This window comes from Paenibacillus sp. FSL R7-0273 (genome assembly GCF_000758625.1).
Taxonomy (GTDB): Bacteria; Bacillota; Bacilli; order Paenibacillales; family Paenibacillaceae; genus Paenibacillus_AQ.
In genome coordinates this window covers 1,565,269-1,622,939 of the sequence record NZ_CP009283.1, presented here as the reverse complement: position 1 = coordinate 1,622,939, position 57,671 = coordinate 1,565,269, and the positions used below count along the sequence as shown (strand labels likewise).

The following is a 57,671-nucleotide window of genomic DNA, read 5'->3' as shown; positions in this document are numbered from 1 at the left end:
CAATCGGTGGCGTGTAAGCCTTCCTGGAGTCGAGAATGGTGAAGGTGAAGATGCCAGCCGATATTAGGAGCAGGGATGCAAGTACAAGTAGCTTGTGCAAAGGAGTCACCTCTGTAAATCAGAACTTGGCTTCGGATTTTCTTGGAGTTATCGTAAAGATGTCCTTATGTGATTGGTAGAAGCTATACTCATACATTGAATTTTTACGAATGGCTTCGATCATCTTCAAATCGCCAGAATCCCTGTCAACATCACCGTAGAAGTGATATCTTGTATTGTCGAGTAAACCGTTCTCTCTTAAAGGTAAAGTGATGACTTTATTGGTGGGCTTCCCTTTGAGCGTATCGCCGTCAATAATCGTTAAAGTTGCAACTTCTTCATCATTCTCAATCTCTTGTGCAAGGAACCATCGAACTCCCCTACCATAGGGTATTGCCAATAGCCGAATTTTTGAACCAATAATCTTAATGTCCGGTGCAAAAAAGCAAGCGTATTTCTCCTTTTGGAGCGCATCATCAAACTCAATTTCAATGGGCTGTAATGAACTGATATAGATTAAGCTGCCACTCATTAGCAGGTCACTCCTTTAGCGGGTGGGGTCTATACGCTTAATATTACCACATCTACTAAGGAAGGAGTGGGATGAGTGGGTAGGGTGACATTAAAAGACGGGTTACCCCTTCGGATATCACTCCTTGAATACACGTTACCGACACTCGTTGTCTCGTCCAAGCTCCAACAAATACTCAATACTCTTCTCCCGTAACAGCAAGCTTCGATAGAAGCAACAGTTGCAGATCGCATTTGTCTGTTTCCCGGCTGACAAACTCAGGCAATACCCCTGCACTGATCAAACGACTCAAATGGTTATCCACCAAAGACGGGATGTAGTGAGGGTTATTTATATACTCGAACACTTTGGAAAGATCGTAGAATATGTTTTCATATCTGTGGGAACCCGAATTTAGAAGGTAGCCGTGAGCTAAGTCTTCATACTGCATTGTTTGCAACGCTTGGTATATTTCTTCGACCAGCGTCTTCAATAATCGCAGATACGGTGCCACAACTTCCTGCTCCTGATCAGTGAACTCTTGTGGTGCAGTAAAAAGATCAATCACCGTTTTGATCTGATAATGATACCCGTCACCCTCACGAATTCGAACACCGTTTTCTTGCAAGAGGATTTGAAGTTGCTCAACAACATTAGCATTGCGTCTGATTGGTCGCTGAGACTGTTCTTGAGAAAACATCTCTTTCTTCTCTTCGATAGCTCTTACAATATCAGCTAAAAGTGAGTATCGCTTGACTGTATAAGCGTGGATCTGAGCAAAGTTCATCAGGAAGGGGATAGGATCTGACCCTGGCTTATTGCTGTAAAGATAAACCGAATAATCGGCATCCCCCCCAACATCGCTAGACCAAGAAGCGAAATACCTTTCTGGCTTTTGGTTGCTGCCCTTTACCTTGACTTTCACCCCATCAGTGCTATCAAGATCAACTGGATGTGCTGCGAAACAGGCTCGTATCTGCTTGAAATACCTATCATCTGGCACAGGTTTGTTAAAGGTGGAACTTTCATCTTTTAACGGATGATCAAGACCGAATACCTGAAGCAGCTTCTTTACTGATTCGACAACTATGTCGTAAGTCATTATTAATTGTGCGACATTTAGTGAACGAACGTCATCAATTTCATGGTTCAAGTTGATGTACGGTAAACCATTAACGCTGACGCTAAGCCAATCTTTCGCAGAACAGATCAGGTTCCAGCGATTTTCTCCGTTGAAGTCACAGTAGGTGTTAATCAAAAAATCATCGTGGTCGAAGACAGCTTGTTTGAATTGCTGTAGTAATGAATCATCTAATGTGTACGGGTTCATAGTTCACCTCACTTCGAGTTGATAGCTTTCCATCAATTTACCTGAAATAACCATGCGAAACTACAATGACTTCAGCAGAAAACTAACAGCGGCAACCTAGATTTTTCAGGTTGCCGCTGTTTTTACTACCATACAACATTAAGCTCAATGAGTTCGTCTAATCGCCCACTTCTCCCTAAGGTCACTAAGCTTGGTTTGATGTCCTATCCTCGGCAGATGACGCCAGAGACAGTAACATTAAGTGAGCGAAACTCTTAAAGAAAAACGTATTAAAAATATCATAATCACTTTGACTGACATTCGTCTCAGCGGTGCTATCTTGGATCTTGTGGATCACTAAGTTCCTGACATTTTTACATCTCTCAATAATGTTATCTCTTTGACTGTATTCAAACCGAGTGGCTCTTGTTGGTGCTCTAAATAAATCTTTAAGTATTCTGCCAGCAACTTTTGGTTTTTGGTCTATTCCAATCGCTAATTCAGGGCGTACAACCTTTATCATTCCAACTAAAAAATCCACTCGATCTGAAATGATATAATTCTTAGCCGTATGTTCATATGGTCGCATTACTTTTCCCGCACTTTCAAGAAAAGCATGTTGTGGATTCTTTAGAAAGAAACTCGTCCAGACCCCTAAAGCAGTAAGGAGCTTCAACTTGTCCTCATCCTCTATTTGAAGATCAGGAGCCAGTAAACGAAAAATTTCTGTCCGACTAGGTACACTTAATTCCTTAAAAATTGGTTTAGGGTAGATATGCAAAACGTTTTGTGAACCCTCCGTTTGAAAGATCACCGAGTCTACATCAATAATTGTAGCGTGTATAAACTCAAGAAAACGCCGTATTATGTTCACGAACCTGTCAGCCTCTGGGTAACTTTTAGACTCCCCAAATTCAATCAGCCAGTCCTTGCTGATCTTAGTTCCATCCTCCAAGACCAAAGAACTCTTAAGCAGATCTTTTACGGACTCAACATTCAGCTTAACCTTCGTAATTTTATGACTCATAAATATTGCTTTGAACTCGTCCACTGTATTAACTGGTTCGCAGACAATCAAGCCTCGTGCCTTATATTCGCCTTCTTTGTCATTTTCAATGTCATATGCTACGGAGTATCGAGTTTGATCATGATACTCTATCACTTTACTGTGGCTACTTCCTGAAATACTATCATGGAATTCCAGATTCGATGGCGAAATATTTGTCTCTATTCTCACATATTCCTTCTTACGCTTAAACTCAAAATACTCGCGTTTCCTATGCTCGCTTCTAATATAAATCGTCATCCGACACCGCCTATCTCACATGGTATCTTCTATTATAGCAGAATCAAACAACATAGTCAGATGGAGGGATAGGAGCTACTCAAGCAGTCGAGTTGACCTTCACTATCCGTTGGCTGATAATAATCCAGATGGTTAGCCTCTTTACAATCTTGTAGATGCTATGGTAAACGAGACATCTCTTAAAGTATACCTACAAAGTAAGGGTCTGGAGTTTAAAGAGGAACACTGAAATTTGCAGACATACTATGACGGGTTGCTGATATATCTTGGCTGAGAAAATCAAAACTACCGCTTATAATGATGTAACACGAAAGGGCCACCCTCATCAATGTTTTGAAGGTGGCCTTTCATGCGGATTTATTGCTGTTTCCCATGTTTTTATGTTTACTTAGTAAAAAAAACAACACCGGATTATTTTTTACGTAAATATATGGATTCTGGCTATCCGGATGATTCAGTCTGCCTTCCCAGGTATCTTCTGTGATGAATCTTCCGACACTCGGGTCGTACCAGCGTCCTCCACTGGTTCTTCATGCTGATTAACTGCAGTCCAGTTGCCTTTTACATCCTATCCATATTCTTCATTACCCTCTTGATCGGAAATGATAATCTACCATAATGAAGATATGCTCGTCTCTATCTATTGCTTGCCCATTGCACCTTGCCCTCGATTTATAATAGGTGCCTATAGGCCTATACTTTCTAGCCTAATAAACGTTATGCGTATAAAATAAAAAGGCGACTCATCCGTAGACAAGTCGCTCCATACACTTATTTTACTCGGTACTATTTTATAGATTACCTATTCACCGCTTCGCCTTATAAAACTCATGATAAAGCTTCATCAGCGCCCTTTTCTCTATCCTTGAAACATAACTCCGCGAGATCCCCAGATCCTTTGCAATCTCCCGTTGCGTCCGCTCCTCCCCGCCGGTGTCCAGGCCGAAGCGGCCGACGACGACCTCTTTCTCCCTCTCGTCCAAGATGTCGAGGTTGCGGTAAATCTTGCTCTTCTCAATCTTCAGGTCCACTTCCTTAATCACATCATCCGTCTCCGAGCCGAGGATATCAATCAGAGTAATTTCATTACCTTCCTTGTCTGTCCCAATCGGATCATGAGGAGACACGTCTTTCCGTGTTTTTTTCAGTGAGCGGAGATGCATCAATATCTCATTCTCGATACATCGGGCCGCGAACGTAGCGAGCTTCGTACCCTTATTCGGACGAGCTCTCAATGGCCTTAATCAACCCGATCGTGCCAATGGAGATCAGATCCTCCATGTCTTCGCCGGTGTTGTCGAATTTTTTGAGGTTATGGACACGATACGATGTCAAAAAAATAAACCTGTTGAGATTGATTTCGATTTAAGTTGATTCTTTTGTGTTGCATTTAAACTGCGACTATTCAAGTAGTATATTTTATAGCCTCTTTTCTAGCAGATAGTTTACTCTTTTAAGGATGTTGAGTATTAATTTGTCGGTAACTGTCTAATTCATGAGTAAAAAATCCTGTTTATTCATTTCCTCAATCTTACCCAGTGCTATATTCTTTAACGATATGTCCCTCAACTGTCTATATAATATATATGTTCCATTGGCTTAGCTTCTAATTTTTGCTCAATCACTCGTTTATCTCATCAATTTGGCAAGGTTCTGCTTAAGATTGATCATCATTCGACCAACACATTATTCACCACTTATAGTTCGAGTATACCAAAGTATATTGCACTTTATATCTGCATAGAGTCTTTTGAAGAACAGAGCGATTAGCATGAAAATGAACCATTAATGTAAAAGGAATGTTCCAACAATGATTTTTTGAGTTCTTATAATAAAAACACTAATATCCTGTAGGATCGAGACAATTACAGTCCCATTCCTACAGGCATATTTCCTAACACACCGCCTAGCCTTATATAACTCATAATACAGCTTAATAAATGTATTTTTTTCCTTTGATGAGAATGACTTCGCTTTTCCCAATCTCCTTTGCAGTCTCTCACTGCATCCGCTTCTAAAAAATGTAAAACTCTAACCTTTTACAGGGGATTAAAACATTTTGTATCAATATAATATTCGTTTTGAGATTGATGGCAATATCACATTAACAAAATCATCATCTTTAGTTCGATTGTAGATATTGGAAAACAATAGATTTGACCCCTTGAATTTAGCATTTCGCATTGTACTTTTGTTAAAATCTGTTTCAAATAAGTCACAAGTTCTAAACTTCGAATTAATTATTTTTGAATTTTCAAAAGTTGATAGTGCCATTTTACAATTCTCAAAAGAGGAATTTATGAACTCTGAATCATAAAAATCAACATTTTCAAATAAACAAGAAACAACTGTAACATTATTTAATTTAGAGCCATTAAAATCAGAACCACTAAAATTGGAATTAGAAATTTTACCAAATGAAAAATCTATTCCTTGTAGAAATGGTGCTAATGAAAAATCTTGCCCATCAAGGATCACGTATCTCATACTTGTATTATGGATCTGATAATCTATAAATTCTGAAGTAGTTAAGTCTGTATAATCCATTATGGAATAGGATAAATCCGTCTCTTGAATAACTGTATTACTAAATATGCATTCGCTTAAATTACTATTTTTAAAATTAACACCAATAATTTTAGCATGTGAAAGATTTGCGCCATGGAGGTTTGCATTTTCTAGTAAAGCTCCTGTCAAATCAGCATATGAAAGATCCGCATTTGACAAATCCGAATTACTTAAATCAGCTCCTCTCAAATCAGCATAGCTTAAATCACAAAAACTCAACTTAGCTGTTTGAAGATTGGAATTGGTTAAGGATGTGTAATTTAATTTAGAATTCGAAAGATTAGACCCAACTAATTGACATTCTTGTAAGAATGCTTCTGTTAAATCCACGTAGCTGAACAGTGAATTTCTAATACTAGATTCGTTAAAAACTGTCCCGCTAAAGTCACACTGTATTATCTCTGAATTATCTAGTAAAGATCGATCAAGCGCTACATTTGTGAAATTACACTTATTAATTTTAATTTCTGATAAGTCTGCTTCTATAATACTTGTATCAGCCAAATTACTTTCATAAATCCTAGTTGCTTTAAGATTCGAGTTGTCAAAATCAGTTCCTTCAAGATCACTATAATATATTTGCATATTCACTAAATCAGATCTATTAAATGATGCAAATGACAAATCTGTAAACTTAATTCGGCTATTTTTCAAAGTAGATTGTGATAAATCAATTTCTGAAAGATTCACATTAACAATAACAGAATCACTTAGGTCAACGAAATTCAAATGAAGTTCACTAGCATTGAAAATATCACTTGAAAATTGTATGATTTTTCTGAATTGATTCGCAAAATCAATTGGATTAATTTTAAACTTTTTTCCAGATAATTCAGCTAAGAGTGGCATTAGTTTAAGAAGAGAAAATAAAACATTGGTCTCCAACAATATTTTGTTACTTGTATTTTCTGGATAATGCTTGTAGTAATTCTCTAAAAAGTTGATGTTATTATCATTTAAGAATTTGTGATTGAGAACATAATTCTCATATAATACTTCCAATTTTTCGAATATTGTAACAAGCAGTTCATAATTTTGCGCTTCTAACATAGGTACTAAATAAGAGAATAAAATCTCATCGGACAATCTAAACCCAGAGAATGCCTTATAAATATATTCGGCGAGCCTTTCTAAGTTAGTTTCATTTATTGTGATCAAAATCAAGGAATCCATAAGAGCTTCTGCAACTAAATATTCATAAAAACTTTTATGAACAAATTCAAAAGCTTGCTCAGTTTCAGTATTATTTTCATAGCTTTCTTTCATATAATTTAAAACGATGAAGGAATTAACTAATTTTCTTACTTCTGAACCATCAGTATCCAGATCTTCAGGCAATAAATCTCTTTTCATAATATCCTTATAAGTTATGTAAAATTTATTTGCATGATACATAGATAAAGAGATATTTTTATTAAATGTTCTTTTATAAATTGAAAGATCCTTTAAACTCATTCGGCTATGAAATGGATTAAAGTCGTCATCAAATTTTGTTGTGGCGCAGGTCCAATCCATCAATCTTTGATAAAACTGCCATTTTTTTAATCGAATCAGGTCTTCAACGTCAGCTTTATCGTCTTCATATAACATTGTGCATATGAGATATAAAAATAAGGGGAGACTGACAAGTTGTTCTTCATCATCATAATTATTTAATGAATTATCTTCTTCATCTTCATATTCATCTTCATCTGTGTCCACATCATGGTGAGACAAATTATTAGTATTTAATTTGATAATTTCTTGAGATAGTGGCTTTTGATACCCCTTTAACTTGACCCATTTTTCGACCCAATCTACTATCATTGGTTCTGTAAAATGCTGAATCTCTACAATTACTGAGCCAATCGGTATATAGTTTAAATAATGTTTGAAGGCAATTGTTCGCCCAGTTAATGTGATGTTAACTTCCGGATAATCTTTATGAAATTCATTTAATGACATTAAAAAGTCATCCATTCGGCCATCACTAATCAAATGCAATTCATCAAATCCATCTAATATGATTTGAAACTTAGCTACTTTTAAATGGATAAGTTTAAAAGAGGGCATTATTTCTTCTAGTTCTTCTTTTATTGCTAATTTAAAGTCTGAATGAAACTTAAATCTTTTCAAATCAACATGTATAGTAAGAACGTCGGGAACTGTTTGAAACAGTAAATAAAGATATTTCGAAAATGTGCTTTTCCCTACACCAGGATTACCATGTAGAAAAATAAGGTTTTTTTTATCATCTTTCACTGCATTATTTATGAATATGTCACTTATGCTTTCATTTAAATATGGCTTTTTTGATTTGACAGTCAACCCTCTGTCGGCGGGATCACTGAATTCACCTTTAAAATCATATGCCTTATGTTTCGGTAATATAAAAAGTTCGAATACATCAAATTTTTCGTTAAAGATTGGGCTTTTGAATTCTGTTATTTTCATCTCTTGGTAATCTAATATTTCTTGAGATAGTTTCCCTATTCCATACTTGTCAGGCTGTGGTCGATTTAACTTAGGAAAGATCTGATTAGACTGGAGAAACGTCAAACATGCTGAGAAAGATAATGCGCCTAACATGTTTCCTGTATCCCGTACAATTATTATGCCGTAGATCCCGCTACCGTTCTGCAGAGCCAAAGGTGCACCTGATGCTCCTCTATAATCCATTTCATTTTGTCCATTGCAAGTAAGCTCAATATTATTCTGTGTATAAACCAAGAAAATGTCATGAATTCGCCCCTCTATTAACCCTCCATAAGGTCTATCATTAGGGAATCCGTGACTTCTATATTCATCTTCATAATTTGGATCAACGGCAATTAAATTTGGAAATTTTACCCAATTCGGTAGCTCTGATTTGAATTTTAATATGGCTATATCTTCATTCTCCGCTGAAGAACAAATTACGTTCTCTATAGCAATTTCATGGTTACCTGGAAAGTGAGGGAAGATCATTTTGATCTCTAGTTCTCCCTCGCCCCATTCTTTTACTACATGGCGTGCAGTAATTGCCGTCCAAAAGTCAATTAGTACAACCGACCCTGTTCGCACAAGCTTTTTTTTAACATTATCATAGACCTGAATTTTAGCAGTTGCAACTTTAATACTATTAATAGTCACCATAATCCCCTTTTAAATTTCTATATAATTCTTTATCATAGTTTTAAAACCTAACTCCGATTGTTTTTCCTTTTGTTTACTCATATAAACCTCGGAGGGGGTTGAATAATTAAATACAAGCTCTCTAGATGCTGACTTTCGTTCTACAATTCTAATTAAAGTGTTTAAATCTGGGTGTTCATTCTTACCATTTGTGGAAATCAAGTAAATCGGTGATTCCATTCGCTCAATTAAACTGGAGGTCGTATTTCCAGCACTTCCATGATGTGCGATTTTAATCGCATCAAAATAGTAAGGTTGAGTCTCATGATCTTTATATAGTTTATCTAGATTTTCAACAATAACCGATGGATGAGCATCTCCCAGGTAAAGAATACGTTTTTCTTTAAAAGTCAAAACAAACGCAATTGAGCTTCCATTTGCAGCTGATTTGTCCTCATATATTTTTTCTTGTAAGTAATCTTCCCATTCTTCAATTCTACATAAAATAGCTGTCTTTCGTCTTTTCTTTTTATCCTTCTCTCGTAAAAGCATCATTTCATAAGCATCATTAAAAAGAGTACCACTTCCCGGCTTACCCATATAGTTCTGATTTTCCAGATGTTTCAACCATTCTTCTGCCAGTTCTTCTAGTTTTCTATTAGTTGGGGAGATCAAATCAATCTTCACTTCATCGGATAAACAGAAAGACTCTAAATTTTCTCTGCTGATAGCACGTCCATGTGATGCCACATTCCATTGATATCCGCCCTCATATAACAAGGCTCCTAATGTTGATCCTTGACGATAACTTATCTCATGTCGGGCTTGATCTCTTTCTCCATCCCCACGTGCCACTATTTCTTCTACTATTTGAATTTGATGTTCAGTCAATTCCTCAGATCTATCAAATTGCAATTGCAAATAAGCATTATGCCAAATTTGGGAAATTGATATTACCACTGGCATAGAAGATGATTCATTTTTCTCGAGCAGACGAATAATTCCTTGAATATGATCCTGATCAATATGAGTCACAATAAGTAAATCAATCTTTTCTCCCTTTTTATGCATGTTACTTAGAATAGGAAATAGCTGCTCTGTATATGTGTTACTACGTCCGCCATCAATTAGTATATTTACCTTCTCTTCTCCTGCCCCGCAACTGATTAGAAAACAATCACCCTCTTCAGCTGGAAGCATGTTAATGCGAATTTTATTAGACATATTAACCTCCAATTTCTCTCGATACTTTTTCTAGCAAAATTTATAAAATAGGAAAACTCCTCAAGATTAAATTCTACATAACAGGCGACACGATACCTTTGTATTCTAAACCCTACTCATCTCTATGATCATAACACTCTTTTTTTATTGTAGTTCTTAATTTACAGTGTTTAAAAGTTGATAATCTAATGAAAAAGTACTAATCTCACTTGTAATACTTAGTGTAATAGCGTGATAAATCGCTTCAATTTCCTTATCAATCTTATTAAATTCTTCGGCATTTCACCTTCAAGCTATTTTCTCTTCGTTGACCCATTACCAAATACATTTATTCTTTTTAAGCGAGTCGACTGCTTTGGCTTTCCTTGTTCACTCGCAGGCTCTCCCCCAGTTCTATTACGTGCTCTTGTTTCATTCCACACTAAATCATGGGTATCCGCCCAACGATGCCTTATTTCTTCAAATACCTGAGCCTGTTTCCCGGCACTTTCAGATAATTTCTCGAACCATTCCCTTATTACATCCGGTGAGATACTAATTACATAAGCCCCACCCTTTTGCAATACCTTAGTGCCGATATATGTTATGACAAAAGACAGTATTATATTTACCAGATTTATAGAATCGATTATTTCCAACCCTGTGCTCATTAGATTAGCTTTATAAATTCCGGTTAAGTACATGATCGAGCTAAAAACAAATAAAATGGGTATAAAAGCCAGCAGCACTTTTCTATTTTGAGCAAGATTACTTATAATAGTCTTCCGCTCTCCCCAATCTCTAATCGCTTCTTTTAGTTGTGCTAGTAACTGATTAAGGGTAGGTCCCTCCCCTACTGTATTGCTCTTGTTTGAATTTTGTCGTCTTCGTTTAGTTAGCTTCTCTAAAAAATTTACTTCAATTAATTTTTCTTTCAAAAATCCATAAATAATAGAAAAATATAAGGTATTTATAATTATCAGTTTCCACCACATTTTTAAGACTGTAAATGTACTAATTATTAAGGAAGAGAACCTAAAACCCCCTCCATTCCCTGTGTTCAGATCAAAAATAACTTTTATGAAGGTAACTTTTACTTTTATGTATTCAAAAACGTTACCATAGCCACCAACTAGAGTATCAATATCCTCTGAGTGTGAATTAGTCACGAATGTTGTACATATTTTCTCGTATCCTAAAGTTAATAGGTAAATCATTCCAATATATGTTAACAAATTGATCAATAAAGCAAGTGTTGAATGTCTCTTATTTGAATTTGGATTCCATCTTTCAAATATAACCCTACTAAAAAATTTAGATATATTCTCACAAAGAATGTATAACCAGTGCCCTATTGTCGAAATAACTATGTAGTATAACTTCCATAATCCATTAGTTGAAGTTTTATACATTCCCTTTCCACACCAATAAGGTGCATTAAAATAAAACAAACTAAATAGCAATCCTATTGCAAAAAAACTAGTGATGTAGCCCAATGTTATTTCCCCTTCTTTGAAGAACTCTTATTCTACTGAGCATTGTCCAACTGCCCAACAAGCTAAATGCCACCTTCATTCTCACATTCACATTATCGATGCGCCATAGTCGCCTTCCTCTTTCACGAATATCGGCATTCCTTGTTCTTTCTGCTGTACGCTACGCTATTGCACCTTCTTTTATCATTTTATTAACTGCACTTCCAAAACTACAAGCCATCTTTCCACACCAGATTACGTAATCTCAGAATTATATATATCCAGATTATAACATCAGATTTCAAATGTTTTACATAAAAACCCTACTTTCTACATAATTCTTTTGAACTATGCGTCTTAATTTCGACAAAAAAGAGTCTGTCAAAAGACAGACCCGATCCTCTCACCGCTTCGCCTTATAAAACTCATGATAAAGCTTCATGAGCGCCCTTTTCTCTATCCTTGAAACATAACTCCGAGAGATCCCCAAGTCCTTCGCAATCTCCCGCTGCGTCCGCTCCTCTCCGCCTGTATCAAGCCCAAACCGCCCGACCACGACTTCCTTCTCCCGTTCATCGAGAATATCGAGATTGCGGTAGATTTTGCTTTTTTCGATTTTAAGGTCAACTTCCTTAATCACATCATCCGTCTCCGACCCGAGGATATCTATCAACGTGATCTCGTTCCCCTCTTTGTCCGTCCCAATCGGATCATGAAGTGATACGTCTTTCCGTGTTTTTTTCAGCGAGCGGAGGTGCATTAATATCTCATTCTCGATACATCGCGCCGCGAACGTGGCAAGCTTTGTGCCCTTATTTGGCCGATAGCTTTCGATCGCTTTGATCAAGCCAATGGTGCCGATGGAGATGAGATCCTCCATATCTTCGCCGGTGTTGTCGAATTTTTTGAGGTTGTGGACACGATACGATGTAAAAATAGAAATGGAACACAATCATTACCAAATAGCACTTTTTTCAAAATGCAATAAATTATATTACCTTTTTTATTTTTCCTTTAAAGTAAGAGCAATACTTATAACCGAATCCTCAATTCCTTGCATTTCAAGTGTCCATAAATTTTTTCTAATCATTTCTGATTTTATTTGTATGTAATCAGGTGCTGTTAGTAGCAACGTAGCTACTGTTGCACTGTAAATATTTACTGAAGTTCCTTTTTTTAATATCCCTTTAACTTTACGAATTACTTTTGCTTCTTTTATAGCATCTTTATTATTTTCGTCATAATTTATAACTGCTTCAAGCACATCTTCTAGTTTTTCAAGTAATGCATTACCTACTTGAAACCTTGGCGTTGCTATCTCAGTAGTGTTATTCAAATCAAAAACTTCTACTGTAAGGTTTCCAATGTCATCTTTTCCAAGTATTCTATATTTATAAAATTCAAGATGATTTTTTGGGTCGATTCGAGTAGGGTCTATTATAGGATAAAGATATGTATCATGGTCTAACTTATGTGAATTACAGCGAAGACAAATTGGTAGGAGATTATTCCAATCTACAACTTCATCTTCATATAATTTTTTATGATGAAAATGTTCTACCTGCATATATTTTCCTTCCTCACCTAGTTTACACTCACAAAACACACATTTATCATTGGACATTTTTAATAACGGGGCTGTAATAAACCGCTTTTTCCAAACCGGTTTTTTTGTATCTTTAAATTCCTGAGTAAGTTCATCCTTTCGTCTAACTAATTCTTCTGGACTAACTGGGCGAGTTATTTTTATCATTATTCTTCATCTTCCTCTAAGTATTCAGATGCTTGAATTTTAATCAAAGCTAAAAGTGGATTTCTGTTATGCAACATCGCATTAAGAGCATTATAGGCTTCAATTACTTTGTCCTTATTTTCTTCTGATAGACCTATTTCGAATTTTTCTAACTTTTCACGAAACACTTTTGACATTGGATCTTCTAACCCCATTACGTGAACAAGAATCTCCTCGACGTTCCAACCTTGATAACCATACATATAACTTTTCGGTAAATTTCTTACATATATATTATTAGTTTCGTCTATTCCTAATGGTATTATTTCTCCCGCATTAGCTGATTGAATTACATGAGGACTATGCGTTGTTACAATTATCTGTGCTTTTGGTACGAGCCATTTAATTATAGAAGTAATTCTTGTCTGCCATTCAGGATGCAAATGCAGGTCAATCTCATCTATTAGAACAATTCCTTGGTACTCCTCTACTGCTTCGTTCATTGTTAATTCTAATTGTCTAATAAGATCAATTAAAATAGTAAAACAAGCTTTGTAACCTGATGAAAGGTAATTTATATCCATAGTTCCATGTGGAGTTTTTATTAGGAACTCTACTGTCCTGTACGTGTGTATTGTCTTCTTTGGTCCCATTTCACGATTCCTATATGACAGTAATAAATCTTCAAAATACACATTATTATCAATTTTATTGATACATTCTCTGACCAACTCAAAATTGCTTTGTTTTATCGAACTTATTTCATTAGACTCAATGTAATTTCTATATAGCCATCTTTTCACAGCATCTAAAGGAGACATAGGTGGTCTATCAACATCATAGTCTCTAGAAACGTGTCTGGAGCTACTTCTATGTGAGGTATTGTAAAATATTAATTCAGTAGAGAGTGCTTCTTTTTCAAGAATAATTTGCTCAGCATCGATACTCACTTTCTCTTCAAAGTAGTCTTCATCTTGCTTTACTATAATTCCAATTTTCCCATTGCTACAAGTCACAGATGTCCTCACATTCATCTTACCTCTAATTACCCCTGCAATGCATTCTAATATAGTTGTTTTTCCAACCCCATTTGTGCCACACAATATATTTAATCCATCAGAAAATTTCAAACTTAAATTAGATATTGAATTGATGTTTTGAATCTCTAGCGCTTTAATTCTAAGCATATACATCCACCCTACTTCCATGAATATTATAAAACAATCTATTTCTTCATTCTAAACTGTGCTCTCCTCATCTATATTCATGAGCATATCTGTAGTTCTTGATTTTCAGCTGCATGTTATGCTCCTACTAAAATAATAAGTATTCTATATCCCCAATCCACATTAAAGCGGGCCATATTTATCCCTATAACATCACGAATCTAATTTTATCCATTTAAATATCACTCTTTTCAACTTTTGTAACTATCTTTTATATCCCCAAAAAGATAATATTAACTACTAAACGCCCTAATGTTTTACCTTATGAAATTCATGATTTAGTCGCTTAATTTTCTCGTTCTAAATTATTTGTGAAGGAATATATCCTTACGAGTATTTCGCTGAATGAAAGTTCAATTCTTATTACGACACAGCATTTATGTTATTATCATAAATTTATTCATAATGACGTTCCCCATGTCTTTGAATAATACGTCGCGCCTCACCTTCATATGTTACTGACAAATGCCTAAGTGTTACTGCAAACCGTTGATAACCGGAATTCTCAACTTCTTCTGCTTTTTGTCTGTACTGCATGGCGAGATCTAATTCAGGCTTTGCCGTAGGGTCAACCCAATGTGCTCCTCGTGAATTAAACATTCCCGAACTGTATCCACTTCTCATGTCTTGTACTTCCCTATGATTTAATTCTTTTGCTACAAAATGATTAATCCATAAACCATCAGGATCAGCAGGAGCATAAATTAAAACTTCCCCTACTTTAATAAGTGCAACTTCTAAATGACCTGACTCTTTGCAAATTTCTTTAACTTTTTGGAGCCAGTTAGAGAATAATTCACCATTGAAGCTTCCATCCTTTTGTGTACCTGGAATCACGCTCCAATTTTTAAACAGGTACCATGCATTATCAGCAATTGCTTTTTGTTGCTCACTTAATTCAGGTATCACATCACTATTATTGGAACGATAAATTAGACGAATAATTTCACAAAAGAATACAGGGTCACTAGCAAGTGAAAATTCGATCGTTTTAGGCTTTCCTTTGTTATAGCGATCTAAAAGTTTTAAATATGCCCATTCCACATTAAATAGATCATTATCTGAAATTTCAGATGAATCCTGAAGGATTTTAACTATTTCTACGATATTATGAGTTTTCATCATGTAAGACGGTTCAGATGAAGAAAGAGCTAACATTAGCGCTCTAACACATTGCTGGAGATCTAGCGATTTCTTCATATACAGCATTGTATGCATACAGTTAATAGCAGCATGTGGCCTTCCATACTCTAGTAACTTATCAATAGCCCACCCTAAATCTTCTCTAGCAATACGAGGGTTAAAATCAATATTTGTCCAGTACTCTCCTTCTGAGTTTTCTAACCATTGTGAAGCACGAACCCATGTTTCATTAGTAAAAGGTAAATAAATTAGAAATTGTGCAATTTGCTTAGTAGTCCAATCATTTTTATCAATTTCATCAGTCCAAGCCCACCCTTTATTTAATTGGCGGCGCCATACATATCCTCTGATAAAGTTATTATAATTTTCATTATCAAAATCTAAATATTGAGGTAACATTACTATTTCGAGTTCTTCATTACCTAAGTCTCCTAAAGATTGGCCTACTTTTATAGGTGATTGGACTTCCTTTACAAATTGAATTACAGCATCTAATCCATATAAATCCAGAATCTCCTTAACTACTTCCTTCCGTCTTTCCTCTAGCCTTTCACTTTGTTCCTCCCAATCGTCTATATCTTCAAAAAGATCAAAATCATTCTCAATAAACAAATGGCGATAAAGTTTAATAGGGTTAGTTGGAGCAAGCTTTGAAGCTACACCTTCAATTAAGGAAAGCAAATCATCTTTTAATGCCCAATCTGCATCAACATAGCAACGATGTTTATTAATAAAAAAGAAAAGCTTATCCCAGAGAGGAAACTTCTCGTCTTCGGAAAGCTCTAATATTGCCTCAGAAGAAAGTACATTAAGCAACTGATCAAAAGTAGTTCTTGGAAGTTTGTTTAGAAGATCAATAATCACGCTTAATTTTGTTATGTCTACTCCAGCTAATGAAACAAGCATTTCAGCATAAAACGAAACTTGCTCCCAGTAATCAAATTGAGTTACTTCATTTTCCCAATCTTCTGGAATTATATTTCTCCACTTGGGCTTATAGCTCCCTACTGATGTCCGCTGTTGATCGGGAAGTAATTCAATAAAGAGTCGCCAAGCAACGTCAGGACATTCATTAGATAATATTCTTGCAACTGCTTTCCGCTTCTCAATTGACGCTATTGTTTGTGGAAACCATGGTAACAGAGTCGTTGATAGTGATTTATCAGGTCGGTTTCCAGAGTTGCCACCAGGATCGTAACTAGCTAGTTCGCCAAGAATAGCGCATACTCTGATAAAATATTTCCCATCCCAAGCTAAGGCTTCTAACGCCCATAACAAGCCAGTCAGGTAATTGCTTCCGAACATTCCTTTACTTTCTTGCAAAAAGAGCTCGCCTAGGGGGCAAGGATTAGCAAGCAACGCATTCTCCACTGAGTCCAAGAACTCTTCAGGTACAGCTTCGGCCAAAATGGGTAGTAAACTATGTAAACTGCCCCAAAGTTCCCATTTTAATTTGTCTTGGAATATTCCACGAGTAGATAAAATTGCCGTTACATTAGTCTTATCATACGAGCAATTAATTAATGCATCTGCTTTAATCCCCAAGAGAGCCAAGCTTTCCGCTAGACTATTTCTTAAAACTGAAGAATAAACGAAAACCTTACCATATATCTCTGCTGCAAATCTATTTTCCGGATGTAGATCGAAAGCGGGGTTTGTCTCCGATAATACTGTCACAATTACTCCAGTAAAAGTATCAAGATCACCATCAAAAATTTGCGAGCCAAGTATATCCCAATATGAAACTCTTTCAGTAACTTTCCAGATACCATTTTGCAGTGAAAGCGGACTTCCGTTTAGTTGAAGCAGTTCTCTGGCTTGTGTGATAAAATCAGTTTTGTTTTTATCAAAAAATAAAGTTATAACTTCCATATCTGCTTCATTGTTTTCATCCCAAGCTCCAATTAAGTTCATTAATGCAATAGTGCGCGCGTAAGAATGCTTACTCCAGTCAATATTTAAGTCATCTGGTAATAGCATTAATTCTGCAGGCATATAGGTAAGACTTGGTTCTTTAAAAGTATCTTTTAGATCCTCGGGTACTTTTGCAAGTGTGATGGTTCCTGCATTTTGGTTCCACGTTTGAACATAATCAACTATACGGGCCCATACAAATTGCGGATTTGTTCTGTGATACTGGGAAATGTGCGAATGGAGCAAAGATAATACAACACCTTCTTCATTTCCAAGATCGTAACCCAATAAATAAAAATGGTTTAAAAATGCATACAACTCAATCTCCGGTACTTCCTTTTCATTATTCGCCAACTTTAGATGATGCTTGAATACTTTTAGTTTCTCTTCACTTTTTGATGGGCTTAAATTAGCTTTTGTTACCTGCCTCTCAAATTCGTCAACATTTTTGGTGTGTTTAGCTTGATTTAACAGCCAATGCACACTATAAAAATCTGTTGCATTAAGTGGTCCGCAAATTAAAGCAATAGAATCTTTTCCTTTTGTGAAAATCCTAGGATTATTAAAATCACTCCATGCTGCCCTAATCACTTCTGAGAAGACTTCATTTTCTCTAGTTATGTTTATTCTATGTTTGATCTGCCCGAGTAACTTTCGCCTCTCTCCGTGGACTGGATTTTCTACAAAAACAATTAAATCATCCGTATTAAACCCATCGATTCTACCCTGCAGTTTTATTTCTGTTATAGGCCAATGAGGCAAGCAAGGTGCGATACCTCCTGTTAGCATCAAAGCGACAAAAGAAGCTTGAACATGGGCTTCAAAATGTCCTCCTCCATTACCAGTAGAAAAAGGATTACTGAGTTGCTTATCCGTCATTTTAATCCGTCCTTTATAAACATCTAGGGAACTGTATAGATATTTGACCTCTCTCATTAAGCAGTCCATCGGAGTAGTGCTATTGATGAGATGCAACGTTCACAACTGAATCTTCGCATAAATTCCCTGCTCCTCTAACATATGCAACAGTACCCGGCCATCAATTAACTCAATAGGCTTGTCCTTGGCAAAGCTTCTGGCGTCGGGTCCATACGTTGATGTGGTAACCAAAATCCCTTTCGAGGCATTCTCGTTCATCATGGTACCGTATAGGTCGCGGACTGCAGCTACCTCTACAGTATTCTTATATCTTTTTGCCTGAATCACATATTTCCCACCGAAAACAGGACGCGGGTCAAAAGCAATGACATCGACTCCACCGTCTCGGCTAGAACGTGTCAGTTTAGATTCAAGACCTATTTTCGAAAACAAATTACATACCAGGTGTTCAAAATCAAAAGGGTCCATCTCCAAAAGGTTGGTTCGAGTATCAAGAGTGGATATCATATCTCTTTCATTTACAAATCGTTCATCGTACATGACAAGATCGACAATAGGTTTGACAGGGGTAAGTTCAGTTACAGAAGGGGAAAGCTGGGCTTTAAGACCTTTTACACAAGCAAGAATGTCCACTCTAGCGAAATCGAACTTCATGAATTCTTCTTTCCGGGTCTGAATAGTTACTATGCACGGCCGGATGTCGAGCCCTGTACTTAAGTCCACTGTGGATACCACTCCATTAAACACGATAGAATCCAAATGTCCCCCTTGGTCAGCTTCAAACAGCTCATGAAGCCTACGGAGGGCTATTGAAGCTACAAGTATAGAGTAAATCTCATTCAGCTCTTTGGGTTTAAAAGGAACTCCTTTGATCTCATCACGGCTCTGTGTATACTTATATTCTTTATTCTGTGGTACAGCCGTCACATCCGGTAATTCATACTCTACTAATAATTCCTTGCTCTCTTCCAAATAGATTAAATCAAAGGTTTGCGGGAAAATGTCACTGTAATTGGAACGTTCCAGAACCATTGTGTTGTAAGCTTCTATTCCCTCTTTGTCTATATTGAAATAGCTACTCTTAAAATCATTAATTGAGCTATTATGAGAAGCTATTTCCTCGAGATATAAGCGCTTTGCTTCGTCATATTCTGCTCTTGCAGAGCTGAGGAATATTTCATTCTCCTTAATCAGTTCGTTTCTCTTAGTTTCAGCAGACTCATAATTTTGAAGAGCATAATTAAATGAGTCCTCCGCTGCTTCAATAGATCTTAGCCGTGCCTTTTTACCGAGGCCACTGATTTTCTCTATAAAAGAGGGTTCCATAGCAACTCTTGCAAAATAGCTCTCTTTCACCGGTACTGAATTAGCTTGAACTGGCTTAACATAGGGTTCTACGTAAGCAGGATACTCATCCTTCTTGTATAGTGATTCAAAAGAAATCGTATCATCCACCTTGAGCGTTTCACTTACAATGGATTTAAATTCATTCAGCCGGTAAACAACTTCTTCATTATAATCGTTCGTTTCCTCTTTACGTCCTTCTATGTATAGTGCCTTTTGTTCTTTTTCATATGCCTTTTGCTCACGTATAGTTTGTTTAATCGCACGCTCATTCTCACGTTCATATTGCCGCTGCAGTCTTAATGTCTTTCCTGCTGCCGAATAGAAGCATTTCTGGATCTTTCAGCCGCTCGCTGCGCCTTTGCAGTTTCTTTAATCATTTTATTCACTGTACTTCCAAAACTACGAGCCACCTTTACCCCTCCAAATTATGTAATAAAAGCATTATAGTTATCCAAATTATAACATAAAATTTCAAATGTTTTACACAAAAGCACTACTTTTTACATAACCCTTTCGAACTATTCGTCTAAATTTCGACAAAAAAAAGAGCCTGTCAAAAGACAAATCCACGGCTCTTCTATCAAACAGCAAGTACATTAATTCAGTACATGCTTTGAGATTTTATTCTCACGCCAAGCGTATACTAATATACTATTTTTCCGGTAATCTAAAACTGTACCATTTATCTGACTAAATTCGTGCACAGTGTACAGCGTTTTTGCGTCAAAAATATACTGTTTGCTAAGCAAATCTACCAGTAGTTTTCCTTCTACAGTTTTCTTTGCCGTAGGCAGACCGTCTCCCTCAGGCAAAATTAAATTCGATAATATCCTTTCCTTTACTAAACCTTTCTGGCTAAACAAACTAATTTTTTTTGTATGAGGATTAAATACCAAATAATCAGCCCCAGCTTGAAAAGCAAATCCAAATTGATCGATCGTTCTTCCCCAGATAGCCGAACCATTAGGCGATAATGCTATGAGTTTATGCATTTTTGTTTGGTTAACAGAAAAAATAAAAGTACCATCATCGAGTGCAAAAGCAGTGTAAAAGTTCACATATGCTCCCTTGGGAAAAGTGTATTGAAATGAACGCTGTAGAGAAGAATTATACACCTCAACTTTTTGAGCATCGCCTTTTTTCGTTATCACTTCTATGGCGATCTGATTTTTCGACACAGTATTTAATTTTCCGTATATAGTCTTACTCCCTATCTGTTTACCATTTTTATTGAAAGATATCATTTGTACCGTTTCTGCACCGATCTTCGTAGATTTTTGCCCAGCTACAATTAAGGTACCATCTCCCATAAGAAACAACTTGCTATCAGAGAGCGATAGATCTTGCCCTACACGTTTACTCCAGTTTTCTTTCCCTGCGGGACTTACAGAATATAGAAGTCCTTCAGATGAAAAATAGGCGTATACCGTACCATCTTGTGCATAAGAAAATGGATCTTCTGTACTTGGCCATCCATATCCTGCTTTTGCAAAGGAAAATACCCACTGAACTTTTCCCGTTTTGGGATCTACTGCCCGAAGTGTATCAGGTGACCAAACCTTAGTCTCCGAGGCTCGTTCTTCCCCAACATGTAAGTACAGTATTTCTTTACCTGGCACATAATAACTCTCGGCTTGAATCGGTATGTAATCTTCATTGGGCGTTTGAGACCAAACCGCTTGTGGTAAGAATTCGTAGTTTTTCGCAGCAACCACCCCTACAACATTTGTAAAGACGAGGGCAGCAGTCATAAAACTGATTAACTTCTTTTTCACATGAAAACCTCAACTTTCCTTTTTAAATTTATGATGAAGTAGACTTTGAGGATTAACTCCGTTAAGAAACAGAGCTTCTATAGTCATAGTCAGTAACATAAAACTATTCTTTACTCAAAACGTTCCCCGAAAGACCTATCATAGTCATTGCTTCGGCTAAATTATTACTATTAGTAGATTCATCACCATAAAAAGCATCAAGAGCAGATATAAAATAAGAAGAGCCTGCTAGGATCTCAAAGTTATTTAATTCCCAATCCATAATTACCCCGCTTACAATATCCAGCTTTTGTGCGTTATTCATATCCAACCAATCAAAACCTGTTGTACTTCCAGCTGACTTACTCCAAGAATAATCAGATTCAGTAGTAATGTCAGTGCTATCATCGTTATAAGAATATTTAGATGATGAAATATCAGATAAATTCATAGGGGGATCTTCGGACAAATGGTCATATAAGCTAAATAATCCTACCGCTGATACAATGAGGATTATAATAATAAGTGCCTTTACTGGGAATCTATCTTTCTCATTAGAATTACTAACGTTTGGCTCGTTTGCGACAGTAAATTGACTCCCACCTTTGAGTATGTCAGTTAGACTATTGCCGCTACTTGCTATCTTTGAACCACACTTATTACAAAATAAGCTTTCTTCCATTAAATCTTTTCCACAGTTTTGGCAAACTAACATGCATTGGCACCGCCTAATTCGCTGTTTTTCCCATAATACTATCATTTACGACAAAGCAGTTCTATAACAGAGTTCACTGAGAACAACTAGAAGCCCCTTATGCAGCTTCCCTGAAATCCAACGCGCCGAATTCACTATGCTGACGGTATAACTAACAAACAAAAGTTACCTACAGCTTCACGCGTAGCCATCCACATCTAATGTTGACGTGCGGAATAGAATCAAACTTAGGTTCTTCTGAGAGAACTATTATAAAAGTTTATTAAAAAATATATAATTATTGTATTTAATTCTAATTTACCCCATCCATTTTCTTTATTAAATTCCTCAAGAGTTACACAAAAAAAGCAACTTATCCTAAGATAAGTCGCCTCCTAAGTTATTATTTTCTACCGCTTCGCCTTATAAAACTCATGATAAAGCTTCATCAACGCTCTTTTCTCTATGCGCGACACATAACTCCGCGAGATCCCTAAGTCCTTCGCAATCTCCCGCTGCGTCCTTTCTTCCCCGCCGGTATCCAGGCCGAAGCGGCCGACGACGACCTCTTTCTCCCTCTCGTCCAAGATGTCGAGGTTCCGATATATCTTGCTCTTTTCAATCTTCAGATCCACCTCTTTAATCACATCATCCGTCTCCGAACCGAGGATATCAATTAGCGTGATCTCATTCCCCTCTTTGTCTGTCCCAATCGGATCATGGAGAGACACGTCCTTGCGGGTCTTTTTCAGCGAACGCAGGTGCATCAATATCTCATTCTCGATACATCGGGCCGCGAATGTGGCGAGCTTTGTGCCCTTATTCGGCCGGTAACTTTCAATGGCTTTGATCAATCCAATCGTGCCGATGGAGATCAAATCCTCCATGTCTTCGCCTGTGTTGTCGAACTTTTTTACTATGTGTGCGACTAAGCGCAGATTATGTTCAATTAACAGATTTCTAGCCTTGGCGTCTCCCTCAGCCATCATGCCTAAGTATTTGCTCTCGTCCTGTTCCGATAAAGGCTGTGGAAATGCGTTATTTCTTACGTAGGATACCAGCAGCGTCAGTTCTTTGATTAACAGTGCAATCGTGCTTATGATTCCAGGCAACTTGGCGACACCTCCCGCACATGTACAATGAAACCGGTCTATGATGAGAACTACGGGTTCATGGTCCTTTTATTGTATGTGGGTTAGTGCCCAGAAGTGCATGTACGGGTGAAAAAGGTACGGGCTTCCCGCGCTTCATCCGACCGCACCCTCATTCCTCAGCCCTTCAGTTCAAATCCTCCCGCAGCTTATACCGGACCGCAAGGAAGCTGAATACAAGAATAACAATTACCGCTACAGCTGCCGTATGGATAATATCACTGATGCTATTGAAGTCCTTTACCCGGACGATGGTGTTCATGAGCAGATACTGGGACAGATGCGGGCCGTTAACCAGCGATTCGAGTGCAGACAGAGCTATCCCTGCCACATTCAGTGCCAGAACAAATCCGGCGGTAAGGCTGACCAGCACATTTTTGACGACCATAACAATGTAGAGAATAAGAATGGAGAACGCCCAGTGCAGCATGAACTGGCTGAGCAGCAGCTTGATCAGGTACACAGGATCACCGAGGCTGGTATTGTCAAAAAACAGTGATCTTCCGATCCAGTCGGCAAGGAGCATGGTGAGGAACAGCATAGCGACAAACGCTGCGAGAACCAGTATTTTTGAACAAACCGAATGAATTCTGGCTCTGTGCATCGGGATGTAATTTTTATGGAAGCCTGAGCTGAATTCGCTTGTGTAGAAAAAGATGGTGAACACCGCAATGTAAATCAGCATCCAGGAGGGCGGCTGCGAAATGGTGTACTGGATGAAATCACTCTCAGTCAGGCTGCTTACTGAAACACCTCCCTTTTCCATCTCCTGCGAATATTGCTTCGTCATAAAGATACCGAAGATTTGGAAGGCACAGAATACCAGAAGCAGCAGATACATGATTTTATTGTGCCGGAAGCGGTAGAAATCCATTTTGAGAATATTAAGCATGAGGTTCACCTGCTCTTTCCGTCCGTTCCAGGAAGTATTGCTCCAGGCTCTGCTTGTGCCTCGCTATCGAATCCACCATAACTCCATGCTCAACTAGCACCTGCGTAATCCGGCGGATTTGCATATCCGTGTCATATACATACAAGGTCCGGCCGTCAACCACCTTATATTTCATGATCTGCAGCTCCCGCTCCAGTATGGGAATCGCCTCTTCTGCCGCTTCCACACTGATCTCAATCCGCTCCTCGCACTTATGCTGCAGGTCCTCTCTGGAGATCACCTCGACAATCTCGCCCTGATGAATGATGGCATATTTGGTGGCTATTTTGGATAACTCCTCAAGGATATGACTGGAAATAAGGATCGTCAGTCCCCCCTTGTTAAGCTCCAGAATCAGCTGCCTGATCTCCATAATCCCCTGCGGATCAAGACCGTTAATCGGCTCATCCAGGATCAGCACATCCGGGTTACCGAGCAAAGCGACTGCGATACCCAGCCGTTGCTTCATCCCCATGGAATACCCTTTAACTTTTTGCGTATTGTTACTGTCCAAGCCCACCAGCCTTAGTAACTCCTCGATTCTGGCTTTACTGTTCTTGAGGCCGTAGGCTATAGCCAGCAGCTTCAGATTCTCATAGCCCGAAGCATTCGGGTAAAGTCCCGGGTTCTCGATCAGCACACCCATCCGCTCAAAAAAAGACTGCTCCCCGGCAGCCGCGCGGTTGAAAAAATGCAGCTCCCCCGAGGTAGGATACACCAGTCCGGCGATCATCTTCAGCAGGGTCGATTTGCCTGCACCGTTTTTACCGATGATCCCGACAATTTCGCCCCTGTATATTTTGAGCTCGGCATTCAGCACGGCTGCTTTTGATTTATACCTTTTGGTAAGTCCGCAGCATTCAATAATACAATCGTTCATGGCCCGCACCTCCTTACAACCAGGTTAACAGGATCAAACTAAGATATCGCCAACAAAAGGTTAAGAAATGTCAAAGCCGCTTATTTACACAGCCGGAAGCCGATTCCCCAGATTGTATCGATATAGGCTTCACTGTCGTACGGTTTGATTTTGCTGCGGATATTACTGATGTGCACGGTTATTGTTTTGTCCTCGCCCATATACAGCTCATCCCAAGCCAGCTCATAGAGATCCTGCTTCGTGAACACCCGGTCCGGATTCTTCACCAGCAGCTCAACAATGCGGTACTCCTGCCTGGTCAGATTGAGCGCCGTCCCGTGAACCTTCGCACTGTATGCGTCTGTGTCCAAGAGCAGATTTTTATGCCGGAAAGTCTTAACTGGTTCACCGGCGTTATTTCTCTGAATATGAACATGAATGCGGGCAATCAGCTCCTCGAGCTCAAAGGGCTTGGTCACATAATCGTCAGCCCCTAGCGCGAACAGGTTCAGCTTATGATCCAGCCCGTCCTTGGCCGAGAGGATAATCACCGGAATGCCGGACTTAAGCTCCTTCCGCAGATAGTGCATGAACTGTTCGCCGGACAACCCGGGAAGCATCAGATCAAGCACAATAAGGTGGTACTCCTGGGCAGCCAGATTCATTTTCCCCTCACTGCCCGAATACGCCTGTGTGCACGCAAAGCCTGCTGATGTAAGGCCGTCACGGATAATCCCGTTAATATGCCAGTCATCCTCAACGATCAGAATCCGCCTGCCGCTTCCGTTACCGCCCATGTGCATGCTCCTTTACTGTTTTTTTGAAATTAACACTGATGCTAAAGGTATGCTCTGTGCATGCAGCCTCTGTATGTCCATCCATCTTGCCCATTAGCGCTTTCACAATAGAAAGGCCAAGCCCGGAAGAGTGAACGGTACGGGAAGGGTCTTCCTTATAAAAACGGGTAAAAATCTGTTCAACATTAACCCGGCTGCCCTCCTTTAGCTGATTGGTGAAGCGTATGCATACAGTATCTTCTTTTTCCTCACAAGCAACGGTAAACGGCCCTTCCCCATGCTTGAGATAATTGCTGATGATATTTGCAAAAATCCGCTCTGCGGCACTGATATCCCCCATAACAGAAACGGCCAGCTCCGGGAGCTTTAGCTCAGGTTCAGATCCCGACCGGGAAAAATCATCAATGAAGGTGAACAGGTTCCGTTTCAGCAGTCCAACAATGTCAAAGGATTCAAGCTCAAAGACATACTCCGGATTTTGAAGCTTGGTATACAAAAACAGCTCATCTACCAGCTTGATAATCTGCTCTATTCTCGACCTGGCCTGTGAAATGTACTGATCCTTGTCCTGCTGATCTTGTGAACGCTGCGCTAATTGGAGATAGCCGCCCAGTGCCGTAAGCGGAGTCCTGATATCATGCGACAGACTGGTGATGGTGGCATTCATCTCTTCATTTTTACGGCTGAACCGCTGATCGACCGCCCGCTGACGGTCCAGCAGGGCATTGCATTCACGGACCAGACTGCTGATTTCCCGCGGCTTTAATTGTGTTGTAATAAACTTGAATGAATGATGCTCCATAATAAACGACAGCTGATTGCCGATATTCCTGACCTGGCTTTTATAATGCAGGATATACACGGTTTGGACTATCACTAACAGTATGAGTAATACCAGAATGATAAGGATAGGATCACTTCCTTTCATGACTTAGTGCTCCATGATTGACTCACTGATGTAGTATAAAAGCTTCACCCTCGCATACCACTCTTCAAGCTCACCATGGATGCTCGATTTATTCAGCTCTAAATACATCAGGCCGTCCGCCTCCATGTACCCTACTTCAGCTAACCCGCAGCTTTTTTGGACAATTAACGGCCATTCGGCATCGGTCATTCTGGATTTGGATGCTTCCGACAGCTGCAACAGCATCTCTCTGTTCATAGCACAGGAGCCGGCACAAATATCAGCATAGCGGCCGAATTTCATTGAGAATATTTGGTTCGTAATAGACTCTGTTTCCTTCCAGGATGCTGGATGCGACTCGAAGGCTGCTTCAGTCCGTCCCAGGATCAGATAGCTGTATTTCATTAATTCTCCTTGTACTTCCGTTATCTCTTCAGGGTACATTGTCATCCAGGTAATTAATCTGTCTAAATCGCAGTAATGATAGTATGCATGATAGAATGGCCTCATATGTCTAAGAATGCTCCTCCGTGCCTCGGCCGCTCCCTTTTTTTCTACTATAAATACTTCGAAATGATAAGCTTTAAGAAGTTCTATCAGAGCCTTGGAGGTCAACTCACTTACAGCTATGTATTTATATTTAAAATACTTAGAAATCGCTGCTGCTGCTTCTTTCAATGGTTCAATCAATACACCGGCCGGATCATGAACTATGGTAATTAAGGCAACATCCTTCTCTTCCATTATCAGGGCCTCCTGCTAGCTTGGCTCATTTTACTTTTATAGTAGCACAAAATCCCCGCCAGACCTCCACTACTGTGGACATCCGCCGGGGATTTTTGTTATTTACGTTTATTCGTTTTTGCTAAAACCAGGTCTTAACGGAACTTGCCTGCATCAATTGCAGCCTGCTTCTCGTCAAGGATTTCCTGGTAGCCTGCATTCAGGAATGTCTCTTTGGCTTCAGCATAGACTGCGTCGAATTCAGCTTCAGGAGCCAGTACAGTCTTCACGTACAGATCCTGGAACAGGGAGTTCAGATCCGCCTTGTACTCATTTGTTTTTTCAAGAACAGTGGTGAACATAGCATCCGGTGTACGGAATTCAGCAGCTTCGTTATAGTATTTCACCATATCTTCAGCCAGATACTCATAACCCGCAGGTGACCAGTTACGCATGTTGGATTTCAAAGTCTTGTCAGCATCCGGATATTGAGCAATTTCAGTTACCAGAGCCCAGTAGTCTTTGTTGTTGTTCTGAGCAAGAACGGATTCGCCCTTGAAATCAGGGTTCTTCACTGCAATACCTTCTGCGTCAAGGGTATAGTTCTCGCCTTCCACACCGTTCTGGAACTTGAACAGGTTCTCCGGCTGGCTCAGCCATTCCAGGTACATCCAGACTGCAGCACGTTCCTGAGCTGTAGTTTCATAGTTGATACCCATGATGAAGCCGAACGGCCAGTAGGCACGCTGCTGAGGCTTATTGCCTTCAGGAACCAATGCATAAGTAGGGATAACAGCAAATTCTGCTTCCGGATTATTAGCCAAGGTAGCTGCGAAGACGTCAGCATTGTTGGTCAGATAGGTTGCATAAGTACCGGTTTTGCCGGCAACAAATTCAGCTTTTACCTTGTTATCGTCGCTACGAAGGTAGAATTCTTTATCGATCAGGCCATTGTTGTACTGATAGTTCATATTGCGCAGGAACTTCTCGGTATCAGCAGTTGTGAAGTCAGCTACACTCAGGTCAGAGTACAGCGCACGGTATTCCGGATCAACCGGCCATTCACGGAAAGCGTAGCTGTAGTTGAAGCTGTTCTGGATCAGGTTACCGGCGGTTACACCCAGTCCTGCTTCCTTCCATTTCACCAGCATTTCATTATACTTCTCGAGGGAGGTCAGGTCTTCCACCTTCATGCCAACCTTCTCCACCCAGTCCTTACGGATCATGTTGACAAAGTTATCTGCTTCCGGACGTGCTGCGAAGAAGAAGATGTTCTGGTCGTCCACTGTGCCGTACTGCTGGATAGTTTCACCCATATTTGCCCAGTAAGTAGGAGCATAATTTTCTATTTCTTCATAATTAAGCGGCTGCATAACATCCTCGCCGTAATAAGTCAGCGCCTGCGGCATATCGTAGTGGAAAAGAATATCAGGAGCCTTGTGTGACGCCAGCAGCTGCTCGAAGTCGGTTACTTCACTGCTGCGGGTAATCGGAATATAGTTGACCTCAATGTTGTTCTTATCACCGAACTCAGACTGCACCCAGCGGGTGTAGTAGTTATCTGTTACGTTCCAGCCTTCGAACGCACGCTCATAGACCGGAATATCAATGGTTACCTTCTCAGGGAAGCCCTGAGAATAATCGGCGAACTCACCGTCAGCCAGATTGTTGGCAGGTGCGTTGCTGCTTCCTGCACTGTTGTTATTACTGGAGCAACCGGCAAGCAAACCGGCTGTCAGGACAGATGCCATCATTAAGGATACATAACCCTTTTTGTTCATTGTAATACCCCCATTTTGAATTTTCGGACTGTATAACTGCTGCTTTGCTTGCGGATTTTACAGCTATTCTTTGACTGCGCCAAGCATCGTACCTTGAACGAAGTATTTCTGGACAAAAGGATAGACGCAGAGAATAGGTAAAGTAGCAAAGACTACGACCGACGCTTTAAGAACTTCCGGATTACTGAGTGTTACGGTAGTGGCTTCCAGCTGGAAGCTCTCAGTGGCCTGGATGACCAGATAGTACAGCTTGAGCTGCAACGGCCGCAGGTCAGTGGCATGCTTGATATAGAACAGAGCGTCCTGATAGGCGTTCCAGCGGCCAACTGCGTAGAAGAGCGACAGTGTGGCGATAATTGGCTTGGAGAGCGGAATCACAATGCTCCAGAGAATCCGAAAATGTCCGGCGCCGTCGATCCGCGCAGATTCTTCCAGACTCACTGGAATACTGCTGGTCAGTGACGTCTTCAAAATCAGCAGGTTAAAAGCACTGAAGGATAGCGGCAGAACCAGTGACCAGATCGTATCCATCAGACCCAGATTGTTAATGTTCATGTAATCCGGGATAATCCCTCCACTGAAATACATGGTGAACAGGAAGATGAAGGTGATAACCCGGCTGCCCTTAAATTGGGCTCTGGATAGCGGATAAGCTGCGAAGATGGTCAGGATCATTCCCAGCACGGTGAACATTACAGTTACGATAACCGAAATGTACAAGGAGCGGAGGATACTCGCATCAGCAAAAATTTTGCTGTATGCCTCCAGAGTGAAGCCCTTCGGCCACAGAAATACCTGATTGGCAATGACATAAGAGTCAGCGCTCATAGACTTCGATACCACATGCAGGAACGGTAATAAACAGACCAGTGAGGCTACAATAATAATGAATTTAATTAGAATATCCCAGATATCAAAACGACCTTTGCTTGGTGCGGCAGGGTTGCCGGTTGATGCGCTCATCGGGTTCTCTCCTTTCTATAAAATGCCGTCTTCGCCAAGTTTTTTGGCAATGCGGTCAGCCGTGATTACAAGAATTATTCCGATTACGGACTGGAATAATCCAACCGCTGTCGCCCGGCTGAAGTTACCGGATTCGATCCCCCAACGATACACCAGCACCGGTATGGTCGTTGTGAACTCTGTGGTGGCCCTATTCTGCAGAGACCAGATACGCTCGAACGAGCCTTCCATTACTTTACCCAAGCTCATGATAAGTAGCGTTACGATAGTTGCACGGATGGAAGGAATGGTAATATTCCATACCTTTCTCCAGCGTCCGGCACCATCGACCGTTGCCGCTTCATACATTTCCGGGTTGATCGAGCTGATTGCAGCCAGGTAAATGATTGTTCCCCAGCCCATACTCTGCCATACACCGATGGCCAGGTAGCTGACCAGCCAGTTCGTATCCTCTTGAAGGAATGGGACCCGGGTACCGCCCATCATTTCAATCAGATTGTTGACGACCCCGTTACCTTCACTAAGCAGCTGATACGCAATGGCCCCGATAATAACCCAGGACAGGAAGTGAGGCAGATACAGTAAGGTTTGGTTAACGCGTTTGAATTTGACACTTTTGACTTCATTCAGCATCAGGGCCAGTATAATCGGCATCGTGAAGCTGAAAATGAGATCAAGAACGTTGAGCAGCAGCGTATTACGGATTGCTTTTGCGAAATCAGGCTTGGAGAAAATATCCTGGAATATTTGGAAGCCGACCCACTCACTGCCCCAGAAGCCTCTTGCGATCTTATAATCCTTAAAAGCGATTACAAGGCCGGCCATCGGGAAGTATTTGAATACGATTACAAAAGCCAGCGGAATCGCTACAAGCAAGTAGAGCTGCCAGTCACGCTGTAAAAAACTGAAGCGCGAATTCTTTCTTAGTAGAGCATTTTGATTTGTCTTTGAAGCGTTTGCAACTTTCAAAATCTCACCTCCTGAACCATTTCATCTCTGTGCCGGATGTGTTGACCGGCTCGACTTCTATGCTAGCCCTATTGTCCGCTTTTGAAAACAATGAGTAATGCTGCTCTCCATCAAAACTGATAGAATCGCGGTTTTAAAGGGCTTTCAGGAGGGTGAATGATCATTTTTGATAGGCTAAAACGTTTTCATTAACATATATTCTCAATAGAAAAACGGCCATGAGCCGTCTCCTAGGAGCTCTTGCTCTTGGCCGTTTTATAGCTGCTTGGCGGCATACCCTCATACTTGCGGAAAAACCGGTTAAAGCTCTGGACATTATAATAACCAACCTCTGCGGCAACCTGTTTTATCGTCAGATCCGTATCGAGCAGCAGCTCCTTGGCTTTGTCGATCCGCAGCTGGTTCAAATAATCGATCATGCTTTTTCCGGTCAGCTCATAGACGATCTTGCGCATGTAAGAGTAGCTGATGCCGAATTCGGTGCTCATATCCTTTAAGACAATCTCTTCTTTATAATGATCCTTCAGATATTGGATAACTCGTTCCCCGTGATTGGTCTCGCCGGCGCCGCGGTCCAGGTTCTGAACGATCTCGCGGAAAAATGCCTGCAGGTACTCCTCCAGCTCATCCAGCGTATCCATTCCAGCCAGCACACTGTAAATATCGCCTTTGCCCATGACCGTTCTTCCGGTGCTGATATGATTCTCGCGCAGATGCTTGATCGTCGCACCAATCAGCTGATGGTAGATAAACATAATGTTATCGTAGGAAATATGCTGCTCCGCACTGATCAGGCCGCGGATATTCTCAAGCTCCTTGTAAATCCCGTCCAAATCCCCGGCATCCAGGAAGTTAAGAATCCGCCGCTCGCTGTTCTCGGAATCTATATATTTGCGTCCGTGCTCTTCTTCCTCCTGCCAGTACATAATGCTTCCGGCACCCTTGATGATCCGCTGCTTGATTAATTCCATTGCTTCAAACAGCCGTTCGGCCACCATTTCAGGTGCATCCGCCACCCCGCTCACGGCAATAGTGACGGTATGCTCCAGCTGCTTAAGCGATTCTTCGCTGACCGTTTCCAGCGCCTGACGGATGGAATTATTACTGCAGCTGTGCTCCTCCTGGGAAAAGTTCAGCACAACTACAATGCTCCCGTCGGTATGATAGACAGAATGGGCCACAATCCCTTCCGGGAACAGGCTTTCGTACTTGGCGTTCAGCAGATAGCGGTGATAGCTGCGGGTTTCCACATTGGTATTGCCGACATACACTCTATACCGGTCAATGGAGACCACAACCACCCTGTAGCACGCCTCCGGAAATACCTCTGCAAGCCGCGGCGGAATCTCCCCGCGCAGCAGCCGGTGAACCGCAAAGCTGCGGGTATCCTCTTCGCGCTCCTGCAGCAGCCGGAATAATCCTTCCTCCTCCTCCTGCATCCGTTTAAAGGCCATATCCAGGAAGGCCAGCTCATTTCTGTTTCTGCTGGCAACCTCCAGATCGCTTTTGGAGCGGATCGTCCTTACCAGCTGCCTGAGCGGTCTGGACAGCCAGGTAGCCAAGATGACGGCAAGTACGGTTCCCAGCACAATAATGGCTCCGGTGAGCAAAATAATGTTGCCCTGCATCTCACGTGATTCAGCCATCAGCTCATCCATGGAGCTCCAGCTTACATTCCACCAGCCGGATAAGGCCGAGCGGCTCCATGCGTAGACCATCCGGTTGCCGTCCAGCTCGCGGAATGCATAGCCTTCATCCGAGTCCTGATTCAGAATCTCCCGTACAAACGGCAGCTCGAAGCCGTCTGTCAGCAGCAGTGATTTGTCACTGTGCGAGATTACTTGTCCGTCCGCTCCCAGCAGCAGCGAGCTGCCGCCGTCCTCCACCTCAGTTGTATTCAGATATTTACCGATCTGGCTCTCCTTCATATTGACGACAATCAGTCCGCTTGTGGGTGAGGAGAGACGGTTTAGCGGATAGACATAAGACACAACATGTTCGCCCGAGGCCAGCTTGCGCGGCACCCATACCCCGCTGATTCCCCGCTGATCCTTAAGAGCCTCCGTTGTCCAATCCATCGGCTCGTAACGTTCCAGTGTTGTGATAGCGTTATCAGTAGAAATGACATAATCAGAATCCGTCAGGTAAAAGGTAGAGGAGCTCAGACCGTCCACACGGCGGTTCAGGTTGAGCAGCTCATTCATCACAGACTTGGCCTTAGTGTAATTGGCGTAGCTGGCATTCACCTCATTATAGGTCTCGAAGCCGCGTATCGGTTCAAACACATTGGTCGCGGCCAGACGCGCTGTGTCCTGGGCCAGATTGGCCAGGGCATTCTCGTTAAGCTTGCGGTTGGCATTCAGCCCGGCTAAGGCAGATTCACCGATGGCCGTCTCTGAGTTCTCTATAATCTGTGCCCCGCTATACCACGTCAGGATAGCTGTCGGTATGGCCATGATACAGAATAGAATCACTGCCAGCTGTAGCATCATCGGTGTTTTCTTCATTGCATGTCCCCCTATTAACTCTGTAAACGTTATCAAATCAAACAGAGAAGCCCCAATGCAACGGGCTTCTCTGCTAATAATCTTCTAAATTCAGGAGAGTAACGGATGCATGGATCTTATGTTTGTATGAGAATTCTATAGTTTGTAGAGATCACTTGTTGCTATGATAACACAAAATATAGGATTCAGTCCTGTTATTTGCTCAGGAAATGTCGAACTTTGCTTACTGTTCACAAGAATGATAAAGAGCCACCCTTTGAGGTGGCTCTTTCTGAGTATAGGTTATCTAAGAATGGACTTGGCTCTCATCCGCAGCTGGTGACGCTCACCGCGGATCGCATTTCCGAGAATATCAATATTCTGGTACAGGGCCAGGCCGGAGAAGCCCGCATCCCCAATATGCTGAATATCTACCCCGCAGGCTTTGCAGGCCAGGGCAATCTTTTGTATAACTTCCTTACTGGAGCTCTCCTGGCTCGTTCCAATCGCTGATAAGGTCAATACTTTTCGGGCAGGGTCAGCTACAGTCCGGTTATAGGCATGAACGGCTTCTACAAGCTCGTAAAGCTCATCCTCCCTGAACTTAGGCACGGTGTACACGGCAGGAAACAGAATAATGTCGGCTCCGGCTTCAATAAATGCTTGTACAGTCTCCTTATCAATAATCGGTTCATCGATACCGGAGCTGTGCATTTTACCGGCAATAATCAAGCCGTTAAAGATTTCTCTGGCAATTCTGATTGAATGGGCAATAGCCTCATTGGTAACACCGGTACCCGGATTGCCGGTCAGGCAAATAAAATCCAACCCTAGCTCATTGGCCTTTGCAAAGGTTGCCGCATTAGCTTTTCTGCCGGCTCCAATCTGCTCTTTTTCATCCATCGTTGCCGCACTGTCATCCACCGGCTCCAGATTCGCGCCAACCGGACGTCCGGTCAGCCTTCTGAGCGTTCTGACCGGCTGCTTGTCTGCCGGATCTATTCCGCTGATTCCCGGATGCTCCACATCAAAGGCGTTTAGCAGCAGCAGATCCGCCCCAGCAAATTTGGCAATTTCCCCGTTGGTTAAGCCGTCTATGACCGGCTCCTTCACGACTGCCGTTTCCGCCAGAACTGTTCTTCCTTCACTCGCGTAAATTGCCAGTTTCAGCTCCTCCCTGCTCATTGCAAGCAGATCGCTGGCATCACAGTTTAGTAATCGCTTGGTCATGCCTGGGCCTCCCCTTTCTTTTCTTCCAGAATGAATTGTTTATCCATTGCCCTAAAGAACGGATAATAGATAAGTACTGAGACCGCAAGGTTAACCAGCTGCATAATGGAGCCTCTCAGGCTGCTTGTAGCCAGATATCCGCTGATGACCGGCGGCATGGTCCAAGGTACCGATACACCGTTGGTTTTGGGAACAAGCCCCGTCGCCATTGCAAAATACGTCAGGACAACCATGGCAATCGGTGCCAGAATAAACGGAATGAACATGATTGGATTGAGCACGACTGGCACGCCGAACATCAGCGGCTCTCCGATATTGAAGGCTGCAGGCGTAATACTAAGCCGGCCGATCGATTTATTCTGCTGGCTTTTACTGAACAGGAACAGACAGACAGCAAGCGCAAATACCGTACCTGCACCGCCCATATGCACAAAGACATCAAAGAACGGCTGGGTGAAAATATTAGGCAGCTCCTGCCCGGCCTGAAGTGCCAGCCGGTTCTCATCCATTTTCTGCATCCAGATCGGGTTCATAATACCGCCCATAATGTTGCCGCCGTGTATCCCGGTCAGCCAGAACACGCTAATCAGCAGATCATAGATGATAGCGCCGAAGATCGTACCGCCCAGCATGCCCAGCGGCTTACCCAGAACAGTCTGCACCAGATCGTGCAGGCTGCCGATTCCTGTTGCTGCAAGAATCCAGCTGATCGCAGCGAAGAATACTATAATGAAGAAACCCGGAATCAGTGCGGTGAACGATCTGCCGACAGCAGGCGGAACTCCGTCCGGCAGGGTAATGACAAGGTTCTTTTTAATGACAAATCTGAAAATTTCTGTGGAGATAATCGCAATCACAATAGCCACAAACAAGCCCTTGCTTCCCATTAGAGCGAGCGGAATACCCGCTGCATTCTCAGCTGTAAAAATATTAGGGGTGCTAAGCATATACGCGGACAACGATAAAATACCGACGGACATCCCATCTAAAGAATATTGATTCGCGAGCGAGTAAGCAATAGTAAAGGCAGCCAGGAGCCCGATCAGACCAAATGTCCCGTTAACAATGAGCCCCAGGCGCTCCGCCCATCCGCCTTCATTCATGAAATTCTGATACCATGCAGCCTCAATCGGCAAGCTGTTTAGAATAAGGGCAATTGACCCGATAATAATAAGCGGCATGATATAGGATATACCGTCACGAATAGCTACCAGCTGTTTAACTTGTCCGATTCTCCCGGCAAACGGAGCAATCCGTTCTTCCAGAAATGTTTGCACCTTACTCATGATATAACCCCCATAAATAATTTATCTAATATCCAGATAATCCAGCAGCAGCTGGCAGAACATCATATTGGACCAGGAGAACCACTCACGGGTATACCGGCTCTCATCATTCACATCAAAGCTCTCATGACACTGCATCGTCCCAGCCGTTGTTCCTGCCACAATATCCAGAATTCGCGCTTTCTCATCCTTAGCTGTTGCAGTCAGCCCTTGAATACATAAGGCAATCGGCCAGATGTACTGATCCGGTGTATGTGAGCTGCCAATTCCCGACGCTACGCTTCCGGTATAGTAATACGGATTCCTTGGGCTTAAAAGAAATTCCCGGGTATTCACATACAACTCATCCTCTTTACTGCAATAACCCAGGTAGGGAGCTGATAGCAGGCTGGGAACATTGGCATCATCCATCAGCGTGTAATTGCCCAGACCGTCCACTTCATAGGCATACATTTTCCGGCCGGTCTGCTCATCCTGTACAATTCCGTACTGTTCAATACCTGAGCGGATCTCATCACGCAGCCGGCTAATCTCCTGAACAAATAATTCCTCCTGATAAAAGCGGGCAACGAGCTCCTCCAGATGCGTCAGTATGACAACTGCGAACATATTCGCCGGAATCAGATACCCGTAGCGGCAGGCATCATCACTTGGCCGGAAGCCCGACCAGGTCATTCCTGTATATCCGACCGGCGTACCCCGCCCGTCATTTGTCAGTGTATCCTCCGGCCGTGCCCCGAACCGTTCAAAGGAATAGTCCGAGCTTTCATGATGCTGCTCCTGCCTGAAGACCCGCACAATCTCTTTAGCTGCCTGCAAAAAGCTTTCATTAAAGTGCCCGGTATACCCGGTCTGCTCAAACAGCAGATAAGCAAGCTTTACAGGATAACATAAGGAATCCACCTCATATTTGCGCTCCCAGACCCAGGGTGACATTGCCGTCTTATCCGTCTGATGACCGTTCCCGTTCGGCGCCTCGTTAAAAGCATTCGCATAGGGGTCAATCAGGATGTACTCGCACTGCTTTTGCACAAGCCCGGCCAGCAGAGTCTGAAAGATTTCATTGGTTTGGGCAAGCACCAGATACGGCTGAATCTGCGCAGTAGAATCTCTTAGCCACATCGCCGGAATATCCCCGGTAACCAGATATACTGAGCCGTCTTCCTGAATGTTAAGCGTTCTCAACAGTGTGTCTGAAAAACAATTTTGGAACTGGCTCCCCCAGCCCTCCTTGCCGATAGCACAGGTCTTCTCATCAATTAACGTCAACAGCTCACTTATTCCATCCATCGCCTGATGTTTAATAACCTTTTCCCACTCCTTTAATGATTATATATCCTTTTATAATATATTTAGTACCTTTATACTACATTTGAAAATTACACTTTGTCAACAACGATTATAAATGATATAATATATATACCATTTTATCGAAAAGGAGATCCTCCCATTTTGAGAAAAAAACCATTGTATCAAAAAATCTATCAGCAAATAAAAGAAGACATCCAAAATGGAAAATATAAACCCGGTGAACAGATTCCTACTGAAAAAGAGCTGATGGAGCTCTTTGAGGTCAGCAGGCTGACAGCCAAAAATGCCATGAACCTTATGGCCGAGGAAGGCTGGATTAACCGTGTCTCGGGAAAGGGGAGCTTTGTCAGCGAGCTTGCCGCGCAGCCTCCGGCCCCGGCCGAAGCGCGGAGTTCCAGGCTGATCGGCCTTATTCTGGCTGGCTTCTCAGACAGCTACGGTACGGAACTGCTCCGGACCATCATCAGTGAGCTGAATCAGAAGGGGTATCACTGTATCCTGAAGATCTCTAATGAATCTCAGGAGCTGGAGACCGAATATCTTGATGAGCTGATCGCCATCGGTGTAGAAGGAATCATTATTCTTCCGGTTCAGGCTGAATTCCACAATCCCGCCCTGCTCAAGGTTACGCTGAGCAATTTCCCGGTTGTGTTAATGGACCGCAAGCTTGCCGGCTTGTCCGTCCCTTATGTCGGCAGCAACAACAAAGAGGTAGCGGGCCGGATAACCAGCCAGCTGTTAACCTCAGGCCACCATAAAATCTGCGTTATTTCTCATAATAATGTGAATAACTCGTCCATCAACGACAGAATCGACGGCATTAAAGAGGCGTATATGAGCAATCAGGTGCTGCTTGATACCCAGCTATGGCTGCTGGATCTTGAAACCTCCTACTGGAACCTTACAGATGTGCAGGGGCTAGAGACGGATTATCAGAAGATATATCAGAAAATTGCCGAGAAGCCGGAGATTACCTGTTTCTTTGCGCTTGATTACCTCAGCGGACAGATTCTCTGGAATGCCCTGGAGCGGGCCGGCCGAAAAATCCCGGAGGATTACAGCCTGCTCGGCTTTGACGGCCCGCCGGATAATTTCCTGTCCCCTTCCTATTCCCGGATCATCCAGAATCAGAAGGAGATCGCTGTAAATGCAGCAGACCTGCTGATTCAGCTGATTAGCTCCAAACAGTTTGATTCCAAAGAGATGATCATCAGTACACATTATCTGGACAATCAGACTGTCAGAAGCCTTGCTGAATAAGCGCTGACTATTTCGGGGGAGGCCGCCGTATGTATCCAAGACTTGCAACCATCCTAAGCTGTTTGATTGATGCGGATAATCCGGTTAAAGGGGAATGGCTGGCCGGGGAGACCGGGGTTACTTCGCGGACAGTGCGTAATGATATTAAACTCCTGAATGATCTGCTGTCCCGAAATGGCGCACACATTCATACCGTAAGAGGGGCTGGGTATGAGCTGAGGATTTCTGATCCACCCGTATTCGGCGGCTGGAGCCGGCAGCAGCTCACCGCTTCGCCGGGACCGTTTGTTTCACCTGCAGACAGGACTACTTATATAATCAGAACGCTGCTGCTTGCAGAGGGCTACCTCAAAATTGAAGAGCTGGCGGACCTGCTGTATGTCAGTACCTCAACCATTCAGAATGATTTGAAGGATGTAAAGGCTGCACTTGGCACACACGGGCTCGAACTTCAGAAAAGGCCGAACTACGGCCTGCAAATAAGCGGCCGGGAGTTTCCGCTGCGGCTTTGCATGTTTGAGGCGTTTAAGACCTTTGCTAGCGATACGGATACTGCTTCCCCGGTCACCAACGAACTGTTTACGGCGCAGGAAGTCACCCGCATCCGCGATCTGGTCATCTCCAGCATGCGGAGGTATCACCTGGCTTTTTCCGATACCGGACTGAATGGCCTTGTTGTCCATATTCTAATCGCTGCCAAACGTATCCGGGAAGGACATCCGGTTTCCGGGCTGCCGGACGGCTTCTCAGCGCTTGAGCATACACAGGAGGCAGCAGCCGTACTCGACCTGACAAACAGGCTGGAGCTGGACGGTATGATCTTTCCCCCGGCAGAAACGGCCTATCTGACCATGCTTCTGCTGGGAACAGAAAGGCTGCCCGCTGCAGGCAAGGACATAAGCCGGGCTGTCGAGGCTATGGACAGAGAATACTACACGTATGCCCGGGACATGGTTGATGAAATGGATGAGGCACTGGGCCTGGGCATCCATGACGATACTGAGCTGATATGGAGCCTGGGAATGCATCTCAAGCCTGCGCTGAACCGGATCCGCATGGATATGATGATAAAGAATCCGATGCTGGAATCGATCAAGTCTGCGTATCCGCTCGCTTTTCAGGCAGGAATTATAGGAGCAGCATTACTCGAAAGGAGCACCGGGCTCCTCATATCCGAGCATGAGATTGCCTATATTGCACTCCACATTGGGGCAGCATTGGAACGTGTTAAGGGACAGGACCTGCACAAGAAATGCATCATTGTCTGCAGCTCGGGCCTGGGCAGCGCGCAACTGCTGTACCAGAAGCTCAGCAAGCTGACAGGCTCAAGGCTGGAAGTGCTCGGCACCTTCGGTTCCTATAATCTGAGCATGGCACCGCTTGACCGGATTGATTTCATTATAAGCACGGTACCACTGGCCTTTAACCCGGGCGTTCCGGTGGTTGTGGTGCATCCGCTTTTGAATGAAGAGGATCTAAACAGCATAAACAGCCTTATGCTCTCCGGTAACAGCACTGCGGTAGCCTATATCCGCCCGGAGCTGACCTTTCTTAAACAAAGCTTTGAGTCAAGAGATGAAATCATAGCCTTTCTGTGTTCGAAGCTGACCGGACTGCAGCTGGCAGATGACCATTTTGTTGAATTGGTGAAGCAGCGGGAAGCTGTCTCTTCTACAGCCTATGGTAACCTTACGGCCATTCCGCACCCGTTGATCCCGCAGACGCTAGAGACCTTCTGGGTCATCTGCACGTTACAGAAACCGGTATTATGGGGAACTAAACGGGTACAATTTGTCTGCCTGCTCTGTGTTTCGGGCAAGGAAAAGCAGGACCTGACGGGGATGTACAATGTTCTGATGCAGGTGACTGAAAGCTATGAGCTTGTGCAGCAATTGACCGCGGCGGATTCCTTCCAGGAGATATCCAATATTTTTTTCCGCAGCCAAACGGAAAAACATTCGGTTTAGATCCCATGAAACATTAACTATACTGATAGTGAATACTTCATTAGGACACGATCTAATCTTAATACCGGAGGTTACTACATTGGATTATCTGGAAAAAATCATGACCCTGATTGCGATGTCCGGCAGCGCCCGCAGCAAAGCTATGGAAGCGCTGATGCTCGCCAAACAAAATGAGCTGGTGAGTGCGGGCGAGCTGCTCGACGCTGCCGCCACCGAAATAAGAAGTGCGCACAAAATTCAAACCCAGCTGATTCAGGAGGAAGCCGGCGGAACCAGGCAAGACATTACCCTGCTGATGATCCACGCCCAGGACCATCTGATGAATGCAATGACGGTGAAGGATATGGCCAAGGAATTTATCAGTCTGTACGAACGCTTACCGCAAACCAACTAACGGAAAGGGGATCAGAACCCATGATCAGAATCGTACTTGTATGCTCAGCAGGAATGTCCACCAGTCTTATGGTCAAAAAAATGCAGGAGGCTGCCCAGGCTTCCGGCCAGGAGGTAAGCATCCAGGCTACAGCCGGTGAAGCGCTGGCGAACATCACGGACGGAATCGATGTGCTGATGCTCGGACCGCAGGTTGCTTATATGAGGAAGGATTATGAGCAGCGCTATGTTCCCAAAGGGATTAAGGTTGACGTTATTAACACGATCGATTACGGCAGAATGAACGGTGAAAAGGTTCTGGCCAGAGCGCTGGAGCTGGCGGCAAATTAAAGATAAGCAGAGTTCCATATGCCGGCCGGCATAGATCTGCGCAGAAGGGGCGGTGCTACAGCACTGCTCCTTTTTTGATGAGATGAGCGCTTTTTTCCGGCAATATTTTCATGCTATGCTCCTGAATTTCCATATTAATTTTGACAAGCCCCCCTGGCTATTGTTAAGCTTTGCTTTAGAAGAGAGTAAATCAAACGATTATTCCCTAAAAAAAAACGATCAGGCGCCTGGAGGAAACAACATGACTCAATGGATCACAGAATTCATCCTGTTCTTCAAAGATTTGTCGTACGCCGGTATAGTCATCGCCCTGTCCTTTGAATTTGTACCTGCTGAGCTCGTTCTGCCGCTGGCGGGCTATTGGGTTTATCTCGGAGACATGAAGCTGGTTTTAACGATACTGGCGGGCACAGTCGGAGGAACCTTCGGTCCTTTAACGTTATATGCAATCGGCCGGTTTGGCGGAAGACCCTTTATTGAAAAATACGGCAAGTATATCTTCATCCGCCCTCATCATTTAGTGGCATCCGACCGTTTCTTCGAGAAATACGGCAGCGGTGTGGCTTTTTACGGGCGTTTTATCCCCGGGGTCAGAACCCTGATCTCCGTACCTTGCGGTATGGCTAAGATGAATGTGTTAAAATTCAGTATCTATACCTTTTTGGCTATGCTGCCTATCACTTCATTGTACGTTTACCTGGGGTATAAGCTGGGCGCCCAATGGGAGCATGTGGACGAGATTATCAAGCCTTATATCATTCCGACAGCCCTTGTTTTCATTTTGTGCTTCGGATGCTACGTCCTTTTGAAGCGATTCAGAAACAGACAGGCTTAACACACTAACAAACCGGAATTCAGGAGGAACACATGGAAAACTTAGTAACCTGGCTAAAATATCTGCTGCTCGGGATTGTCCAGGGGGTAACAGAGCCGATCCCCGTCTCTTCAAGCGGACACCTGATTATCGCGCAGCGTCTGCTGGGCATGAAACAGAACGGGCTGTCGTTTGAAATACTGACCAATACCGCTTCGCTGATCGCTATCATGTTTATTTTCCGTAATGATATCAAATCGTTAATCACAGGCGCTTACCGTTACCTGCAGACACGCCGTGCAGAGCATAAGGCTGATTTCATGTTCTGCTTGTACATTGTTATCGGTACAATCCCGGCTGCCGTTGCTGCCGTTCTGTTCAAGGACACTATAGAGCGGATATTCACTTCAGTACATACTGTCTCTATCAGCCTGCTGGTTACAGGGGTTGCCCTGTGGCTGATCCGCAATCTCCGGGGGCAAAAGAGGGACGGAAACCTTACCGTAAAGGATGCGCTGATTGTCGGCCTGGCTCAGGCAGTGGCCCTGATTCCCGGCATCAGCCGCTCCGGCTCGACAGTGATTGCGTCCATTGCAGTCGGCATGAAGCAGGAAACGGCATTGAAATTTTCCTTCATGCTATATATTCCGATCAGCATCGGGGGCCTCATTCTGGGGGCATCCGATATCGCGAACGATCCGAACCGGGCGCAGCTGGCTATCCCCTACGTCATCGCTTTCCTTACTACGCTTGTGGCCACCTATTATGCAATGCGCTGGTTTATCGGCATTATGGCTAAAGGCAATCTGATCTACTTTTCGTACTACTGCTTTGCGGTCGGCACGCTTTTACTGATTTTCCTCTAAGCAGAAAGGTGAACGTTAACGATGAACAGACCTATTACATTCGGCATTATCGGCAGCGGCTGGCGGGCGGAGATGTATCTCAAGCTAACTGAGCTGCTGCCTCAGCAGTTTCAGGTAAGCGGTGCCCTGATCCGTAATCCGGCAAAATATCAGCAGCTGATCGCGAAACATAAGCTTACTGTATATAGTTCGGTAGAGCAGCTTGCGGCCGAGAGTGATTTTGTGGTGCTGGCGGTGTCCAAATCAGCGGCTGCGCCGCTGCTTCTGGAGCTGGCGGCTTTGAACATACCTGTGCTGGCTGAAACGCCTACTGCCTCTACTCCGGCTGAATATGAGCTGCTGCGCTCTCTTGCCCTTAGCAGCCCGCGGATTCAGGTGGCCGAGCAATATCCGCTGCTGCCGCATCATCAGGCGAGAACCGCCTATATCAGAACAGGCGGGCTGGGGCAGATCGCGCATGTTCAAGTCTCGGTAGCACATGGCTATCACGGCATCAGCCTGATCCGCAGGTGGCTCTCCGTCACGGGCACAGCCTGTGACATTACAGCCCGCCGGGTAGTGCTGCCCATTATGGACTTCTCCTACCGGGGGCGTGCAGCAGCGGATAGCCTGAAGACGGAGCAGCAGGATATTGCCATCATGGTCTTCCCCTCCGGCCAGAGTGCCGTGCTTGACTTTACCCGCTCCCAGTACTTTTCACCGCTGCGTTCAAACCGCGTCCTGATCCGCGGGTCGCACGGGGAAATCCGCGATAATGAGATCATCCGCCGGCTCAGCCCGGAAGAGACGGAATATCTGGATATTATGCGGGTTCAGAGCGGTCAGGAGGGCAGTCTGGACAGTCTGGGTCTGCGTGAGCTGCGGGCCGGCGGGCACAGCCTGTTCCGCAACCCTTTTGCCGCTGCCCCGCTTTCTGATGAAGAGATCGGGATCGGACAGGCGCTGCTGAATATGGCTGAATTCCTGCATACGGGAGTCTCCTCCTATACGTTAGCAGATGCCTTGACGGATGTGCGGCTGGCGTTCGCGGTCGATGAGGCTATTGCGTCGGGGAATAGTGTAACTGTGGGGAATGAGCTGGAAGCTGATAAGTAGGGGACAAATATTAATTTGCCTGGAGCACGGCCTCCGGGCCGAATTGAGAGGCATTTTTGCCTCTCCTTTGGCCGATTGGGCCACCTGGGCTGGATTCAGAGGCACTTTTGCCTCTCCTTTCGCCGATTGGGCCACCTGGGCTGGATTCAGAGGCACTTTTGCCTCTCATTTCGCCGAGTTGGCCACCTGGGCTGGATTCAGAGGCATTTTTGCCTCTCCTTTGGCCGATTTGGCCATTTGGCACGGATTCAGAGGCATTTTTGCCTCTCCTTTTGCCGATCTCGCCATCAGGGCCGGATTCAGAGGCACTTTTGCCTCTCATTTCGCCGATTGGGCCACCTGGGCCGAAATCAGAGGCACTTTTACCTCTCCTTCAGCTAACTGATAACAAAAAGCCCATGAGAAGGTTAAACAACCGTTCTCATGGGCTTTAACTTTCCTATCCATAAATCCTGATTACTTAAAGTAACGCTACAAATCCAGTTGGCTACAGCTGCAGCTCCAGCACACTGAAGCCGGTAGGACGGAGTATGGACAACGCCGCAGTACGGGCAGCACCATCGTTAGCTCCGCTGGCACTGCCGGCACCTTCCGGCAGCTCCACATGCACCGTCCGCACCTCTCCCGGTGCGAGATCAGGAAGCAGCTGCGAGATCACCTCACCGTCCGGTACAGCAGCCTTCAAGCTGTATCCTCTCACCGCATAGCTCGGAATGTCATTCCGGCACTCCAGCGTCAGCTCAAGCCCGCCGTCCTTCCATACCGGCTCCCCGGCAAGCACGATCGGTGAAGATTCCTCGCGCAGAGCGGCATAGGAGGGCTTCGCCTGGTTATACAGATCAACGGAGCCATGGACTCTTTGCATGAACCTGCCGGTTCCCTCCTCACCCATCTGTGTGCGGTAATCGTTCAGGCTGAAATAGATGAGCGCTGCAAACGCCGGATAACGCCGGTAAATCGCTGTTTTTTCACGCAATATCCTTGTTCTTCTGGCATCCCCGCCCTCAAAGGCCGGTTCGCATAATCCATATTCCGCTACAACAAGCGGCTTGTCCGGATGATCAGCGATGATCTGCCGGATAACCTCTTCCTCATCAAGATCGCCATGCCAGGTGCCGATGTAATCATTCCACATCAGCATATCGCCTGCCCCCGTGGCATCGGACGCCGGCTGAAGCTGCAGCGTATTGCTTACATAGTTCACCAACCGGGTTGAATCAAGCTGCAGAAATTCCTCTTTAAGCTCCTTCATATACCCGTTCGTTACCGTCGATTGGCCGTCCAGCTCGTTGCCCATTCCCCAGGCGAAGATGCACGGGTGATGCGAGTGGCTGGCAATCATTTCTTTAGCCTGGCTCAAAGCAAGCAAGCGGGTGTCTTTCCCCGGTTCAGCCGGCTGCTGCCAGTGCGGAATCTCCTCCTGGACCAGCAGGCCGTTGCGGTCGCACCAGTCCAGCAGCTCATTGCCCTGCTGCCAGTGGAAGCGGGTGATGATGCAGTTGGCTTCTTTAAGCCTGACCAGCATGGCTGTAAGCTCTTCAGCCCCCTCTGCCATTCCCGCCTCCGGATGTGAGCCGGGCATCCACTCCACGCCCATCAGCCGTACCGGTTCCCTGTTAAGCAGCAGCTGATGGCCCTCTACCACAATCTCGCGGAAGCCAAAGGAACGGACAAGCCGGTCCTGTATCCCGTCGCCCGCAGTCAGGACAATCTCAAGCTCATACAGATGCGGATGGTCAAAATGCCATAGCTCCACTTCATCCAGCCCGATTTCGGCAAAGCTCCAGGCTAAGGCCCCGGCTGCAATCTCCTCTGTCCCCTGCCAGACTATGACTTCATTGCGGTACACCTTAATCTCCGCCTGGACAGCAGCAGCCGGCGGCTCACACAGCTTAATCTGTGCAGCTACCGTTCCGCCTGCAGGCTTGTCGTCGGCGCTGAAGCTGACCTTGGGCTCTACCCGCAGCTGCTCTACCGCTGTGCTGCCCGTCACCACCAGCGTTACCGGCCGGATCAGCCCGCCGTCATCCGCCCAGTCAAAGCTGTTGCTCACAGGGAGAGCCGTATCACTGTTCCGGTTATCCACTCTGATCACCAGCCTGTTGTTCCCGCCGGCCAGAATATACGGTGTAATATCCGTCTCAAACGGCGTATAGCCCGAATTATAATGGGTGCCGGCCAGTGTGCCGTTTACCCAGATATCCGTATCTCTGTAAGCTCCTTCGAAGAAAAGCCGGAACCGGCGGCCAGCCCATTCCTCCGGGGCCTCCAGCTGCTGTTCATACCAGCCTGCGCCGCGGAACTCCTCAAGCGCCTCCTGCACATTCCAGGTATGGGGAACGGAGACCGTAACGGGAGCCGGCAGGCCGGCGTTATGCCAGCCCTCCCGTTCGCCCTGGTTCTGAGGATCGTGCTGGAACTTCCAGCCCGAATCCAGTTTTGCTGTGTATCGTCCGCTGTTAATCAAAGCATCCGCAACCCTTCATGTGAGATATATTGGTCAACCAAAACTGTTACTCTGCTGCTTCTCTGCATAACCGGCTGTGGATCACAGCCCCCTGATGATTCGGCTCCAGCTCTAGCGCCTGTTCCAGCTCGGCACCGGCTTCTTCCGTACGGCCCAGTCCAAGTAGCCCCAGTCCGCGCATATACCGGCAGTGAATCACATTCCGGCGGTTCAGGTCATCCTCGAACACAAGGAAGTCCGGCAGGGATACAGCGAAGTAGTCAATTTTGATCTCGTCAAAGATATGCTTCTCCGCATAATCGATCAGCTTGTTGAACCGGCGCTTCGCTTCCTTCATGCTGCCAAGCTTATCCCAGGCCAGCCCTTGATAAAAGATCATTTCCGGCGGCTGGTCATTATAGTACATCGCGCTCGACGGCTCCTCCAGCCCCTGTGAAGCGGTCTTGTAGCTCTCCGCAGCCAGCTGCTCCTGCCCAAGGGCTTCGTACGCCAGACCTATATAATAGTAGATATTATTTTCCTGCGCCCCTTCAAGCTTGCCTTCTCCCAGATTCAGCGGATATACAAGTGCCTGCTGAAGGTGGGCCAGCGCTTCCTCCTGGCGGCCTTCCTTGAGCAACTGCTTGCCAAGCTCAGTATGGGCAAATTTATATTGACCGGTTACCTTGCCTTCGCCGCCTTCCCAGGGATGGAAATTACGGGAATTCAGTGCCGACAGAGCTTCATCATAGCGCTCCAGATTGTTAAGCAGCGTAACATATTCTACAAACAGATCGTCCCGCTGCTCCACCTGGCTGCGCTTAGCTTCGAGAATATCCAGCCGCTCCTGTGCAGGTAAGGCCAGCTTCTTGCGCAGCTGATCCAGTTCAAACAGAATCCGCACATCCTCCGGCGCGCAGGCATAGGCCTGCACCAGTGAATCCATCGCAGCCTGCGGATCGCCCTGTTTATTGAAATAGGCAAGACCGAGATTACGGTGCACGGTTGCAAAGTCACCGCGCAGCTCACGCGAACGCTCCCAGCCGGCAATCGCCTCTTCCGGACGTTTTTTATCATAGAAGAAGTTTCCAAGATAATAGTGGGCTTTGTCATCCTCCGGATTGGCCCGGACGGCGCTTTCCAGCAGGCCCAGCTCGAACAGTGTATTCGGGAAGCAGTAGGTCGGATCGGCAGACTGTCCGGCACGGCGCTGCGCCTCAGCCAGATCAGAGTGGCCGGCAAGTGCATACAGCTCACCCAGCGCATAATGCACCATCGGATACACCGTTCCTTCAGCCGGAACAATTCTCAAGCCCACTGCTATAGCTTCCTCCAGCAGACCGCAGCCCATGTAATCGGCAATCAGGTTCAGATAGTTATGTGCGTCCTCGCGCATCAGCAGACGAAGCTCCGCCAGCACGCCTTCTGCAGCGGCTGCATCACCAAGTGCAGCAAGTGCCAGCGCCTGCTCATTATAAGCGCCGAAATCTGCAACATCGAGTCCGGTTGTCTCCTGTGCATAGGCCAGGGCTTGCTCATGCCGGCCAAGCCTGCGCAGCATAGCCGCTTTCAGATCACGGGCCTTGTAGTTGCGTGAATTGCGGACCAGTGAGCGCTCAGCCAGATCCAGAGCCTCAGCATATTCACCCTTGCAGCTTGCGATCTGGGCAAGTGAGAAGTAGCCGGCATCCTGCCAGGCAGCAGACCATACTGCTTTGTGAAATGCTTTAAAAGCTTCATCTAACCGGTTCTGGCCGCGCAGGGCCACACCCAGCTGGTAGTAGGCTTCGCTGTCGTACGGATTCGGATTTCTCCAGGTCAGCCGTTCAATCGCTGTACGGAAATACGCTTCACTCTCACTGTACAGGCCACGGCGCAGCAGCAGCGTTCCGTATGCCACATTCAGGCGGATATCACCTCTATCGCGCTTTAAGCCTTCCAGGTAATAATCCTCCGGCTCAAAGGTGGCGTGCCGGTATTGCTCCAGATGCAGGCCCGCCAGGTACAGCTCCTCGGTGGAGCGCAGCTCATGCGGCTCAGCGAGCGGCTTGGCTGCATCCGGGACCTGCTCAATGTCAGGGCGCTTCGGCTGATACGCAATGAGGAGTCTGCCGTCAGCAGCTCTGACAGTCAGCTTCAGATCATGCTCCTGCTCACCCGCATCCAGCGTTACACTCTCCTTAAAAGCATCCTCGTTCTTCGGAGACAGCTGTACCGACCGCTCGATATACGTGCGGTTTGCTCCCTTCAGCACAATCGTAGCCTGCTCCATTACCGAAGTGGCATACGCCTGAACCTCAGCCCAGCCGGATGCAGCATCCACCTCCAGGTTAACCGCTGCTTCGATCGAAGCATTTTTAACAACGCCGATATTTTTGTAAGGCATAAAATACTGCGTAAAGGTCTTCTCCTCGTAAGGCTGCAGCCAGGTGAAGTCAGGCTGGTTATCGGTATACACACCGGTCATCAGCTCAATATACGGTCCGTCCTCATCGGTCAGCTGGCGGTCCCAGGCCTGTCCGAACTCCCCGTTACCCCAGGTCCATTGCTTTTTGCCCGGTGAAACATGATGGCTTGCTACATGCAGCAGTCCTGCCTGAACGCCGTGATCGTAACCGCCTACGAAATTATAATCCGATTTGTAGGCCATATAAGAGGTTGGTACAGGAATGTTCTTGTAGCGGGATATATCTACGCCTTCCGAGTAATCCTGTTTATAATACGTTCCGGTAGCGATCGGAAAACGGGATACATCGCGTTTACCGTGATCGAATACGGCTGTTACATCCGGAGGAAATACAGATTGCGTATGGTCATTGACCGCTACAGCCGGGTTGGCCCACCATAGGAAGGTCTGCGGCTCCGCCGTCCGGTTATACAGCTGGGCATTAATCTCCAGGTAGGCTTTGCCGGGATACAGCTTGAACTCCGCCGTCACCTTGGTGCCGTACATCCGGTCTATTTCGCTTACCCAGACGGAGGCGCTTCCATCCTCTGACTGCCCGAACCGGTATTCTACCGGACCGAAGGTGTTGGGACGGTGATGCTGCGGCCAGTTGAACTCAATGCCTCCGGAAATCCACGGTCCGGCCAGCCCCACCAGCGCAGGCTTGATTACCCGGTTGTAATAGACAAAATCATAGTTGTTGGTTTTATCGATTGCACGGTAGATCCGGCCGCCGATTTCCGGCATAATCTCGATCCGCACATATTCATTTTCGAGAATGACCAGCTTGTAATTTTTATCAGCCTTCACATCCGAGATGGACTCAATTACGGGATGAGGATAGACTCTGCCGGTGCTGCCCTGATAGACCCGTTTCTCCAGGAACATCGGATTCGGGTCCGCCTTTCCCGCTTCATACGTAGGGATAAGCACCTCTGATTCCCATACCTTCACCTGTTCCGCCGCTGCTGGACTTCCTCCGGGCGTATGAGCATTCACTGTTTGATTCATGTCTGCATTAGCCTCCCTTGCTTTTATAGTTCTACTTTAGCTTCCGGACGTGAAGGTTCCAATTGACGAAATGCGGGAAGTGATGGATTATATTCATATTCGGCAAGAAGTAAAATAAGGAGGCTCACCAATGGCCAGCCGCATGATACAGAAGCGTGAAGGCTTCACAGAGGAGAAGCTGTATGTTCTCCCCGATTACTGGATGAAGGAACTCGAGCAGGAGAGCTTAACTTCGGAGCTGTACGTTACCGATATCGGATATTTTCCGACCGCGCAATATCATTACCGTGAGCGTCCTGAAGGGACTCCGGCGCATATCTTTATTTTTTGCGAAAGCGGTGAGGGCTGGTTAGAGCTTCGGGCCGGTGAGCGCATGCTGCTGCGTGAAGGGGATATGGTGATTATTCCTCCGGATACCCCGCACAAGTATGGTGCAACGGCAGAGAATCCCTGGAGCATCTACTGGTTTCACTTCAAGGGAGATCATGCCGCACGGCTTGTCCGGCTGTTCGGCCTGTCCGCAGCGCCGCTCGCCCTTTCCCCCAGCGGAATAGCGCGGTTCGCCGAGTGGTTCCACCCCGCCTATGAGCTGCTGGCCGAGCGGACCTATTCGCTGACCTCGCATGTTCATGTGGCCCAGACCACCCGGCAGCTCCTGTCCGGGATCGGTCTCAATACCAGCAAATCGGCGCAGGAGAAAAAACGGGAGCAATATCTGGAGCAGGCCATAAAGTACATGAACCAGCACCTGGAGGAATCGATCCGGCTAACGGATCTGGCCCGGCATGTCGGCTTGTCCCAGCAGCATCTGATTCACCTGTTCAACCTGGAGACAGGAGTCCCTCCGATCGAGTACTTTCTGCGGCTCAAAATCCAGCGGGCCGGACAGCTGCTCGACCTGACCGAGCTCAGCATCAAGGAGGTCAGCTCGGCTGTCGGGATCAGCGACCCTTACTATTTTTCCAGACTGTTCAAAAAAATGTCCGGCTTCTCGCCCTCCCGCTACCGCAGCATCCCGAAGGGCTGAGCCTTTACTGCGGACCGCCGTCACCCTGCCAGCAGATGCACAAGTGCCGGACAACAGGCAAGGGCCCTGCCGCTAATCCGGCAGAGCCCTCTTTTACCATATACTATTTAACATCCTTACCGGTGAACAGCGACACTCTCGCTTTAACCAGCTCTGTATATTCCTTCTCCATCTTCTCGGCACCGGCCTTGTTCAGCTCGGCAATGAAGTCATCGTAGATTTTATCAAATTCACCCGGGCTGGAGAGAATGGCTTCCGGAATCCGTTTTTGGACAATATCCTGTGTCTTCTGGTAGATTACCTGATAGTTCCCGTCCGTCGGTACAGGCATATTGTAGAGTGCGCCCCACTCTTTTACCGGGAATTCGTCTTCGGCAGGGAACAGGTCCTTCCAGGTGGTTGCGTTATACGCGGCCAGGGATTCCATCTCCGCATCCGAGTATTCGGCCAGGATCTGTTCCGGGAAGTTGGTAGTATAGTAATTATCCGTAGAATCCTTCACGCCGTCTCCGTAACGGACTCCAAAAATAGAATACAAGCCGACGCCTGTATTTTTAGTGAATTTCCCTGCATCATTGACCTTCTGGTCGAGAATATCGGCAGGCATCACCCGTTTTCCGTTCTCCATGTTGTAGGTTTTGCCCTCAATGCCCCAGTTTCTCAGCACCTGCCCTTCCTCTGAGGACAGCCAGTCGATGAACTTGATCGCACGGACCGGATCTTCACAGGAGGTAGTGATGCTGATACCGTAGCCGTCTACGCCGACAGCCTGCATCGCCTGATCCTTATATTCCTCACTCAGGGTGACCGGGAAATGCGCATACGTATACTCGTCTTTGCCGGCAGACTTCAGGGCATTCTCCGCATCCTGGTACTCCCACTCCACTGAGCTGAGACCGAGCACGCGGCCACTGGAGATTTTCGCTTTGTACTGGTCATCCTTTTGCACAAAAGAGTCCTTGTCGAGCAGCCCCTCATTGTACATGTGGTTCAGCCAGCGGAAATACTCCTTCTCCTCCGGTTTTTTGTAGTGGAGCATCGTCTCATACGTCTCCGGATTCACGTAATACTCACCGTCATTGGCCCCACCAGTCGTAATATCGCCCTGGTTGGTTACGGTAATCATGATCTTCCAGCCGTCGGCATTCAGCGTCATCGGGATTGTCGGCTGGCCGTCAGTCGTCGGATGCTTGGTGAAGTATTCTTTGAGCACATTCTCATAATCCTTGACCGTTCTTACTTCCGGATAGCCCAGCTCCTTGAGCACCCGGTGCTGAATCTGGAAGCCGTTGGTCGCATCAAATTTCTGTTCGCCAACCCCGACATTCGTCGGAATCGAGTAAATCGCTTCGTTGTCCTTGCTGTATTTCATCCGGTTCATGTTGCCTTCCATGACTTTTTTGATGTTAGGCGCGTGCTTATCGATCAGATCGGTCAGGTCAATAAGGGCTTCCGCATCCACCAGCTTGCCAATCTCACCCTTGGCGAAAATAATATCCGGGTAGTCGCCGCTTGCGGCCATCATGGAAATCCGGTCCTGCCCGCCTCCGCCGCCCACATCAAATTCCGCCTGCAGGGTAACACCGGTCTTCGCTATAATTTCTTTGCCCACATCGTCCTGCATGTTATTCCAGTTCGGGCTGGCATCCGCTCCAAAAAACGTGAAGGTTACCGGTTCCGTATCATTTCCGCTATTTCCGTTCGTACTATCCGTGGCATTGTTCCCGGAATTGCTGCAGCCGACCGATACCAGCAGTAAGCCTGCCAGCAGTGCTGCCCCGAGCTTCTTCGATACCTTATGATTCATTCTAATAAATCCCCCTTTAGCTCTAATCTGATGCATAAGCTTCTTGAATGCGGTTGCAAACCTTATCGCCTATCAGCGCTGCTCTTGGTGATGCTCTCATTTTACTCTGCGTCTTTGGCCGGAAACCTTGATTTTCAGGTCATAAAATAGCATTATATAGACACGAATGCTGTATTTTCCGGGAGGTTCCACTTGTGAGTAATGTCTACTTGAACTGGTTCACTATAGATGAGCAGTTCCCGTTCTTTATCCAATACGGCGGCCATGAGGAAGACATCTCCCTCCATAAGCATGCAGACTTCTCCGAGCTGGTTATTGTGCTTAACGGACATGCCACCCATGTCGTCAATGATGAGGAATCCTTCATCAAAAAAGGAAATGTCTTCGTTATCAGCGGCGGTACTCCTCATGCTTACATGGCCCCGTACGATTTTAAAATCTGCAACATTATGTATAAGGCCGAAATGCTCAAATCCGCAGGCCCGGACCTCAGAACCCTGAACGGCTATCAGGCGCTGTTCGTGCTGGAGCCGTTTTACCGCAGCATCAACGGGTTCAAAAGCAAGCTGAATCTGCCAATCGCCAGCCTTGAGCATATCTCCTCGTTCATCGCTGCGATGATCAAAGAATACGAGGAGAAGCAGCAGGGCTACCAGACGATGCTCGCCTCACGGTTCATGGAGCTGGTGGTATATCTGTCCAGGCACTATGAGAATCAGGAGGCCGGAACGGATAACAGCCTGATGCATCTGGCCAGCGCCATCTCCTACATCGAGGATCATTATTGTGAGCAGATTACACTGGAGGATATCGCCGCGCAGTCGCGGATTTCGGTCAGGCATCTGAACCGCATCTTCCGGGCTTACTACCAGACGACTCCGATCGCCTACATCCAGCGCCTGCGGCTGGAGCTGGCCTGTACCCTGCTCCGCGGGAGCAGGCATTCCATCACGGAGATTTCCTATATGTGCGGCTTCAATGACAGCAATTATCTGACCCGCCAATTCAAAAAGGCCTACGGCGTGTCGCCGAAGGCTTATAGGGGGAATTCTTGAATATACGCCACTTTTTCCTATTATGTAAACCGCAATTACCTTTATAACTCATGGAGACAATCTATCACTTCCACAGCTAAAGTCCTTGAGCCGGGTTGAAATAACTGTACTTTCTGCAATTAAACTAGGCTAATTAGCTTCGCTGCAGGTTTTAACTGCACTCTATACATTTATATTTGCCGAAAACGCCCCGAACCGGCTTTTTCGCAAAAAATAGATGTACAGAATACAGTTATCTCCTTAAAATTACTAAATTGCCCTGTTTTAATTGCACAAACTACACTTAAAACTCATTTGGCTCCGAACCGACTGACCAAGGTTAGAGCTTTAGCAAGGGAGATCCATCCGCTGCTCAACGCTTTCAGGAGACGGCTTGTTAGTTTATTAATGACGTTCTATATAGATATTAATTTTTTTATTGATAGAGTAGGGATTCGCCGTGACTCCATAGTACGTTTGGACTTCTGTAACGCAGAGCAACTCCGAATAAGCGTCGAGCCAAAGAAAGGGTGAATTGGAATGCAGTTCAAGTTATATACGGATGTGCATCAGTTTTACAAGGATACCTATGATGTGCTGATGCGTCATGAAGCGCAAAATTTGATTCCTCTTGGCAATATCATCATGGGGCACGAAGGAAAAGACAAGACAGACTGGCGTGACCCTGTAAACTGGCTTATGGCAACGATTTCGGATGACAAGGGCATACAGCTTACCGCCATAATGACGCCGCCGCACAATATTACGCTTTATGCAACAGATAACAACATTAATCTGGAAGCTGTAAGCTGCCTGATTGACGGGCTGAAAGACCGCGACATTCCAGGTGTGACAACCGAAAAAACGCTGGCTGAATATTTTGCCAAAGAATATACCTTACGCAAAGGAATAACCTTCAAAACAACAATGAGCCAACGCATCTATGAACTGACAGCAGTAAACCCGGACATTCAAAAGCCTGGTACTGTTCGGTTGCTTGATAAAAAGGATATTCATTTTTTCCCGTACTGGGCGGAAGCGTTCTATGCAGCGGGGACTTACGGCACAACAGAAATGTCCATCCCGCAAGAGGCGGCCCCTTACCTTTACCGGATCAAATCGAAAAAAATCTATATTTTAGAGGACAACGGGATACCTGTTTCTATGGCGGGATATACAAGGGTAATGCAGACGGCTATTGGTGTGGCTTTTGTATATACCCCTCCTTATGAGCGCAGCAAGGGCTACGCTACTTCAATTGTGGCACAAATAAGCCTGCTTGCATTGGAAAAAGGATTTACCAAGTGCGTCTTATATACAGACTTGGCAAATCCCACATCTAATAGCATCTATCAAAAGATTGGCTACACACCCGTTTGTGATTCGCTCCAGTTACAATTTGAATAGTCTACTATAATTCTACTTGTGGCTCATAATCAAACCAGTCAAAAGCTGCCGGAGCAGCATGCCCCTCTGCAGAACCGGCAGCATACATAGCAATGAATACGCCGGTAAAGCCTCCGGCAACCTCTGTACTGAGCAGATGCGTCTCACCCCAGCCAAGGTCTAAAGTGCTGCCTTGTGCTGTTTGCAGGGAAGCGACTATTTTCTTCGGATAAGCCTGGACCTTCAGTTCAACTGAACCTTCTGGACAATCCCAGGTTTGCTCTGTCTGAAGGGAGCCGATGGTTTTGCGGAATACTACCTTTTTGCGGCCCTCTACTAATGTTACGGCGATATCATAGTGATGCTTTTCGTTCATGAAGACCGTTAATCCGGCTTCCTCCCCCTCATGCTGCGGTTCATACTCCATCGCCGCCGCGATGCTGCAGGAGAAATGGCTTAGTCTGCGGCCGACAAAAGCCGGAGCACCAGCATTACTCAGGTTAGTCTCATGTCCGTGCAGCACCAGATACCCCGGGCGCTCCTCCAGGGACCAGCTGTCTTCCAGGGGATTGCGCAAAAAGGTCCAGTCGAAGCCCAGCCGCTTCTCATTGAAATCGTCTCTGACCGGGGATGCCGGCCAAGGAGTCTGTGGCAGCTCCGGTGCATCCATCTGCGGATCGATATGTGTATCCCGGCCGATCACTGGCCAGCCTTCCTCTGTCCACGTAACAGGAGCCAGATAAACCTCGCGCCCCAGATGATGAGCCTTCGGATAGGCAACCGGCCTGATGCCCAGGCATACCGCCCACCAGCTTCCGTCTTGCGCCTCAATCAGATCAGCGTGTCCGGTAGCCTGGATGCTGCTGTCCATACTCCGGTTGGTCAGCACCGGATTGTGCGGACAGGACTCAAACGGCCCGTATGGCTGCCGGCTTCTCGCAATCGTCTCCATATGCCCGTATTCGGTGCCGCCTTCTGCGATCATGAGATAATACCAGCCGTCGATCTTGTACAGATGCGGGGCTTCCGGGTGAGCACCCCCGGTTCCCTTCCAGATATACCGGCTTTCCGTCAGCATCTCTCCGGTTTCAATATCAATCTCACACTGGTAGATAGCATGGCCTTCAGTCCCGTTGCACGACGACTGGAAGTATACGCGGCCATCATTATCGAACAGGAGGGAAGGGTCGATACCGCCCTGCTTGACCGGAACAGGGGCTGACCACGGCCCTTCCGGATTCCTGGTTTTGACGTAGAAATTACCGACCCCGCTGACGTTGGTAGTAACCATATAGAACCAGCCGTCATGATAACGGAGCGTCGGAGCGAATATCCCGCCTGAGTTCCAAGCGTTCGACAGCGGCAGCTGCTCAGGGGTGGTCAGGCAATGGCCGATCTGCCGCCAATGGACCAGGTCCTTACTATGGAAAATCGGTACCCCCGGAAAATATTCAAAGGTACTGGTAACCAAATAATAATCATCATTAACCCGACATATGCTGGGATCGGGATGGAACCCGGGGATTACGGGGTTGCTGTATTGCATCGGCTGCACTCCTGTCCACTTGCTTGTTATTGTGTTTTTATTGTAACGGGCGGCGGCGGCTTGAAACCTTAAGTTTCAAGTCATCAATTAGGAGGATACGGACATCCGGCTATATTCAGTAAAATACCTTATGCGTATCTGCGGCCACGCAGTAAAAAGCACAAGAGCCTCCAACTGCGGTTCTTGTGCTTTTTTTGGCGCAACAGTATTTAATTATTATTCTGCGGCCGGGTAGGGATCGATCGTCTGAATAGTACCGTCCTCATTATATTTCAGCTCCGTGTATTTCACGCAGCGCTTGTGATTCACACCTTCCGACAAAGAGCTGTCGTGATAGAACAGGTACCATTTATCCTCAAACTGGACGATGGAATGGTGCGTGGTCCAGCCGATGACAGGGGTAAGAATGGTGCCTTTAAAAGTGAACGGTCCAAGCGGGCTGCGGCTGATTCCGTACACCAGCTTATGGGTCGAGCCTGTTGAGTAGGACAGGTAATAATAGCCGTTATATTTGTGGACCCATGGCCCTTCAAAATATCTCCGCTCCTCGTCACCGGCAGTAATCGGATTACCCTCCTCGTCGATGATCGAAATCTCCTGCAGCTCGTCTGCAAAAGAGAGCATATCCTCGCTTAGCTTAGCAACGCGCGGTCCGA

At 45.1% G+C, this 57,671-nt stretch carries 41 protein-coding genes and 2 pseudogenes (1 of these 43 running past the window's edge); 10 read left to right on the top strand and 33 right to left on the bottom strand.

Annotated elements, in window-relative coordinates:
- Window positions 1–118 precede the first annotated feature (118 nt).
- The 28 genes and pseudogenes from R70723_RS07100 to R70723_RS06970 form a co-directional block, all read right to left on the bottom strand.
- A complete protein-coding gene (locus tag R70723_RS07100) occupies window positions 119–571 on the bottom strand; it encodes a hypothetical protein (RefSeq protein ID WP_039870910.1) in 453 nt (150 codons plus the stop codon).
- A 175-nt stretch (window positions 572–746) separates the two neighbouring features.
- Window positions 747–1,880, bottom strand: a complete 1,134-nt coding sequence (locus R70723_RS07095; RefSeq protein WP_039870908.1) for a hypothetical protein — start codon at window positions 1,878–1,880, stop codon at window positions 747–749.
- A gap of 184 nt (window positions 1,881–2,064) precedes the next feature.
- The gene (locus R70723_RS07090; RefSeq protein ID WP_039870907.1) at window positions 2,065–3,165 is read right to left on the bottom strand and encodes a hypothetical protein; all 1,101 of its coding nucleotides are present in this window, start codon (window positions 3,163–3,165) and stop codon (window positions 2,065–2,067) included.
- Between the two features lie 347 nt (window positions 3,166–3,512).
- A pseudogene (locus R70723_RS34355) lies at window positions 3,513–3,674 on the bottom strand (hypothetical protein); the annotation flags it as partial.
- Window positions 3,675–3,971: 297 nt separating this feature from the next.
- Window positions 3,972–4,482 (bottom strand): annotated as a pseudogene (gene sigK, locus R70723_RS31425) (RNA polymerase sporulation sigma factor SigK); the annotation flags it as partial.
- A gap of 747 nt (window positions 4,483–5,229) precedes the next feature.
- Window positions 5,230–8,847, bottom strand: a complete 3,618-nt coding sequence (locus R70723_RS07080) for a pentapeptide repeat-containing protein (RefSeq protein ID WP_039870905.1) — start codon at window positions 8,845–8,847, stop codon at window positions 5,230–5,232.
- 9 nt (window positions 8,848–8,856) lie between these two features.
- A complete protein-coding gene (gene avs1a / locus R70723_RS07075; protein WP_052421209.1) occupies window positions 8,857–10,050 on the bottom strand; it encodes an AVAST type 1 anti-phage system MBL fold metallo-hydrolase Avs1a in 1,194 nt (397 codons plus the stop codon).
- Between the two features lie 293 nt (window positions 10,051–10,343).
- The gene (locus tag R70723_RS07070; RefSeq protein ID WP_039870904.1) at window positions 10,344–11,525 is read right to left on the bottom strand and encodes a hypothetical protein; all 1,182 of its coding nucleotides are present in this window, start codon (window positions 11,523–11,525) and stop codon (window positions 10,344–10,346) included.
- Between the two features lie 382 nt (window positions 11,526–11,907).
- Window positions 11,908–12,456, bottom strand: a complete 549-nt coding sequence (sigK, locus tag R70723_RS07065; RefSeq protein ID WP_144027023.1) for an RNA polymerase sporulation sigma factor SigK — start codon at window positions 12,454–12,456, stop codon at window positions 11,908–11,910.
- 51 nt (window positions 12,457–12,507) lie between these two features.
- Window positions 12,508–13,257, bottom strand: a complete 750-nt coding sequence (locus R70723_RS07060) for an HNH endonuclease family protein (protein ID WP_039870902.1) — start codon at window positions 13,255–13,257, stop codon at window positions 12,508–12,510.
- Complete coding sequence (locus tag R70723_RS31930) at window positions 13,257–14,423, bottom strand: AAA family ATPase (protein WP_179088010.1); 1,167 nt, start codon at window positions 14,421–14,423, stop codon at window positions 13,257–13,259. Before R70723_RS31930 ends, R70723_RS07060 begins: the two co-directional genes overlap by 1 nt.
- Window positions 14,424–14,858: 435 nt before the next feature.
- Entirely contained in the window at window positions 14,859–18,398 is a 3,540-nt protein-coding gene (locus tag R70723_RS07050; protein ID WP_039878363.1) for a hypothetical protein, read from the bottom strand.
- A 99-nt stretch (window positions 18,399–18,497) separates the two neighbouring features.
- Window positions 18,498–19,853: a restriction endonuclease gene (locus tag R70723_RS31420; protein WP_052421207.1), complete on the bottom strand. Its 1,356-nt coding sequence runs from the start codon at window positions 19,851–19,853 to the stop codon at window positions 18,498–18,500.
- A 488-nt stretch (window positions 19,854–20,341) separates the two neighbouring features.
- Window positions 20,342–21,520 (bottom strand): PQQ-binding-like beta-propeller repeat protein, encoded by a 1,179-nt coding sequence (locus R70723_RS07040; protein ID WP_039870899.1) that lies wholly within the window; start codon window positions 21,518–21,520, stop codon window positions 20,342–20,344.
- 103 nt (window positions 21,521–21,623) lie between these two features.
- Entirely contained in the window at window positions 21,624–22,181 is a 558-nt protein-coding gene (locus R70723_RS07035; RefSeq protein WP_179088009.1) for a hypothetical protein, read from the bottom strand.
- A gap of 422 nt (window positions 22,182–22,603) precedes the next feature.
- The gene (sigK, locus tag R70723_RS07030) at window positions 22,604–23,305 is read right to left on the bottom strand and encodes an RNA polymerase sporulation sigma factor SigK (RefSeq protein WP_039870896.1); all 702 of its coding nucleotides are present in this window, start codon (window positions 23,303–23,305) and stop codon (window positions 22,604–22,606) included.
- Between the two features lie 166 nt (window positions 23,306–23,471).
- Window positions 23,472–24,236: an ABC transporter permease gene (locus tag R70723_RS07025; RefSeq protein ID WP_039870894.1), complete on the bottom strand. Its 765-nt coding sequence runs from the start codon at window positions 24,234–24,236 to the stop codon at window positions 23,472–23,474.
- The gene (locus R70723_RS07020; RefSeq protein WP_039870893.1) at window positions 24,229–25,155 is read right to left on the bottom strand and encodes an ABC transporter ATP-binding protein; all 927 of its coding nucleotides are present in this window, start codon (window positions 25,153–25,155) and stop codon (window positions 24,229–24,231) included. The genes R70723_RS07025 and R70723_RS07020 overlap by 8 nt, the downstream gene beginning before the upstream one ends.
- A gap of 80 nt (window positions 25,156–25,235) precedes the next feature.
- Window positions 25,236–25,931 carry a response regulator transcription factor gene (locus tag R70723_RS07015; protein WP_179088008.1) on the bottom strand — a complete coding sequence of 232 codons (696 nt, stop codon included), beginning with the start codon at window positions 25,929–25,931 and terminating at the stop codon, window positions 25,236–25,238.
- The gene (locus tag R70723_RS07010) at window positions 25,921–26,859 is read right to left on the bottom strand and encodes a sensor histidine kinase (RefSeq protein WP_039870889.1); all 939 of its coding nucleotides are present in this window, start codon (window positions 26,857–26,859) and stop codon (window positions 25,921–25,923) included. Before R70723_RS07010 ends, R70723_RS07015 begins: the two co-directional genes overlap by 11 nt.
- A 3-nt stretch (window positions 26,860–26,862) precedes the next feature.
- Complete coding sequence (locus tag R70723_RS07005) at window positions 26,863–27,582, bottom strand: hypothetical protein (RefSeq protein ID WP_039870888.1); 720 nt, start codon at window positions 27,580–27,582, stop codon at window positions 26,863–26,865.
- A gap of 134 nt (window positions 27,583–27,716) precedes the next feature.
- Window positions 27,717–29,342 carry a type 2 periplasmic-binding domain-containing protein gene (locus R70723_RS07000; RefSeq protein ID WP_039870887.1) on the bottom strand — a complete coding sequence of 542 codons (1,626 nt, stop codon included), beginning with the start codon at window positions 29,340–29,342 and terminating at the stop codon, window positions 27,717–27,719.
- A gap of 63 nt (window positions 29,343–29,405) precedes the next feature.
- Window positions 29,406–30,305, bottom strand: coding sequence for a carbohydrate ABC transporter permease (locus R70723_RS06995; protein WP_047171051.1), 900 nt, complete (start codon window positions 30,303–30,305; stop codon window positions 29,406–29,408).
- 15 nt (window positions 30,306–30,320) lie between these two features.
- Complete coding sequence (locus R70723_RS06990; RefSeq protein ID WP_039870884.1) at window positions 30,321–31,274, bottom strand: ABC transporter permease; 954 nt, start codon at window positions 31,272–31,274, stop codon at window positions 30,321–30,323.
- Between the two features lie 230 nt (window positions 31,275–31,504).
- Complete coding sequence (locus tag R70723_RS06985; protein ID WP_039870882.1) at window positions 31,505–33,781, bottom strand: AraC family transcriptional regulator; 2,277 nt, start codon at window positions 33,779–33,781, stop codon at window positions 31,505–31,507.
- Window positions 33,782–34,063: 282 nt separating this feature from the next.
- Entirely contained in the window at window positions 34,064–34,990 is a 927-nt protein-coding gene (locus tag R70723_RS06980; RefSeq protein ID WP_039870881.1) for a DUF7916 family protein, read from the bottom strand.
- Window positions 34,987–36,276, bottom strand: a complete 1,290-nt coding sequence (gene celB, locus R70723_RS06975; RefSeq protein WP_039870878.1) for a PTS cellobiose transporter subunit IIC — start codon at window positions 36,274–36,276, stop codon at window positions 34,987–34,989. Before celB ends, R70723_RS06980 begins: the two co-directional genes overlap by 4 nt.
- Before the next feature lie 21 nt (window positions 36,277–36,297).
- Window positions 36,298–37,545, bottom strand: a complete 1,248-nt coding sequence (locus R70723_RS06970; RefSeq protein ID WP_231574836.1) for a glycoside hydrolase family 125 protein — start codon at window positions 37,543–37,545, stop codon at window positions 36,298–36,300.
- Window positions 37,546–37,728: 183 nt separating this feature from the next.
- Between R70723_RS06970 and R70723_RS06965 the strand changes: the two genes are divergently transcribed.
- The 7 genes from R70723_RS06965 to R70723_RS06935 all read left to right on the top strand — a co-directional run bounded on the left by R70723_RS06965 (window position 37,729) and on the right by R70723_RS06935 (window position 44,312).
- The gene (locus tag R70723_RS06965) at window positions 37,729–38,847 is read left to right on the top strand and encodes a GntR family transcriptional regulator (RefSeq protein ID WP_179088007.1); all 1,119 of its coding nucleotides are present in this window, start codon (window positions 37,729–37,731) and stop codon (window positions 38,845–38,847) included.
- A 29-nt stretch (window positions 38,848–38,876) separates the two neighbouring features.
- Window positions 38,877–40,814 (top strand): BglG family transcription antiterminator, encoded by a 1,938-nt coding sequence (locus R70723_RS06960; protein ID WP_039870875.1) that lies wholly within the window; start codon window positions 38,877–38,879, stop codon window positions 40,812–40,814.
- A 79-nt stretch (window positions 40,815–40,893) separates the two neighbouring features.
- Window positions 40,894–41,208 (top strand): PTS lactose/cellobiose transporter subunit IIA, encoded by a 315-nt coding sequence (locus R70723_RS06955; protein WP_269322693.1) that lies wholly within the window; start codon window positions 40,894–40,896, stop codon window positions 41,206–41,208.
- A gap of 20 nt (window positions 41,209–41,228) precedes the next feature.
- Complete coding sequence (locus tag R70723_RS06950; RefSeq protein WP_039870874.1) at window positions 41,229–41,537, top strand: PTS sugar transporter subunit IIB; 309 nt, start codon at window positions 41,229–41,231, stop codon at window positions 41,535–41,537.
- A 241-nt stretch (window positions 41,538–41,778) separates the two neighbouring features.
- Window positions 41,779–42,372: a DedA family protein gene (locus tag R70723_RS06945; protein ID WP_039870872.1), complete on the top strand. Its 594-nt coding sequence runs from the start codon at window positions 41,779–41,781 to the stop codon at window positions 42,370–42,372.
- Between the two features lie 32 nt (window positions 42,373–42,404).
- Window positions 42,405–43,217: an undecaprenyl-diphosphate phosphatase gene (locus tag R70723_RS06940; protein WP_039870869.1), complete on the top strand. Its 813-nt coding sequence runs from the start codon at window positions 42,405–42,407 to the stop codon at window positions 43,215–43,217.
- A 21-nt stretch (window positions 43,218–43,238) separates the two neighbouring features.
- Entirely contained in the window at window positions 43,239–44,312 is a 1,074-nt protein-coding gene (locus R70723_RS06935; protein WP_039870866.1) for a Gfo/Idh/MocA family oxidoreductase, read from the top strand.
- Between the two features lie 487 nt (window positions 44,313–44,799).
- Here R70723_RS06935 and R70723_RS06925 read toward each other — a convergent pair whose 3' ends face one another.
- Both R70723_RS06925 and R70723_RS06920 read right to left on the bottom strand, forming a co-directional pair.
- Complete coding sequence (locus R70723_RS06925) at window positions 44,800–46,779, bottom strand: glycoside hydrolase family 2 protein (RefSeq protein WP_039870861.1); 1,980 nt, start codon at window positions 46,777–46,779, stop codon at window positions 44,800–44,802.
- A 46-nt stretch (window positions 46,780–46,825) separates the two neighbouring features.
- Window positions 46,826–50,215 (bottom strand): DUF5107 domain-containing protein, encoded by a 3,390-nt coding sequence (locus R70723_RS06920; protein ID WP_047171050.1) that lies wholly within the window; start codon window positions 50,213–50,215, stop codon window positions 46,826–46,828.
- A gap of 130 nt (window positions 50,216–50,345) precedes the next feature.
- Between R70723_RS06920 and R70723_RS06915 the strand changes: the two genes are divergently transcribed.
- Window positions 50,346–51,242, top strand: coding sequence for an AraC family transcriptional regulator (locus tag R70723_RS06915; protein ID WP_231574835.1), 897 nt, complete (start codon window positions 50,346–50,348; stop codon window positions 51,240–51,242).
- A 103-nt stretch (window positions 51,243–51,345) separates the two neighbouring features.
- Here R70723_RS06915 and R70723_RS06910 read toward each other — a convergent pair whose 3' ends face one another.
- The gene (locus tag R70723_RS06910) at window positions 51,346–53,049 is read right to left on the bottom strand and encodes an ABC transporter substrate-binding protein (protein WP_039870859.1); all 1,704 of its coding nucleotides are present in this window, start codon (window positions 53,047–53,049) and stop codon (window positions 51,346–51,348) included.
- Window positions 53,050–53,243: 194 nt separating this feature from the next.
- On the opposite strand from R70723_RS06910, the gene R70723_RS06905 reads away from it, so the two are divergent.
- Window positions 53,244–54,104: an AraC family transcriptional regulator gene (locus R70723_RS06905; protein ID WP_039870856.1), complete on the top strand. Its 861-nt coding sequence runs from the start codon at window positions 53,244–53,246 to the stop codon at window positions 54,102–54,104.
- Window positions 54,105–54,623: 519 nt separating this feature from the next.
- Complete coding sequence (locus R70723_RS06900) at window positions 54,624–55,490, top strand: GNAT family N-acetyltransferase (RefSeq protein WP_039870855.1); 867 nt, start codon at window positions 54,624–54,626, stop codon at window positions 55,488–55,490.
- Window positions 55,491–55,494: 4 nt separating this feature from the next.
- Here the strand turns inward: R70723_RS06900 and R70723_RS06895 are convergent, their stop codons facing one another.
- Window positions 55,495–57,015 (bottom strand): glycoside hydrolase family 43 protein, encoded by a 1,521-nt coding sequence (locus R70723_RS06895; RefSeq protein ID WP_039870853.1) that lies wholly within the window; start codon window positions 57,013–57,015, stop codon window positions 55,495–55,497.
- Between the two features lie 216 nt (window positions 57,016–57,231).
- Window positions 57,232–57,671 carry the 3' portion of a glycoside hydrolase family 43 protein gene (locus R70723_RS06890; RefSeq protein ID WP_039870850.1) on the bottom strand. It continues 550 nt past the right edge of the window, so 440 of the gene's 990 nt are visible here — the last part of the coding sequence; its start codon lies beyond the right edge, outside the window — the gene reads right to left on this strand; it ends in the stop codon at window positions 57,232–57,234.

Bases quoted from the DNA above. Each gene is read 5' to 3' on its own strand.
- R70723_RS07100 (WP_039870910.1), bottom strand. From the start codon at position 571: ATGAGTGGCAGCTTAATCTATATCAGTTCATTACAGCCCATTGAAATT.
- R70723_RS07095 (WP_039870908.1), bottom strand. From the start codon at position 1,880: ATGAACCCGTACACATTAGATGATTCATTACTACAGCAATTCAAACAA.
- R70723_RS07090 (WP_039870907.1), bottom strand. From the start codon at position 3,165: ATGACGATTTATATTAGAAGCGAGCATAGGAAACGCGAGTATTTTGAG.
- R70723_RS07080 (WP_039870905.1), bottom strand. From the start codon at position 8,847: ATGGTGACTATTAATAGTATTAAAGTTGCAACTGCTAAAATTCAGGTC.
- avs1a (WP_052421209.1), bottom strand. From the start codon at position 10,050: ATGTCTAATAAAATTCGCATTAACATGCTTCCAGCTGAAGAGGGTGAT.
- R70723_RS07060 (WP_039870902.1), bottom strand. From the start codon at position 13,257: ATGATAAAAATAACTCGCCCAGTTAGTCCAGAAGAATTAGTTAGACGA.
- R70723_RS31930 (WP_179088010.1), bottom strand. From the start codon at position 14,423: ATGCTTAGAATTAAAGCGCTAGAGATTCAAAACATCAATTCAATATCT.
- R70723_RS07050 (WP_039878363.1), bottom strand. From the start codon at position 18,398: ATGACGGATAAGCAACTCAGTAATCCTTTTTCTACTGGTAATGGAGGA.
- R70723_RS07035 (WP_179088009.1), bottom strand. From the start codon at position 22,181: ATGGAAGAAAGCTTATTTTGTAATAAGTGTGGTTCAAAGATAGCAAGT.
- R70723_RS07025 (WP_039870894.1), bottom strand. From the start codon at position 24,236: ATGCTTAATATTCTCAAAATGGATTTCTACCGCTTCCGGCACAATAAA.
- R70723_RS07020 (WP_039870893.1), bottom strand. From the start codon at position 25,155: ATGAACGATTGTATTATTGAATGCTGCGGACTTACCAAAAGGTATAAA.
- R70723_RS07015 (WP_179088008.1), bottom strand. From the start codon at position 25,931: ATGGGCGGTAACGGAAGCGGCAGGCGGATTCTGATCGTTGAGGATGAC.
- R70723_RS07010 (WP_039870889.1), bottom strand. From the start codon at position 26,859: ATGAAAGGAAGTGATCCTATCCTTATCATTCTGGTATTACTCATACTG.
- R70723_RS07005 (WP_039870888.1), bottom strand. From the start codon at position 27,582: ATGGAAGAGAAGGATGTTGCCTTAATTACCATAGTTCATGATCCGGCC.
- R70723_RS07000 (WP_039870887.1), bottom strand. From the start codon at position 29,342: ATGAACAAAAAGGGTTATGTATCCTTAATGATGGCATCTGTCCTGACA.
- R70723_RS06995 (WP_047171051.1), bottom strand. From the start codon at position 30,305: ATGAGCGCATCAACCGGCAACCCTGCCGCACCAAGCAAAGGTCGTTTT.
- R70723_RS06985 (WP_039870882.1), bottom strand. From the start codon at position 33,781: ATGAAGAAAACACCGATGATGCTACAGCTGGCAGTGATTCTATTCTGT.
- R70723_RS06980 (WP_039870881.1), bottom strand. From the start codon at position 34,990: ATGACCAAGCGATTACTAAACTGTGATGCCAGCGATCTGCTTGCAATG.
- celB (WP_039870878.1), bottom strand. From the start codon at position 36,276: ATGAGTAAGGTGCAAACATTTCTGGAAGAACGGATTGCTCCGTTTGCC.
- R70723_RS06960 (WP_039870875.1), top strand. From the start codon at position 38,877: ATGTATCCAAGACTTGCAACCATCCTAAGCTGTTTGATTGATGCGGAT.
- R70723_RS06950 (WP_039870874.1), top strand. From the start codon at position 41,229: ATGATCAGAATCGTACTTGTATGCTCAGCAGGAATGTCCACCAGTCTT.
- R70723_RS06945 (WP_039870872.1), top strand. From the start codon at position 41,779: ATGACTCAATGGATCACAGAATTCATCCTGTTCTTCAAAGATTTGTCG.
- R70723_RS06940 (WP_039870869.1), top strand. From the start codon at position 42,405: ATGGAAAACTTAGTAACCTGGCTAAAATATCTGCTGCTCGGGATTGTC.
- R70723_RS06935 (WP_039870866.1), top strand. From the start codon at position 43,239: ATGAACAGACCTATTACATTCGGCATTATCGGCAGCGGCTGGCGGGCG.
- R70723_RS06920 (WP_047171050.1), bottom strand. From the start codon at position 50,215: ATGAATCAAACAGTGAATGCTCATACGCCCGGAGGAAGTCCAGCAGCG.
- R70723_RS06915 (WP_231574835.1), top strand. From the start codon at position 50,346: ATGGCCAGCCGCATGATACAGAAGCGTGAAGGCTTCACAGAGGAGAAG.
- R70723_RS06910 (WP_039870859.1), bottom strand. From the start codon at position 53,049: ATGAATCATAAGGTATCGAAGAAGCTCGGGGCAGCACTGCTGGCAGGC.
- R70723_RS06900 (WP_039870855.1), top strand. From the start codon at position 54,624: ATGCAGTTCAAGTTATATACGGATGTGCATCAGTTTTACAAGGATACC.
- R70723_RS06895 (WP_039870853.1), bottom strand. From the start codon at position 57,015: ATGCAATACAGCAACCCCGTAATCCCCGGGTTCCATCCCGATCCCAGC.